Below are 57254 nucleotides of genomic sequence, written 5' to 3'. Positions count from 1 at the left end.
AGCCGAGGCCGCCCGCGCCCTGGGCGGAGTGGAGGTGGTTGGGGCCCTTCGCGTCGAACGCGGACCAGGCCCAGTAGGCGAGGATCGTCATGTCCCAGAAGGACGGGGAGTCGGCGGGCAGGGCCTTGCGCACCGAATCCAACACGCCCTGTTCCAGGGTCAGTTCCTGAGCGTCGATACGCTCCCGGACGCGGCCCAGCAACTCGGACACCCGCCCCGCCGCGCCCGCGTCCGTCCGCTCCGTCACCGTCTCCAACAGCGCCTGCACCGCGTGCCACGCGTCCGCGTGGATGCCCAACGCCGGGTGGTTCGCCTCCAGTTTGCCGAGGTCCGCCTCGATCTGGATCACCCGGCCGCGCGGCCCGAACGTGTGGTAGTTCGACGACAGTTCGCCCAGACCCGAGCCCACCACCAGCAGTACGTCCGCGTCCTCCAGGAAGTCCGTCGTGTGACGGTCCTCCAGCCAGGACTGGAGCGACAGCGGATGCGTCCACGGGAACGCGCCCTTGCCGCCGGGGGTCGTGACCACCGGCGCCTGGAGCTTCTCCGCCAGCTGCCGCAGCTTCTTCGACGCGTCCGCCCGTACGACTCCCCCGCCCGCGATGATCGCCGGACGGGAAGCCTTCGACAGCAAGTCGGCTGCTACGGCGGTCAGTTCGGGGCGCGGGACCAGGTCCTCCGGGGTCGCGTCCACCGCCGTCACCACCGGCACCAGGGTCTCGGCCAGCAGCACGTCCTGCGGGATCTCCACCCACACCGGGCCGTGCGGGGCCGTGAGCGCCGACTTCCACGCCTCCGCGATCGCGGACGGGATCTGTGACTGCGTACGGACCGTGTGGAGCGACTTCACCACACCCCTGAACGAGGCCGACTGGTCCGGGAGTTCGTGCAGATAGCCGTGCCTGCCGCCGCCCAGGCCCGCCGTCGGGATCTGGCTGCTGATCGCCAGGACGGGGGCCGAGGCCGCGCGTGCCTCCTGGAGCGCGGCCAGTGACGTCAGCGCACCCGGGCCCGTGGACAGCAGCAGCGGCGCCGCCTCGCCCGTGATGCGGCCGTACGCGTCCGCCGCGAACCCTGCGTTGTTCTCCACCCGCAGGCCGATGTAGCGGAGGTCGGAGCGGCGCAGCGCGTCGAACATGCCGAGGGCGTGCTGGCCGGGCAGGCCGAAGACGGTCGTCGCGCCGAGCCCGGCCAGGGTCTCCACGACCAGGTCGCCGCCGTTGCGCCCGGGGGGCGGGTTCAGCGCGGCGGTGATCTGCGCGGCCGTGGGGCGGAGTTCCAGGTCGTGGTCGTGGGTCACTTCGAACGGGCCTCTGCAATCTGACGGGACATGATGGTGATCAGGTCGTACGCGGTGTGCGACGCGGCCACCGACGTGATCTCGGCGTGGTCGTACGCCGGTGCCACCTCGACGACGTCCGCCGACACCAGGTTGCAGGATGACAGGCCGCGCAGGATCTCCAGAAGTTCGCGGGAGGTCAGGCCGCCGGCCTCGGGCGTGCCGGTGCCGGGCGCGTGGGCCGGGTCGAGGCAGTCGATGTCGATGGAGATGTAGAGGGGGCGGTCCCCGATGCGCCGGCGGAGCTGGTCGGCGACCTCGTCGGCGCCCCGGCGGTAGACGTCGGCGGACGTGACGATGCCGAAGCCCATCTTCTCGTCGTCCTTGAGGTCCTGCTTGCCGTAGAGCGGACCGCGGATGCCGACGTGCGAGAGCGCCTCGGTGTCGAGGATGCCCTCCTCAACTGCCCTGCGGAACGGCGTCCCGTGCGTGTACTCGGCGCCGAAGTACGTGTCCCAGGTGTCGAGATGGGCGTCGAAGTGCAGCAGGGCCACCGGGCCGTGCTTCTTCGCGACCGACCGGAGCAGCGGCAGCGCGATGGTGTGGTCGCCGCCCAGGGTCATCAACCGGGCGCCGGTGTCCAGGAGTTGGTCCGCGGCCTCCTCGATCGTCTCGACGGCCTCGTTGATGTTGAACGGGTTCGCCGCGATGTCACCGGCGTCCGCGACCTGCGCCAGCGCGAACGGGGACGCGTCCTGCGCCGGGTTGTACGGCCGCAGCAGCCGGGACGCCTCGCGGATCGCGTTGCCGCCGAAGCGCGCGCCCGGCCGGTAGGAGACACCGGCGTCGAACGGCACCCCGACCACGGCGACATCCGCGCTGCCGACCTCGTCCAGCCGCGGCAGCCGGGCGTAGGTCGCGGGCCCGGCGTAGCGCGGGGTGCGCGAGGAGTCGACGGGGCCGCGGGGCGTCTCGTTGCTGGTCATGGGGACTGCCTTCTTTCCTACGCTTCGTCGCGTATGGGCTTCTTTGTGCGTCTGCTACGACTCTACTGGTGGGCGGCGACCGGTTCGGACGCCAGTTCGGGGGCGCCGCGCCCCGCGAGCCGCTCCCGCCACGCGGCCAGTACCGCCGCGTCGGTCGCCGGCGTCGCGAGTGACACGGTGACGTAGGCGACGAGGGACGACAACAGGCCGTAGTAGACAGGCTCGTTGGCGAGGATGCCGTAGGTCGCCATCAGGCCGACGACCGCGAGGCCGCCGACGGCGACGGAGGCGAGCGCGCCCTGCGCGGTGCCGCGCTTCCACAGCAGGCCGCCGAGGATCGGGACGAGAAGGCCGCCGACGAGGAGGTTGTACGCCACCGTCAGCGCCTCGACGACGTTGTTCAGCGCGATCGCCGTGACGATCACCGCTACGCCCATGACGAGGATGAAGGCACGGTTGCCCCGCACCTCGTCGTGCTGCTCCTCCCCGGCGTCCCGCCGGACGGCTCCGCGCAGCTTCGACCAGATGTCGTTGTTGGCGACCGTGGCGCAGGCGATCAGCGCGCCGGAGGATGTCGACATCACGGCGGCGAGGGCGGCCGCGAGCACCAACCCCCGTACGCCGACCGGGAGTTCGTCCTTGACGATGGTCGCGAAGGCGTCGTCCGCGCTGCCGAGGTTGGGGTAGAGGACCTTGGCCGCCGTGCCGATGACGGCACCGGCGAGGGCGTAGCCGAGACAGTAGGTGCCGGCGACCGTGCCACCCCACTTGGCCGTCCTGTCACTGCCCGCCGTGAACACGCGCTGCCAGATGTCCTGGCCGATGAGCATGCCGAACGTGTAGATCAGGACGTAGGTGAAGATCGTCTCGCCGCCGATGCCCAGCGGGTCGAAGTAGCCGGTGGGCAGCTTCGCCTTCATCTCGCCGAAGCCGCCCGCCTTGACGACCGCGATGGGGAGCAGGAGCAGGAGCACGCCGATCGTCTTCACCACGAACTGCACCATGTCGGTGAGGGTGATGGACCACATGCCGCCGAGCGTCGAGTACGCGACGACGATCGAGCCGCCGAGGACGATCGCGACCGTGCGGTTCATGTCGAAGAGGACGTCGAAGATCGTGGCGTAGGCGATGGTCGAGGTGACCGCGAGCATCAGGGTGTAGGCCCACATGACCACGCCGGAGATCACTCCCGCGCGGCCCCCGTACCTGAGATCGAGCATCTCGGAGACGGTGTACACCTTCAGGCGGGCGATGCGGGCGGAGAAGAAGACGGAGAGGGCGAGCAGGCCGAGGCCGATGGTGAAGACCATCCACGCCCCTGACAACCCGTACTGGTAGCCGAGGCCCACGCCGCCGATGGTGGACGCGCCGCCGAGGACGATGGCGGCCATGGTGCCGGAGTACATGACCGGGCCCAGCCGGCGGCCCGCGACCAGGAAGTCGCTCTTGGACCTGGCGCGGCGCATGCCCCACCAGCCCATGGCCAGCATGCCGGCCAGGTAGACGACGATGACGGTGTAGTCGACGGCCATACGGGGGCCTCCTTCGCGCGCTCTCGGGGTCGTCCCGATGTCTCGGGGGGCTTGCGTCGCGACCGACCCTAGGTGGCCGGAAAGCGGCTGCGAAGTGTACGTTTCATCCATTCGAGCACGAGGTGATGGAGGAAACGTCCACCATGCCGGACCTCACGACACCCCCGACACCCCCGACACCCCCTACGCCCCCTACGCCCCCTACGCCCCCCGTACCCCTCACCGCCCTCCTCGCCCGCGAGGACCTGGGGCTGCGGCAGATCGCGGGCCCCACCGACCCCGACATCGTCGTCCACTGGGCGCACACGTCGGAGATGCCGGACCCGTATCCGTATCTGCTGGGCGGTGAGCTGCTGCTGACGGCGGGCGTCCACATCCCGGAGGCGGCGGGCTCCGATGGGGGTCCCCCCGGTCGAGCGAAGCCGAGACTGGGGGAGTACTTCGCCGACTACGTCTCCCGGATCGTCGAGGCGGGCGGTGTGGCCCTCGGCTTCGGCGTCGCGCCGGTCCACGACACCGTGCCGAGGGCCCTGGTCGCGGCCTGCGAGCACTACGACCTGCCGCTCCTGGAGGTCCCGCCACGCACCACCTTCTCCGGGGTGGCCCGCGCGGTCTGGCAGCTGATGGCGCAGGCCCGCCTCGCCGAACTCCGCCGCGTCACCGAGGCCCAGCAGAGCCTGGCGGCGGCGGCCTCCCGCCCCGATCCGGTCCCTTCGGTGCTGCGGCAACTCGCCCAGCGCGTGGGCGGCCGGGCCGTGCTGTACGGGCCCGACGGCACCGAGATCGCGGCGGCCGGGCGGGAGGCGGCGGAGGTGCGGGACGCGCTGGCGGGACTGGCGCGGATCGTGCGTCCCGCCGGAAGTCCCTCGTCCACGTCCCCCACCTCCGCCACCGACACCGTCCCCGGCGCCCATCTCGCGGCCTACGCCCTGGGTACCGGTCAGGGTTTCGTCCTGGGGGTCGCCGCCCCGCACCGCGACCCCGGCGACCACACCATCGCCTCCGTCGCCGCCGTACTGCTCTCCCTCCTCACCGGTGAACACCAGAGCCGCACGGGGGCGAACCGCTCTTCGGCGCTCGTACGACTGCTGCTGGGCGCTCCGCCGGAGGACGTGGCGCCGCTGCTCGGCGCGGACCGGTGGACCGTCGTGCACGCGGCGCCCGACACCCCTGTTTCGGACCCGGTGGCCGCGTCCGCGCTGGGGGCCGCCCTCGGTTCCGCGATGATCGACCTGACGCCGGAGGTGGTACGGGTACTGGTCCCCGCCGATCGTGAACCCGCCGCGCAGCCCGGCTGGACCCTCGGTGTCAGTACCCCCGTGGCTCCCCAGGACTGGTCCGCCGCCGACACCCAGGCGGCCCGTGCCCTGGCCCGGGCCCGTGCCACCCGCGCCCCGCTGGTCCGGCACGGCGCCGCCGGCCGCCCCGGCCTCGCCGAACTGGTGCCCCACGGGGAAGCCGAGGCACACGCCCGCGCCCTCCTCGCCCCGCTCGCCGCGAACCCCGCGCTCACCGAGACCCTGCGCACCTGGCTCTCCCTGCACGGGAGTTGGGACCGTACGGCGGTCGCGCTCGCCGTGCACCGCAACACCGTGCGGCAGCGGATCGCCCGGTGCGCGGCGCTGCTGGACGCGGATCTGGACGATCCGGACGTACGGATGGAGCTGTGGTTCGGCCTGCGTCAGCTGTGAGCGGGCGGGGCGAGTGATCCACATCCCAGCGTGCGGGACGCCGGGCACCGGCACAGCCCGCTGCTCCACAATGGGGACCATGCCGATACCCGGGACCCCAAGCCGCGCCGAGCTCGTCGATCACCTTGTGAAGACGCGTATCGCGGGCGACGTAGCCACCCCCCGCGAGAACAACCTCTCCCACTACCGCAAGCTGGCCAACGGCGACCGCCACTACTGGTTCGGCCTGGAGCTCGGCGACCGGTGGTCCGACGAGCAGGACGTGCTCGCGGTGATGGCGGAGCGGGTGGGGGTGAACGACGATCCCGAGTACCGCTACGGCCAGGACACCATCGACCCGGAGCTGACGGTCGCGGCGCTCGACCGGCTCGCCGCGCGGCTGCGCAAGGCGGCCGACGGGCAGCAGCGGGTCCTCTTCGCCACCGGCCACCCGGGCGGCCTGCTCGAGGTGCACCACTCCACGGCCGCCGCGCTGCGCACGGCCGGCTGCGAGATCGTGGTGATCCCGGAGGGGCTGCAGACGGAGGAGGGGTACGTCATGCAGTTCGCGGACGTGGCCGTCCTGGAACACGGCGCCACGCTCTGGCACACGCACTCCGGTGAGCCGATGAAGGCGATCCTGACCGCCATGGAGCGCGAGGGCCGCCCGCTGCCCGACCTGGTCGTCGCCGACCACGGCTGGGCGGGCTACGCGGGCCGGCACGGCGTCGACTCCGTCGGCTACGCGGACTGCAACGACCCGGCGCTCTTCCTCGCCGAGTCCGAGGGCACCCTCCAGGTGGCCGTCCCGCTCGACGACCATGTGGTCAGCCCCAGGTACTACGACCCGCTGACGGCGTATCTGCTGGCGGAGGCTGAACTGAGCTGAGGGGCAGTGGCCAACTCCCTTGTCATGGCCAGGAGTTCATGGCCATGAGTTCACGGCCAGGGGTTCACGGCCACGGGTTGAGCCCCTCCGCCCGGCGCTGCGCGTATCCCGGTGTCGGGTCCAGGTAGACCCGGTTCACCGACGGGAACGCCTCCCGCAGCCGCTGTTCGGCCTGTTCGCAGGCCCACTCGATCTGCGCGGCACTCGACTTGTCCCGGAAGTCGATCTTCGCGGCGACCAGCGCCTCGCGCGGGCCCTGCACAAGGGTCGTCAACTCCAGTACGGCTTCGATGTGTTCGACCCCGAGCAGTTCCTCGCGGATGCGGTCCCGCATGGGCTTGGGCAGGGGGCGGCCGATGAGGAGTTCCGCGTTGGAGCGGCCCAGCACCCAGGCGACGTAGAGCAGCAGGAGGCCGATGCAGAGGGACGCGAGGCCGTCCCAGACGCCGGAGCCGGTGAGCTGTCCGCCGAGCAGACCGCCGGCCGCGAGGACCAGGCCGACCAGGGCGGCGGAGTCCTCCAGTACTACGGCCTTCACCGCGGTGTCGGGGGTGTAGCGGAGGTAGCGCTTGAAGGAGGCGTCGAAGCGGGCCGCCTCGCCGCGCGCCTGGCGTACGCCCGTCCGCAGGGAGTAGCCCTCCAGGAGGAAGGCGACGCCGAGCACGATGTAGGAGATGAGCGGGTCGCCGAGGTCCTCGCCGGCGACCAGGGTGTGGATGCCGTCGTAGATCGAGAAGACGGCGCCGCCGACGAAGGTGGCGACGGCGGCGAGCATCGCCCAGATGTAGCGCTCGGGGCCGTAGCCGAGGGGGTGTTCCTCGTCTGCGGGTTTCTCGCTGCGTTTGAGGGCGGTGAGGAGGAGGAGTTCGGTGACCGTGTCGGCGACGGAGTGCGCGGCCTCGGAGAGCATCGCGCTGGAGCCGCTGATGACGCCCGCGACCGCCTTGGCCAGCGCGATCCCCAGGTTGGCGACGGCCGCGACGATCACCGTGAGGGTGGACTCGCCGCCGCCCTCGGTTTCCTCTGCTTCTGCCATGGTCCTCAGTGTTCCCGAGGAACCCGGACGACACCCTCCTGGATGACGGAAACGGCCAGCCGCCCGTCCTGCGTGTAGATCCGGGCCTGCCCGAGCCCGCGCCCGCCGTACGCCGACGGCGACTCCTGGTCGTAGAGCAGCCACTCGTCCGCGCGGAACGGCCGGTGGAACCACATCGCGTGGTCGAGCGACGCCCCTACGACGTCCCCTACGGCCCAGCCGCCGCGGCCGTGTGCGAGGAGGATCGAGTCGAGGAGTGTCATGTCGGAGACGTAGGTCGCGAGGACCACGTGGAGGAGCGGGTCGTCCACCAGCTTGCCGTTGGTGCGGAACCAGACCTGGGAGTGCGGTTCGCGCGGCTCGCCGAAGCGGCCGTACGGCGGGTCGTCGACGTACCGGAGGTCGATCGCCTCGCGGGCCTCCAGGAATCGTTCAACGATCCCCCGGTCGAGGTGGTCGTAGCCGAGCAGCCGTTCCTGGCCGGTGGGAACCGTCTCCGGGTCGGGGGCGGTCGGCATGGGGGTCTGGTGGTCGAGGCCTTCCTCGTACGCCTGGAAGGACGCCGACAGCGCGAAGATCGGCCGGCCGTGCTGGACGGCGAGCACGCGGCGGGTGGTGAAGGAACGGCCGTCGCGGATCCGCTCGACGGTGTAGACGATGGGCGCGCCCGGGTCGCCCATGCGCAGGAAGTACGCGTGCAGGGAGTGCGCGTACCGGTCGGCGGGGACCGTCCGTCCGGCGGCGACCAGGGCCTGGGCCGCCACCTGGCCCCCGAAGACGCGGGGGACGACGGCGGAGCGGGACTCGCCGCGGAAGATGTTCTCCTCGATCTGCTCGAGGTCGAGCAGATCGAGGAGATCCTGTAGTGCCTGGTTCATGGTGTTAGTTGTACCGGGCAGTAATTGCCGGGACCTTACAGACCCATGTCCTTGGCGATGATCGTCTTCATGATCTCGCTGGTGCCGCCGTAGATGCGGTTGACGCGGTTGTCCGCGTACAGGCGGGCGATCGGGTACTCGTTCATGAAGCCGTAGCCGCCGTGCAGCTGGAGGCAGCGGTCGATCACGCGGTGCGCGACCTCGGTGGTGAACAGCTTGGCGCTGGCCGCCTCGGCGGGGGTCAGCTCACCGGCGTCCAGGGCCTCGGTCGCGCGGTCGACGACGGCCTCGGCGGCGTCCACCTCGGCCTGGCAGGCGGCCAGTTCGAACTTGGTGTTCTGGAACGCGGCGACGGGCTGGCCGAAGACCACGCGGTCCTGGACGTACTGCTTCGCGAACCGGACGGCGGCCTTCGCCTGTGCGTAGGCGCCGAAGGCGATGCCCCAGCGCTCGGAGGCGAGGTTGTGGCCGAGGTAGTAGAAGCCCTTGTTCTCCTCGCCGAGGAGGTCCTCGACGGGCACCTTGACGTCGACGAACGCCAGCTCGGCGGTGTCGGAGGTCTTCAGGCCGAGCTTGTCGAGCTTGCGGCCGACCGAGTAGCCCTCGGCCTTGGTGTCCACCACGAAGAGGGAGATGCCGTGGCGGCGGTCCTCCTTGGTGGACGGGGAGGTGCGGGCGCAGACGATCATGCGGTCGGCGTGCACACCGCCGGTGATGAAGGTCTTGGCGCCGTTGAGGACGTAGTGCGTGCCGTCCTCGGAGAGCTTGGCGGTGGTCTTCATGCCCGCGAGGTCGGAACCGGTGCCCGGCTCGGTCATCGCGATGGCCCACATCTCCTCGCCGGAGACGAACTTCGGGAGGTACTTCTTCTTCTGCTCCTCGTTGGCGAGCAGCTTGATGTAGGGCAGGCCGAGCAGCACGTGCACACCGGAGCCGCCGAAGGAGACACCCGCGCGCGCGGTCTCCTCGTAGAGGACGGCCTCGAACTTGTACGAGTCGATGCCCGCGCCGCCGTACTCCTCGTCCACGCGGATGCCGAAGACGCCGAGCTCGGCGAGCTTGTAGTAGAACTCGCGCGGCGCCTGGCCGGCGGCGAACCACTCGTCGTAGACGGGGACGACCTCGGCCTCGATGAAGGCCCGCAGGGTCTCCCGGAACGCCTCGTGGTCCTCGTTGAACACAGTACGGCGCACCGCCGCCACCCTTCCTTTGCGCCTGAACCGGCGCCGCTCTCGCGGATGTGGTTGCTCGCCATCGATGGCTAAGCGCTTGCTCAGCATCGAGCGTACCGGCCGGTAGACAGGGGCGTCCAGTGGAACGGGCACGTAACGCTCGTCACGCCGCCTTCGCCCACCCACACGCCCGACTCGGCAGGCCGAGAGGCCCCGACACGGGGCTCCACCCCGGACCCCGACGACGCCACGGCCGTCGGCCACAGCCCCCCAGAACTCAACCACCAACGGCACCCATCACGCCGCCCCACCCACCCGCTCGGCCCGGCAGACCCAGCGGCCCCGACACGGGGCTCCACCCCGGACCCCGACGACGCCACGGCCGTCGGCCACAGCCCCCGGGACTCAACCACCAACGGCACCCATCACGCCGCCCCGCCCACCCGCTCGGCTCGGCAGGCCGAGAGGCCCCGACACGGGGCTCCGCCCCGGACCCCGGGGGGCGGCTCGTCCGGGCCCGCGTCGCCGGCCTCGCCTGCGTCCGCCGACCGCACCCGGTCCGCGGCTTGCGCCCCGGCCTTTGCCCGATGGGCTTCCGGTCTCCGGCCCTCGGCCCTTGGCTGACGGTTTTAGGCTTCGCGCCTGCGGCCCCCGGCTGCCAGTTCGTGGCTTCGCGCCTCCAGCCTCCAGCCTTCGGCTTGCGGCTCGCGGCTTGCGGCTTGCGTTTCTCGTCCGGTGGCCTTCGGTTTGCGGCGACCGGTCCCGGCCCGGATCCGCCCTCGTCAGCCCGTCGAAGCCGCCGCCCCGAGCGCCCCCCGGGCCATCCGGTGCAGCAGCTCCGCCGTCGTCCCGCGCCCGGGCAGCGAGCCCGGGCGGCCCAGGTGTGGGGTCGAGTTGAGGAGGCCGAAGACCGAGTGGACCGCCGATCGTGCGCTGGGTTCGGTCAGGTCCGGGTACACGTCCCGTACGACCTCCACCCACAGTTCGACGTACTGGCGCTGGAGCTGACGTACCAGCTTGCGGTCGGTCTCGCGGAGGCGGTCCAGTTCGCGGTCGTGGAGGGTGATCAGGGGGCGGTCGTCGAGGGCGAAGTCGATGTGGCCCTCAATGAGGGAGTCGAGGAGGGGCTCTGCGGAGGTGACGCCTTCCGCCTCCGCAAGTCGGCGCTTCGCGCCTGTCAGCAGTTGGCCGCTGATGCCTACCAGGAGTTCCGCGAGCATCGCGTCCTTGCCGGGGAAGTGGCGGTAGAGGCCGGGGCCGCTGATGCCGACCGCGGCGCCTATCTCGTCCACGCCGACGCCGTGGAATCCCCGCTCGGCGAAGAGCCGCGCGGCCTCCTTGAGGATCTGCTCGCGGCGGGTGGGGGCGTCGGTTCTCGTGGTCATGAAAGCAATTCTAGACAGAGAGGTTAGCGGTCGTTAACCTGAAGGAGATGGTTAACGCTCATTAACAGCCGAGAGCGGCCGATCGCTGTGCGAGGGGACCCACGGAATGCAAGAGGCACCGGAGCTGACGAGCGCGGCCGATCCCGCGTCGGAGGCGTGGCGGGCCAACGAGGCGGCGCACCGCGCGTTGGGCGAGGAGTTGCGCACGAAGCTGGCCGCGGCCCGGCTCGGCGGGGGTGAGCGGGCCCGGGAACGGCACACCGCGCGCGGCAAGCTGCTTCCCCGCGACCGCGTGGACACACTCCTCGACCCCGGTTCGCCCTTCCTGGAGCTGGCGCCACTGGCCGCCGACGGGATGTACGACGGGGCCGCCCCGGCCGCCGGTGTCATCGCCGGGATCGGGCGGGTGAGCGGGCGCGAGTGCGTGATCGTCGCCAACGACGCCACGGTCAAGGGCGGGACGTACTACCCGATGACCGTGAAGAAGCATCTGCGCGCCCAGGAGATCGCCCTGGAGAATCGGCTTCCGTGCATCTATCTCGTCGACTCCGGGGGTGCCTTCCTGCCCATGCAGGACGAGGTGTTCCCGGACCGCGAGCACTTCGGGCGGATCTTCTTCAACCAGGCCCGGATGTCGGGGGCGGGGATTCCGCAGATCGCCGCCGTGCTGGGGTCCTGTACCGCCGGGGGCGCCTATGTGCCGGCCATGAGCGACGAGGCCGTCATCGTCCGGAATCAGGGGACCATCTTCCTCGGTGGGCCTCCCCTGGTGAAGGCCGCCACCGGTGAGGTCGTCACCGCCGAGGAGCTGGGCGGCGGCGATGTCCACGCGCGCGTGTCGGGTGTCACCGACCACCTCGCGGAGGACGACGCGCACGCCCTGCGGATCGTCCGGAACATCGCCGCCACGCTCCCCGCGCGCGGGCCGCTGCCCTGGGAGGTCACCGAGGCGGTGGAGCCGAAGGTCGACCCCTACGGGATCTACGGCGCGGTCCCGGTCGACTCCCGTACCCCCTACGACGCACGGGAGATCATCGCGCGCGTGGTCGACGGTTCGCGCTTCTCCGAGTTCAAGGCCGAGTTCGGGCAGACCCTGGTCACCGGCTTCGCGCGCATCCACGGCCACCCGGTGGGCATCGTCGCCAACAACGGCATCCTGTTCTCCGAATCCGCCCAGAAGGGCGCCCACTTCATCGAGCTGTGCGACCAGCGCGGCATCCCGCTCGTGTTCCTCCAGAACATCTCCGGATTCATGGTCGGCAAGGCCTACGAGGCGGGCGGCATCGCCAAGAACGGCGCCAAGATGGTCACCGCCGTCGCCTGCGCGCGCGTGCCGAAGCTGACGGTCGTGGTCGGCGGCTCGTACGGCGCGGGCAACTACTCGATGTGCGGCCGGGCGTACTCGCCGCGCTTCCTGTGGATGTGGCCCGGCGCCAAGATCTCCGTGATGGGCGGCGAGCAGGCCGCGTCGGTCCTCGCGACCGTGAAGCGGGACCAGTTGGAGGCGCGCGGCGAGGAGTGGCCCGCCGAGGACGAGGACGCCTTCAAGGACCCGATCCGGCAGCAGTACGAGCGTCAGGGCAACGCCTACTACGCGACCGCCCGCCTCTGGGACGACGGGGTCATCGACCCGCTGGAGACCCGCCAGGTCCTCGGCCTCGCCCTGACCGCCTGTGCCAACGCGCCGCTGGGAGACCCCCAGTTCGGCGTCTTCCGGATGTGATGAGGGTGCCCGAGATGGTCGACATGTTCGAGACGGTCCTGGTGGCCAACCGGGGCGAGATCGCGGTCCGCGTGATCCGCACCCTGCGCTCGCTCGGTGTGCGCTCGGTGGCCGTCTTCTCCGACGCCGACGCGGACGCCCGGCACGTCCGGGAGGCCGACACGGCGGTACGGATCGGTCCCGCCCCGGCGGCGGAAAGCTATCTGTCCGCGGAACGGCTGCTGGAGGCTGCCGCCCGTACCGGCGCGCAAGCCGTGCACCCGGGCTACGGCTTCCTCGCCGAGAACGCGGCCTTCGCGCGCGCGTGCGCCGACGCCGGGCTGGTCTTCATCGGTCCTCCGGCGGACGCGATCGCCCTCATGGGGGACAAAATCCGCGCCAAGGAGACGGTGGAGGCGGCCGGTGTCCCGGTCGTCCCCGGCGGCCGTGACCCCGAACTCGCCAAAGCGGCACACGAGTTGGGCGCGCCCGTCCTCCTCAAGCCGTCGGCCGGCGGTGGCGGCAAGGGCATGCGCCTGGTCCGCGACCTCACCCTCCTGGACGACGAGATCGCCGCCGCCCGCCGCGAGGCCCGCGCCTCCTTCGGCGACGACACCCTCCTGGTCGAGCGCTGGGTGGACCGCCCCCGCCACATCGAGATCCAGGTCCTGGCCGACGGCCACGGCAACGTCGTCCACCTCGGCGAACGCGAGTGCTCCCTCCAGCGCCGGCACCAGAAGGTCATCGAGGAGGCCCCGAGCGTGCTCCTGGACGAGGCCACGCGCGCGGCGATGGGCGAGGCGGCGGTCCAGGCGGCCCGCTCGTGCGGGTACGCGGGCGCGGGCACAGTGGAGTTCATCGTCCCGGGGAACGACCCGTCGTCGTACTACTTCATGGAGATGAACACCCGCCTCCAAGTGGAGCACCCCGTAACGGAGTTGGTCACCGGGCTCGATCTGGTGGAGTGGCAGTTGCGCGTGGCGGCGGGTGAGCGGCTGCCCTTCGGCCAGGAGGACATCACCCTCACGGGGCATGCCATCGAGGCTCGGATCTGCGCGGAAGACCCCGCGCGCGGGTTCCTGCCCTCCGGCGGCACGGTGTTGAAGCTGCACGAACCGCAGGGCGACGGCATCCGCACCGACTCCGGGCTCTCCGAAGGCACCGAGGTCGGCAGCCTCTACGACCCGATGCTCTCCAAGGTCATCGCCTACGGCCCCGACCGCGCGACCGCGCTCCGGAAACTCCGGGCCGCCCTCGCGGACACGGTCACGCTGGGCGTGCCGACCAACGCCGGTTTCCTACGGCGGCTGCTGGCCCATCCGGCCGTCGTGGCGGGCGAGTTGGACACCGGGCTCGTCGAGCGCGAGGCGGACTCCCTCATTTCGGACGAGGTCCCCGAGGAGGTCTACGAGGCGGCGGCCGCCGTACGGCTGGAGGCGCTGCGGCCGGAGGGCGGGGGCTGGACGGATCCGTTCTCGGTGCCGAGCGGCTGGCGGCTGGGCGGTGCTCCGAAGTCGGTCGGCTTCCAGCTGCGGGTGACCGAGCCCGTGGAGTACGTCCCGCGCGGGAGCCACACCGTCACCGAGGACCAGGTCGCCGTCACCCTCGACGGGGTCCGGCACACCTTCCGGCGGGCCGGTGACTGGCTGGGCCGGGACGGGGACGCCTGGCAGGTGCGGGACCACGATCCGGTGGCCGCCTCGCTCAGCGGGGCCGACCGCTCCGGTGCCGGTTCGCTGACCGCGCCGATGCCGGGGACGGTGACCGTGGTGAAGGTCGCCGTCGGGGATCAAGTGACCGCAGGACAGAGCCTGTTGGTGGTCGAGGCGATGAAGATGGAGCACGTCGTCTCCGCGCCGCACGCCGGCATCGTCACCGAACTCGATGTGACCCCCGGCGCGACGGTCGCCATGGACCAGGTGCTGGCGGTCGTCACACCTGCGGAGGAGGACCAGTGACACTCCCGATGGTCGTACCGGCCCCCGACCTGCCCGCGCGGGTGCGCATCCACGAGGTCGGGGCCCGTGACGGACTCCAGAACGAGAAGTCGACCGTGCCCACCGAGGTCAAGGCCGAGTTCATCCGGCGACTGGCCGACGCGGGCCTGACCACCATCGAGGCCACCAGCTTCGTCCACCCCAAGTGGGTGCCCCAACTGGCCGACGCCGAGCAGCTGTTCCCGCTCGTGCGCGACCTGAAGGGCGTACACCTGCCCGTCCTGGTGCCGAACGGCCGTGGTCTGGACCGGGCCCTGGCCCTGGACGCGAACCGCGTCGCCGTGTTCGCCAGTGCCACCGAGTCCTTCGCCAAGGCCAACCTCAACCGCACGGTGGACGAGTCGCTGGCCGTGTTCGCCCCGGTCGTGGCCCGCGCCAAGGACGAGGGCGCCCATGTGCGCGGCTACCTCTCGATGTGCTTCGGAGACCCCTGGGAGGGCGAGGTCCCCATCGCCCAAGTGGTGCGTGTCTGCCGGGCGTTGGTCGACATGGGCTGCGACGAGCTGAGCCTCGGCGACACGATCGGCGTGGCAACTCCCGGGCACGTTCTGGAACTTCTCGCCGCGCTCAACGAACAGCACGTCCCCACCGATGTGCTGGGCGTGCACTTCCACGACACCTACGGCCAGGCTCTCGCCAACACCCTGGCCGCCCTCCAGCACGGCGTCACCACCGTGGACGCCTCCGCGGGCGGCCTCGGCGGCTGCCCGTTCGCCAAGTCCGCCACCGGCAACCTCGCGACCGAGGACCTGGTGTGGATGCTCCAGGGTCTCGGCATCGACTCCGGAGTCGACCTCGACCGTCTCACCGCCACCAGCGTGTGGATGGCCGAACAACTGGGCCGACCCAGCCCGTCCCGCACCGTCCGCGCCCTCTCCCACAAGGACCAGTGACCGCCATGGACCACCGTCTCTCCCCCGAGCTGGAAGAACTCCGCCGTACGGTGGAGGAGTTCGCGCACGACGTGGTGGCGCCGAAGATCGGCGACTTCTACGAGCGGCACGAGTTCCCGTACGAGATCGTCCGTGAGATGGGCCGCATGGGCCTGTTCGGGCTGCCGTTCCCCGAGGAGCACGGCGGGATGGGCGGCGACTATCTGGCGCTGGGCCTGGTCCTGGAGGAGCTGGCCCGGGTCGACTCGTCGGTCGCGATCACCCTGGAGGCGGGCGTCTCGCTCGGCGCGATGCCGATCCATCTCTTCGGCACCGACGCGCAGAAGGCCGAGTGGCTGCCCCGGCTCTGCTCCGGCGAGATCCTCGGCGCCTTCGGGCTGACCGAGCCGGACGGCGGCTCCGACGCGGGCGCGACCCGGACGACCGCCCGCCTGGACCCGGACACCGACGAATGGGTGATCAACGGTTCCAAGTGCTTCATCACCAACTCCGGTACGGACATCACGGGTCTGGTGACGGTCACCGCGGTCACCGGCCGCAAGCCCGACGGCAAGCCGCTGATCTCGGCGATCATCGTGCCGTCCGGGACACCCGGTTTCACGGTCGCGGCGCCGTACTCGAAGGTCGGCTGGAACGCCTCGGACACCCGCGAGCTGTCCTTCGCGGACGTCCGGGTCCCGGCGGCGAACCTCCTCGGTGAACAGGGCCGCGGCTACGCCCAGTTCCTGCGCATCCTCGACGAGGGCCGGATCGCCATCGCGGCACTCGCCACCGGCCTCGCGCAGGGCTGTGTCGACGAGTCGGTGAAGTACGCCAAGGAACGGCACGCGTTCGGGCGGCCGATCGGCGCCAACCAGGCCATCCAGTTCAAGATCGCCGACATGGAGATGAAGGCCCACACCGCCCGCCTCGCCTGGCGCGACGCGGCCTCCCGCCTGGTCGCCGGCGAGCCCTTCAAGAAGGAGGCGGCCCTCGCCAAGCTGTACTCCTCCACCATCGCCGTCGACAACGCCCGCGACGCCACCCAGGTGCACGGCGGCTACGGCTTCATGAACGAGTACCCGGTGGCCCGCATGTGGCGCGACTCCAAGATCCTGGAGATCGGCGAGGGCACCAGCGAGGTCCAACGGATGCTGATCGCCCGCGAGTTGGGCCTCACGGGCTGAGAGCCTTCAGACCGGCTCGGGGGCCGGGCTGCCCAGGCCCACCGACAACTCCGCCGAGATCAGGGCCACATGCCGGTAGGCCCGCTCGGCGGCGGCCAACACCCTGTCCTGTACGGCGGGTTCACCGAGCGCGCGGTCGAGGCGCTCGGTGAGGGCAGCCCAGCGGGCGCGGTCGCCGCTGCCGTAGTACGACGTGCCGCGCCCGTCCGTGAGCCGGTACGCCTCGGTGACGTACCGGAGCAGGAAGCGGGCGCCGAGGGTGGAGCCCTCCAACACGTAGAGGAAGCCGAGGAGTTCGGTGGCGCCGGAGTTCCGGATCTCGTCGGCGAACTCCATGGCGGCCGGGCAGGGTTCGGGGGTCGCGCCCAGGGTGGCGAAGTGGCGGAGGTCGCATTCGAGGAGCGGGACCTTGGCCAGGTCCGGCGACCACACCGAGGCCACGAACGGGCTGGTGGCGCGGGCCAGTTCGGTTTCCAGCGGCTCCAACACCACGCGGTAGGCGGCGAGTTGGCCGACGTAACGGTCGAGCGGGAGGGTTCCGGAGAGCATCGCGGTGGCGAACTCCGCGGTCTCCAGGGCCTCGTGCCAGGTGCGGGTGCCGTTCCTCAGCCGATGGGTCGCCCTGTCCGTCATAAGCCGCTCCGCTGCCGGACCGTCGCGAGCAGACGGTCGATGAGGTGGCCCTTGCGTTCGATCGTCACGTCGAAGTAGGCGGCGCTGCGCTGGGAGCGGCACACCCCGTGGACGGTGTCCTTCGCGGCGCGCTTCAGGGCCACGGCCTCCTCGGCGAGCGCGAGCAGCGTCCGCTCCAGCTGGGGGTGACCGAGAACGTGCCGTTTGGATTCCGCTTCCGGCGGTGCGCCGTCGAGGAGTTCCAGGAGGACCCGGTTGCCGAGGCCGTCGAAGTCCTCGTGGGTGTTGGCGCCGCCGAGTTCCGGCACGAAGTCGGTCAGGTCGTTGAACAGCTGGCTGGCGAGGCCGAGTTGACGCATCGCGCCGTCCAGGGCGAGCCGGTCGTCCTCGACCACCCGCAGTCCCGCGACCGCCGCGTCGAGCGGCATCCGGAACAGGGTGCCGGTCTTGAGCGCGGCCGTCTGCTCCCAGAAGCCGACCCGGACGGCGCGCGGCGCGGCCAGCAGCTCGGCGCGGGTGAGCGCCGTACGCGAGGACATGTCGACGGCCTGCCCGGTGAAGCCGTCGCCGACCGAGCGCACCAGGCTGTCCACGACGGCCGGGTGGGCCGCGTGCCGCAGCGCGGACATGATCAGCCAGGCGCCGGCGTTGAGGGCGAGGGGTGTGCCGTGGGTGGCGTGGAGGGCGGGTTCGCCGTAGCGGACGTCGCTGCCGTCCTGGATGTCGTCGAGGGCGACGGCGGCCTTCAGCAGAATCCTTACGGCAACCGCCGTGCGGCGGACGACGGCCAGCTCGGCGGCCGTGTCGTACCCGGCGGCCAACTCACCGGGAAATCCTCGGTAGTTGCGATAGGCCCAGTAGACCATCGAGGGGCGCAGCGGAGCCCGGCCGCCGGGTGTGGCGGCGGTGGGTGGCAGCGCCTGCTGGCCGGTCTTGGAGCCGACGGCGTCGGCGACCGGTTCGTACAGGGAGCGCCGTAGCGCCGTGTCGTAGACGGAGGCGGCTGCCCGCGCCGGGGCGGTCAGCGAGCCGAGGAACTCGGCGAGGTCGTCCTCCAGCAGTGCCGCGTCGCTCCGCACCACCGCGTCCACATCCGTCGCTTCCACCGTGGCAGCCACTTCCACCTCCGGGGGTCGCCGAACGCCGGTGCGCAGAGCTCGCTAGGACGAGCGTGATCACAACGGACCGATGGGACAAGGAGGTTGAAAGCCAAAGTGGGCGGGGCGTGGGCGGCGGCCACCCCGCCCACTGGACACTCAGTGAGGTTAGGCTAACCTACCTTCGAATTGTCCGGCGGGTGCTCCGCCCTGTTCGAAAGCAGCCACACATGTCCAACGCCCGTGCCACCCACCTCTCCCGCCGCGGCATCCTCGCCGCGGGCGGCGCCCTCGGCCTCGGCGCCGTGCTCGCGGCCTGCGGCGACGACGACGCGAAAAGCGGTGGCTCGGACAAGCAGACGACGGCCGCGAAGTCCGGGCCGTGGAGCTTCAAGGACGACCGCGGCCAGACCGCGAAGACCGACAGGACCCCGGCGAACATCGTCTCCTTCATCGGTGTCGCCGCCGCGCTGCACGACTACGGCATCGAATCCAAGGGCGTCTTCGGCCCGACGAAGCTGAAGGACGGCAAGGCCGACGTGCAGGCCGGTGACCTCGACATCAGCAAGGTCACGGTCATCGGCAACGAGTGGGGCCAGTTCAACATCGAGAAGTACGCGGCCCTCTCCCCCGACGTTCTCCTCACCACGATGTTCGACGCGGCCGGCACGCTCTGGTACGTCCCGGAGGAGTCGAAGAAGAAGATCCTCGCCGTGGGCGCCCCGACCGTCGGCATCTCCGTGTACGACGTCCAGCTGCCGACGCCGCTCGCCCGCATGCTGGAACTCGCCAAGTCCCTTGGCGCGGACACCACTTCCTCTACGATCACCGCGGCCAAGAAGCGCTTCGAGGACGCCGCCGCACGGCTGCGCGCGGCGGCCAAGGCCAAGCCGGACATCAAGGTTCTCGCGGGGTCCGCGAGCCAGGACATCTTCTACGTCTCCGGGTCCAACCTCTCCGTCGACCTGGAGTACTACAAGGCTCTCGGCGTGAACTTCGTCGAGCCGTCGGCGGCTGCGCTCAAGGCGAGCGGTGGCTGGTACGAGAACCTCAGTTGGGAGAACGTCGACAAGTACGGGGCGGACATCATCATGATGGACAACCGGACGTCGGCGATTCAGCCCGCGGACATCACCGAGGGCACGTGGAAGAAGCTGCCGGCTGTGAAGGCCGGGCAAGTCATCGCGCGGAACCCTGAGCCGATTCTGTCGTACGCCAAGTGTGCGCCGTTGCTTGAGGATCTGGCCGAGGCGATCGAGAACGCGAAGAAGGTCAGCTGATTCAGGGGTGGTTTCGCTTTCGTGGGGAGCCGCGGGCCGGTTGTGGCTGGTCGCGCAGTTCCCCGCGCCCCTCAGGCAGGACACCTGACGCCCCTCCAGAGGAGCCCCCCTCCATGACTACGGCCGTAGCCGCCCCCTTCCGCTTCTTTTCTCTCCAGGTCGTGCGGACGGAGCGGCTGGGGCCGTCTCTTGTCCGCGTCACCTTTGCCGGGGACGACCTGGCGCATTTCTCTTCCGACGGGTGTGATCAGTCCCTGTCGCTCTTCCTGCCGCAGCCCGGCCGGCCGGAGCCCGCCGTTCCCTACGAACTCGGTGACGGGTGGTGGCAGGCCTGGCGCGAACTGCCCGACGACGTACGGGCGGTGATGCGCTCGTACACGCTTCGTGCGCTGCGCCGCGACCCCGACGAGATCGACATCGACTTCGTCCTCCACGAACCCGCCGGGCCCGCCTCCCTGTGGGCCTCCCATGCCTCCACCGGGGACCGGGTCGTGGTGCTCGGGCCGGCCGTCGCGGACAACCGGGCGATTCGGTTCCGGCCGCCGGAGGACACCGATCTCGTGGTCGTCTGGGGTGACGAGACCGCTGTGCCTGCCGTGTCAGCCATTCTCGAAGCGCTGCCCGCGGGCACGCGTGCGCGGGTGTGGCTGGAGGTCCAACATGCCGGTGACGTACAGGACCTGGTGACCGCTTCCGACGCCGAAGTCACCTGGCTGGTGCGGGAGAACCAGGGTTCCGAGGGGTCCCCCATGGCCCTCGGCGCCCTGCGTGCCGCCCAACTCCCCTCCGCCTCGCGGCCGTACGTGTGGATCGCGGGCGAGTCCGGTCAAGTGAAGGCATTGCGGCGGCACTTCGTGGGTGAGCGCGGGTTCGACCGGCGGCGCGTGACCTTCGTGGGGTACTGGCGGCAGGGGCTCAGCGAGGAGCAGTTGCGCGAAGCGGGGTGAGAGACGGCCGGTGTGTGAGTGACGGCAGTCACGGGAGGGGTGGGTTCCGAAAGATCTAAGTTAGGTTAGCCTTACCTAAGTTCAAATCCGTCCCCACCCCGGAGGACCCCCACATGCGCTCGCACCTGCTCAATGACACGACTGCGGAGCACTACCGCCGCTCCGTGACTCAAGGCGTGGAGCGGGTGGCGGCCAAACTCGCCACCACGGAACGACCGTTCACCGGCGTCACGGTCGACGCCCTCTCCCCCCTCATCGACCGGATCGACCTCGACCGTCCGCTCCACGACACCGCCGCGGTGCTCGACGAGCTGGACGAGGTGTACCTGCGTGACGCGGTCTACTTCCACCACCCCCGCTACCTCGCCCATCTCAACTGCCCGGTCGTCATCCCCGCCGTGCTCGGCGAGGCGGTGCTCTCCGCCGTCAACTCCTCCCTGGACACCTGGGACCAGTCGGCCGGCGGCACCCTCATCGAGCGCAAGCTGATCGACTGGACGAACGAGCGGATCGGCCTCGGGCCGCACGCGGACGGGGTGTTCACCTCCGGCGGCAGCCAGTCCAACCTCCAGGCCCTGCTGCTGGCCCGCGAGGAGGCGAAGACCGACACCCTCGCCAAACTGCGTGTCTTCGCTTCTGAGGTCAGCCACTTCAGCGTGAAGAAGTCCGCGAAGCTGCTGGGCCTCGGGCAGGACGCCGTCGTGTCGATACCCGTCGGCGCCGACAAGCGGATGCAAACGGTCGCGCTCGCACGGGAGTTGGAGCGCTGCAAGAACGCCGGGCTCGTGCCCATGGCCGTCGTCGCCACCGCCGGCACCACCGACTTCGGCTCCATCGACCCGCTGCCCGAAATCGCCGAGCTGTGCGAGCAGTTCGGGGTGTGGATGCACGTCGACGCGGCCTACGGCTGCGGGCTGCTCGCCTCACTCAAGCACCGGAGCCGGATCGACGGCATCGAGCGCGCCGACTCGGTCACCGTGGACTACCACAAGTCCTTCTTCCAGCCGGTGAGTTCGTCCGCCCTGCTGGTCCGCGACGCCGACACCCTGCGCCACGCGACCTACCACGCGGACTACCTCAACCCGCGCCGCATGGTGCAGGAGCGCATCCCCAACCAGGTCGACAAGTCCCTGCAGACCACCCGCCGGTTCGACGCGCTCAAGCTGTGGATGACGCTGCGCGTGATGGGCGCCGACGGCATCGGCCAACTATTCGACGAGGTCTGCGACTTGGCCGAGGAGGGGTGGCGACTCCTTGCCGCCGACCCACGCTTCGACGTGGTCGTCGAACCCTCGCTGTCCACCCTCGTCTACCGCTACATCCCGGCCGCCGTCACCGACCCCGCCGAGATCGACCGCGCCAACCTGTACGCCCGCAAGGCCCTGTTCGCCTCCGGTGACGCGGTGGTCGCGGGCACCAAGGTCGCGGGCCGCCACTACCTGAAGTTCACCCTGCTCAACCCCGAGACGACGGCCGGCGACATCGCCGCCGTCCTCGACCTGATCGCCGGCCACGCCGAGCAGTACCTGGGAGAGTCCCTTGACCGCGCTTCCTGAACCCGCCGGCAAGACCTACGACTTCGTGGGCATCGGGCTCGGGCCCTTCAACCTCGGCCTCGCCTGCCTCACCGAGCCGATCGCCGAACTAGACGGGATCTTCCTGGACTCGAAGCCCGACTTCGAGTGGCACGCCGGCATGTTCCTCGACGGCGCCCACCTCCAGACCCCGTTCATGTCGGACCTGGTCACCCTCGCCGACCCGACCTCGCCGTACTCCTTCCTCAACTACCTGAAGGAGAAGGGGCGTCTGTACCCCTTCTACATCCGCGAGAACTTCTATCCCCTGCGGGTCGAGTACGACGACTACTGCCGCTGGGCCGCCAACCGCCTGTCCAACGTGCGCTTCAGCACGACGGTTTCGGAAGTGACGTACGAGGACGAGGACGGGGTCTACGTCGTCCGGACGGAGGCCGGTGACGTGTTCCGCGCCCGTCATCTGGTCCTGGGCACCGGCACCCCGCCGTATCTCCCCGAGGCCGTCGCCGGACTCGGCGGCGACTTCATCCACAACTCCCGCTATGTGCAGCACAAAACAGCGCTGCAGGCCAAGGAGTCGATCACGCTGGTCGGCAGCGGGCAGTCCGCCGCCGAGATCTACTACGACCTGCTCAGCGAAATCGACGTCCACGGCTACGAGTTGAACTGGGTGACGCGCTCGCCGCGCTTCTTCCCGCTGGAGTACACGAAACTCACGCTGGAGATGACCTCCCCGGAGTACATCGACTACTTCCACGCCCTGCCCGAGCAGACCCGCTACCGCCTCACGGCCGAGCAGAAGGGCCTCTTCAAGGGCATCGACGGCGACCTCGTCAACGACATCTTCGACCTGCTGTACCAGAAGAAGGTCGGCGGACCCGTCCCCACCCGACTGCTCACCAACTCCTCCCTCAACGACGCCACTTACCGCGACGGCGTGTACGAACTCGCCCTGCGCCAGGAGGAGCAGCAGAAGGACTACACCCTGCGCTCCCAGGGCCTGGTCCTCGCCACCGGCTACAAGTACGCCGAGCCGGAGTTCCTCAAGCCCGTGCACGAGCGGCTGCGCTACGACTCGCAGGGCAACTTCGACATCGCGCGCAACTACTCGATCGACACCACGGGCCGGGGCGTCTTCCTCCAGAACGCCGGCGTCCACGCGCACAGCATCACGTCCCCGGACCTGGGCATGGGCGCGTACCGCAACTCGTACATCATCCGTGAGCTGCTCGGCACCGAGTACTACCCGGTCGAACAGACCATCGCGTTCCAGGAGTTCGCCGTATGAGCGCCCTCACCACCACAGGCACCTTCACCTTCCGCCCCCTCGACCCGCTGCGCGACGCCGAGTTGCTGCACCGCTGGGTCACCCATCCCAAGGCCGCGTACTGGATGATGCAGGACGCGAAACCGGAGGACGTCGAGCGCGCCTACATGGAGATCGCGGCCGACGAGCACCAGCAGGCGCTGCTCGGGCTCCAGGACGGGATGCCCGTCTTCCTGATGGAGTACTACGACCCGCGGTATCGCGAACTGGTCGGCCTGTACGAGCCGTTGCCCGGCGATGTCGGCATGCACTTCCTGACGCCGGCCACCGAGGCGCCCGTCCACGGCTTCACCCGTGCGGTGATCACCGCCGTGATGGCCCGCCTCTTCGAGAACCCGGCCGTCGCCCGTGTCGTCGTGGAGCCGGATGTGTCCAACACCGCCGTGCACGCCCTGAACAAGGCGGTCGGGTTCGTGCCCGAGCGCGAGATCCAGAAGCCGGAGAAGAAAGCCTTGTTGAGCTTCTGCACCCGGGAACAGTTCCTCACAGCCACGGCGGTGTCCGCATGAGCCTCGCCGACGCCGTCGCCCACCTCTCCCCCGAGCGCTGGGAGAAGGCCAACCGCCTCCTCATCCGCAAGGCCCTCGCCGAGTTCGCGCACGAGCGGCTGATCACCCCCGAACCGGCCTCGCAGGACAGCGACTTGTATGTCGTCCGCAGTGACGACGGGCTGACGCGTTACCGGTTCACCGCCGTCCGCCGCGCCCTCGACCACTGGCAGGTCGACGCCGACTCCATCACGCGTCACCGCGACGGCGCCGAACTCCCCCTCGCCGCACTGGACTTCTTCATCGAGCTGAAGCAGGCGCTCGGTCTGAGCGAGGCGATCCTGCCGGTCTATTTGGAGGAGATCTCCTCCACCCTCTCCGGCACCTGCTACAAGCTCACCAAGCCGCAGATTCCGGTCGCCGAGCTGGTGACGAGCGGCTTCCAGGCCATCGAGACCGGGATGACCGAGGGCCACCCCTGCTTCGTCGCCAACAACGGGCGGCTCGGCTTCGGCGTCCACGAGTACCTGTCGTACGCCCCCGAGACCGCGAGCCCGGTCCGGCTGGTCTGGCTGGCGGCGCACCGCTCACGGGCGGCGTTCACGGCGGGTGTTGGCATCGAGTACGAGTCGTTCGTCAAGGACGAGTTGGGCAGCGCCACGCTGGACCGCTTCCGCGCCACCCTCACCGACCAGGGTCTCGACCCCGACGGCTACCTCCTCATTCCCGTCCACCCCTGGCAGTGGTGGAACAAGCTCACCGTCACCTTCGCCGCCGAGGTCGCCCGCGGCCACCTCGTCTGTCTCGGCGAGGGCGACGACGAGTACCTCGCCCAGCAGTCCATCCGGACGTTCTTCAACCGGTCCAACCCCGAGAAGCACTACGTGAAGACGGCCCTGTCGGTCATCAACATGGGCTTCATGCGCGGGCTTTCGGCCGCCTACATGGAGGCGACCCCGGCGATCAACGACTGGCTCGCCCAACTCATCGACAACGACCCGGTGTTGAAGTCAACCGGTCTGTCGATCATCCGCGAGCGGGCCGCCGTCGGCTACCGCCACCTGGAGTACGAGGCGGCCACCGACCGCTACTCGCCGTACCGCAAAATGCTCGCCGCCCTGTGGCGCGAGAGCCCGGTGTCCTCGCTCCGGGACGGCGAGTCCCTCGCGACGATGGCCTCGCTGGTGCACCTCGACCACGAGGGCGCCTCCTTCGCCGGCGCGCTGATCGAGCGCTCGGGGCTGGCCCCGGTGGAGTGGCTGCGGCGCTACCTGCGGGCGTACTTCACCCCGCTGCTGCACAGCTTCTACGCCTACGACCTGGTCTTCATGCCGCACGGCGAGAACGTGATCCTCGTCCTCGAGAACGGTGTCGTCCAGCGCGCGATCTACAAGGACATCGCCGAGGAGATCGCCGTCATGGACCCGGACGCGGTGCTGCCGCCGACGGTGGAGCGACTGCGGGTCGAGGTCCCCGAGGACAAGAAGCTCCTGTCGATCTTCACCGACGTCTTCGACTGCTTCTTCCGCTTCCTCGCCTCCAACCTGGCCGCAGAAGGCGTCCTGGAGGAGGACGACTTCTGGCGTACGGTCGCGGAGGTCACCCGCGAGTACCAGGACTCGGCGCCCGAACTCGCCGACAAGTTCCGGCAGTACGACATGTTCGCCCCTGAGTTCTCGCTGTCCTGCCTCAACCGGCTCCAGCTGCGCAACAACGAGCAGATGGTGGACCTGGCGGACCCGTCCGGCGCGCTCCAGCTCGTCGGCACCCTGAAGAACCCCATCGCCGGGTTCTGACCCACGAAGCAGGCGGGCACCCCGGGGTACGGTCCCCCGGGGTGCCCGCCTTCATGGCAAGAAACAACTACCTTGCGGGCCAAGGCACTTGGGGCGACCGGTAGTAGTCGATCCCCAGCGCGTCCCAGCGCGGGGCCTGTGCCGCGAGCCGCACCTTGTAGGTGTCCCAGTCGTGCGTCGAGGCCGGCGACCAACCCAGCTCGGCCACGCCCGGCAGCCGGGGGAAGGCCATGTACTGGATGTTGGCGTCGGTCACGATGGTCTCCGACCACAGCGGTGCCTCGACGCCCCGGATCGCCGAACTCGGCGCCCCGGCAAGGTAGTTGCCGGGATCCCAGTCGTAGGACCGCTTCACCTCGACCAGACCCGCCCAGTCCTGGCCGAGCGGGGTGTCCTCGGTGTACTTCATGTCGAGGTAGACCCGGTCGGCGGGCGAGAGGATCAGCCCGGTGCCGTTCTTCGCGGCCTCGGCGACCTGTGCCTTCTCGGCGGCGTCGGTGTCGTCGAGACCCCAGTACTGCGCGAGGGCACCCTTGATCGGATGCGCTCCGGTGATCTGGTGCCAGGCGATCACCGTCTTGCCGTACTTGGCGACGATCGGCTGCACCCGGTCCATGAACTTGACGTAGTCCTCATGGCTGGTGGAGTGCGCCTCGTCGCCGCCGATGTGGAGATAGCGGCCCGGGGTGAGCGCGGCCAGCTCGCTGATCACGTCGTCCAGGAAACTGTAGGTGACGTCCTTGCCGACGCACAGCGAGCTGAAGCCGACGTCCGTGCCCGTGTAGAGCGGGGGTGCCACGCCGTCGCAGTTCAGGTCGGCGTAGGAGGCGAGGGCCGCGTTGGTGTGGCCGGGCATGTCTATCTCCGGGACTACCTCCAGGAAGCGGGAGGCCGCGTACCGCACGATCTCCTTGTAGTCGTCCTTCGTGTAGTAGCCGCCCGCGCCGCCGCCGACCTCGGTCGAGCCGCCGTAAGTCGCCAGCCGGGGCCAGGAGTTGACGGCGATGCGCCAGCCCTGGTCGTCGCTGAGGTGCAGGTGCAGTTCGTTGATCTTGTAGAGGGCCAACTGGTCGATGTAGCGCTTGACTTGGGCGACCGTGAAGAAGTGCCGGGAGACGTCGAGCATGGCGCCGCGGTAGGCGTAGCGCGGGGAGTCCTCGACGGTGCCGCCCGCGACCTGCCAGGGGCCGCGCTGCACGGAGTTCTTCTCGACGGCGGCGGGCAGGAGTTGGCGCAGGGTCTGGACGCCGTGGAAGAGTCCGGCCGGCCTGCTCGCGGTGATGGTGACTCCGGAGGCCCCGCTGACGAGCCGGTAGCCCTCGGCGCCGAACGTGCCCTTGGTGAGGCGGAGTTGGATGCCTCCCTTGCCCCGCGAGGTGACCGGCAGCCGGTAGCCGGTGGAGGGGCGCAGGATGCCCGCGAGGTACTCGCCGATCCGGCGCGACTCCCGGGTGTCGTCGACCCGGATCCGGGTGGAGCTCGTGATCCGGTACGGCTGGCCGCCGGGGGTGACGGACGCGGGCGCCGGTACCACCCGGCCCAGCGGGGTGACGGCGGCCGGCTCGGCGGAGGGTGCGGCGCCGGCGACGGACACGCTCGCGGCGGCGACTAGCAGCAGCGAACCGAGGAGGCGGGTCGTTCTCTGGCGCTGTCTCACAAGGTGTCTCACGAGCGGTCCCTCCATGCAGCCGGACAGGTACAGACCATTCTGTCGCCAAGGCGATGGAACAATCTCTCCTATGGCGGAAATCATCCAGAAGGACGGCACCTGGATCTTCGACGGCGACGCCCTGCGGCTGACTCCCGGACGGGACAAGAACGCCGGCCTGTTCCGCAGGACGCTGGGCGAACTCGTCGTTCCCCTGGGCGCGTTGGCGGGCGTCTCGTTCGAACAGGGCCGGAAGTCGGGGCGGCTGCGACTGCGGCTTCGCGACGGCGCCGACCCGCTGCTGCACGCCACCGGCGGCCGGCTCGCCGAGGGCGACGACCCCTATCAACTCACCGTGGAATCGGACCGGTACGGGGTCGCCGAGTACTTCGTGGACGAGGTGCGCAACGCCCTGCTGCTCGACGGGGTTCCGGCGGACCCGGTGGCCGAGTACCTGCTGCCGGGCCCGGCCGTGCCGCTCTCCGTCTCCGCCGGGGACGGCACCGCGAGCTTCGACGGCGAGCACGTACGGCTGGAGTGGAACTGGAAGACCGAGGACGCCAAGTCCGCCGCCGGTGCCCGCACTCTCGCCGTCACGGACCTCGTGGGCGTGGAGTGGCGGCCCTCGGCCGGTCTGGAGAACGGCTACATCCGCTTCGCGGTGCGCCACGCGCCGACCAAGGCTCCGCCCAAATACGACCCCAACTCCGTTGAGCTGTGGGGCTTCAAGAAGGACCCGCTGATGGCCCTGATCGCCGCGGCCGTCCAGGCGCGGCTCCCGCACCCCGCCGCCGAGACGGACGTACGACCTGAACAACCGCAGCCCGTACGGCAGTTGACGGCCGCGGCGGAGGACGGCCACGACGCGCTGCTGCGGCGGCTGCGGGAACTCGGCGAGCTGCGCCGAGACGGGGTGCTCACCGACGAGGAGTTCTCGATGGCCAAACAGGCGGTCCTCAAACGCATGTGAGGACCGCCTGCGGTGTGTCTACGCCCCGCCTTCCGGGCGTACGACGGAAGTCACGTGGCCGTGACCGGAGTTACTTGGCCTTGCGGGCGACCGTGAAGCGGTCGATCTCGGCGCCGGTCTCGGCGATGCCGCGCACCGTCAGGGTGGCCGTACGGCCCTTGTGGGCGGGCTGGACGTCCACGCGGAGGAACGAGTAGTTGAGGTAGCGCACGCGCGACCAGGCGACCGTCTCGTTGACCTTGCCGTCCTTCGTGTTGATGAAGGCGGCGACCGAGTCGACGTCGGCGACGTGACCCTCGTAGGAGTCCGGGGCGGAGAACGCGTACAGGCTGCGGCCGGCCGCGCCCGCCGTCACGTAGACGACACCCTCGGTCTCCGGGTACGCCGTGCCGCCGATCGGCAGCTTCTTGACGACCGCGTTCTTCTTGATGACGTCGGTGCGCTCGTACTGGTGGTTGTGGCCGTTGATGACCAGGTCCACCGTGTACTTCTCGAACAGCGGCACCCACTCGTTGCGCACTCCCCCCTCCGAGGAGTGCGCGGTGGAGGTGCAGTACGCGCAGTGGTGGAAGAAGATCACCACGAAGTCGATGTCCTTGGACGCGCGGAACTTCTTGAGCTGCCCCTCGAGCCACGTCGTCTGGGTACCGCCGGAGATGCCGAGGTTGGCCGGGATCTCGAACGAGACGTCGTTGGCGTCCAGCGAGATGACCGCCGTGTTGCCGTAGACGAAGGAGTAGACGCCCGGCAGGTTGGTCTTGTCGGGGCCGTTGTCCGGCAGGTTCCAGCGGGCGTCCTCGCCGCCGTAGCCGTTGGGCGAGTACCAGGCCTCCATGTCGTGGTTGCCGTAGGCGGGCATCCACGGCACGGACTTGGCGACCGACTCGGTCTGGGCGAGGAACTGGTCCCAGACGCGCGAGTCGAAGCCGGTGTCGGCGGTCTTGCCCGCGCCGGCCGGGTCGGCGTAGCAGATGTCGCCGGCGTGCAGGTGGAAGGCCGGGTTCTGGCCGAGCAGCAGGCTGTTGTTGGCCAGGCCGTGGTAGCCGACGCCCTCGTCGCCGAAGGCGGTGAAGGTGAACGGCACGGCGCGGTCGGGGGCCGTCTTGAAGGTGCCCAGCGTGCCGAGCAGGTGGGCCTCGGCCGGGTCGAAGCCCGCGTGGCCGACGCCGTAGTAGTACGTCTTGCCCGGACGCAGGTGGGTCAGCTTGGCGTGCAGGTAGTACTGGGTGTGGTCGCCGCTCGCGCCGACGCCCGCCGGGGTGTAGAGCGTGCGCACCTCGGCCTCGATCTTGCGGGAGAGGTCCCAGGGGTGCGCGCCTATGCGGACGAACGGCTTCTTGACGTTGGTCGGGACCTGCCAGGAGACCGTGACCTCGGTGCTCGGGTCGTTGCCGAACGCGAGGTGGCGGCCGAACGGGGAGACGAGGGCCCCGTCGATCGACTCGCTGGAGGGGGTGGAGGCATAGGTGGCGGAGGCCTGGCTGGGGACGGCCGCCTGGGCGACCGCGCCCGGGACGAACACGCCACCGGCGACGGCGCCGAGGGTCACGGCGCCGCCTCTGATCATCGTGCGCCGGGAGAATTTCGAGCGTAGGTACTCGTGCTGCTCAGCCATGCTCATGCGCTCGGCGAGCTCTTCGGGTACTCCCATACGAGGAATGTCCATGGCGTCTGAAACTCGTCCATATGAGCGACGTAACACAAGACACAGGATGGACAGCTTGCGAACAGAGTCCCATAAGACATTCAACAGGCCGCTGCCCGATATCGGGCAGGATTCTTGCAAACCTTCCCCCGGTACCCCAGGATCAACCGGGTGCACGACGAACTCGTTGATCATCTGACGCGCTCCACGACCCTCAACCGGGGCGAGGCGCTGCGGGTGATCCAGGACGTGCTCGCGTACTTCGACGAGACGACCGAGGACTACGTCCGTCGCCGCCACCGCGAGCTCCAGGCCCAGGGCCTGGTCAACGCGACGATCTTCGACCGGATCGAGGCGGACCTGAAATACCGGGCGGTCGCACCGCCGGAGCTCACGCTCAGGCAGCTGCGCCGCATCGTCTACGGCTAGGAACACCTATATATGTGTGGAATTGTCGGTTACATCGGCAGGCGTGACGTTGCTCCGCTTCTGCTGGAGGGCCTGCAGCGGCTGGAATACCGCGGCTACGACTCGGCGGGCATCGTCGTGACGACCCCGAAGGCGGCCGGCCTGAAGATGGTCAAGGCCAAGGGCCGGGTCCGTGACCTGGAGGCCAAGGTCCCGGCGCGCTTCAAGGGCACCACCGGGATCGCCCACACCCGCTGGGCCACGCACGGCGCGCCCTCCGACGTGAACGCCCACCCGCACCTGTCGGCCGACAACAAGGTCGCCGTCGTGCACAACGGCATCATCGACAACGCCTCGGACCTCCGGAAGAAGCTCGAAGCCGACGGCATCGAGTTCCTCTCCGAGACCGACACCGAGGTCCTCACCCACCTCATCGCCCGCTCCCAGGCGGAGACCCTGGAGGAGAAGGTCCGCCAGGCGCTCCGGGTGATCGAGGGGACGTACGGCATCGCCGTCCTGCACGCCGACTTCGCCGACCGCATCGTGGTGGCTCGAAACGGCTCCCCCGTGGTCCTCGGGATCGGCGAGAAGGAGATGTTCGTAGCCTCGGACATCGCCGCGCTCGTGACGCACACGCGCCAGATAGTGACCCTCGACGACGGCGAGATGGCGACCCTCAAGGCCGACGACTTCCGGACATACACCACCGAGGGCACCCGCACCACGTCCGAGCCGACCACCGTCGAGTGGGAGGCCGCCTCCTACGACATGGGCGGCCACGACACCTACATGCACAAGGAGATCTTCGAGCAGGCCGACGCCGTGGACCGCGTGCTGCGCGGCCGCATCGACGACCGCTTCTCCACCGTGCACCTCGGCGGCCTCAACCTGGACGCCCGCGAGGCCCGGCAGATCCGCCGCGTCAAGATCCTCGGCTGCGGCACCTCGTACCACGCGGGCATGATCGGCGCCCAGCTGATCGAGGAACTGGCCCGCATCCCCGCGGACGCCGAGCCGGCCTCCGAATTCCGGTACCGCAACGCGGTCGTGGACCCCGACACCCTCTACATCGCGGTCTCCCAGTCCGGTGAGACGTACGACGTCCTCGCCGCGGTCCAGGAGCTGAAGCGCAAGGGCGCCCGCGTCCTCGGCGTGGTGAACGTCGTCGGCTCGGCGATCGCCCGCGAGGCGGACGGCGGCATGTACGTCCACGCGGGCCCCGAGGTCTGTGTCGTCTCGACCAAGTGCTTCACCAACACCACAGTGGCGTTCGCCCTGTTGGCCCTCCACCTCGGCCGCACCCGCGACCTCTCCGTCCGCGACGGCAAGCGCATCATCGAGGGCCTGCGAAAGCTCCCGGCCCAGATCTCCGAGATCCTCGACCGGGAGGAGGAGATCAAGAAGCTGGCCGCCGAGTACGCCGAGGCCCGCTCGATGCTCTTCATCGGCCGCGTCCGGGGTTACCCGGTGGCCCGCGAGGCCTCGCTGAAGCTCAAGGAGGTCTCGTACATCCACGCCGAGGCCTACCCCGCCTCGGAGTTGAAGCACGGCCCCCTCGCCCTCATCGAGCCCGCCCTCCCCACGGTCGCGATCGTCCCCGACGACGACCTCCTGGAGAAGAACCGCGCCGCCCTGGAGGAGATCAAGGCCCGCAGCGGCCGCATCCTCGCGGTGGCCCACCAGCACCAGGAGAAGGCCGACCAGACGATCGTGGTCCCGAAGAACGAGGACGAGCTGGACCCGATCCTGATGGGGATTCCTCTCCAACTCCTCGCGTACCACACGGCGTTGGCGCTGGGCCGGGACATCGACAAGCCGAGGAACCTGGCGAAGTCGGTCACGGTGGAGTAGAGCGCCCCAAAGGGGCGCGGGGAACTGCGCGAGCAGCCCCCGCGCACCCGCAGCGGCCAACGGAACAGAACGAACCCCCACGTGTGCCTCAAACACGGGGGGTTCGTTCATATCGCCGGGAGTTGTCCAACTCCCGGCCTGCGCCGCTAGCCGGTAGCCGTCACGCCCCGACCCGCAGCCCGCCGCGGAAGAACCGTCGGCCAGTGAGCCAACGCGGCCGTCGCCGAGTACCAGGCAACAGCCCCCGCAGCGACACCGAACCACCCGCCGACCTTGCCCAGCCCGTCGTTGCCGGCGAACTGCGCGATGGCAAGCAGCGCAAGGGAGACGAAGAACAACCCGTATGTCCCCTGGGTGAGTTGATCCCCACCAGCGAGGGTCACCGAGAGAGCGACCAGGGCGAACAGAACCAGGAACAACCCCGCCGCGTTGTCCGAGGCGGAGCCGCCCGCGCTGACGGCCCAGGTGAACCAGAGCGCGCCGAAGGCCACGAAGGCGGTCCCCGTGGCCGTGTCGCCGTCGCGGAACGCGAACAGCCCGGCGACGAAGAGCGCAACTCCGCCTACGTAGTGGGCGAGTGAAACGGCGTCAGATGCCGACACGCCGTTGATGACATCGGTGTACCCCAGCCCGAAGGCCAACAGGGTGATTCCCAGGGCGAGTCGGCCGACGATCGAGGTGGTGCTTCCCGTGCTTCCCGCGGAGACGTCATTGTCCACGGCGGGCTCCCTTCATGCATGTGCGATTGTGCGGTGTGACCGATATATGCCCTTCACAAGGACACAAACACCTCTGCACAGCAGTGAATTCGGAGCCGACCAGCGAGTTGGACCTACGACTTACGGGATGACGACGACCGGCCGCTGCGCCCGCTTCGCGAGCCGCCCCGCGACGGAGCCGAAGATGCGCCCGACGATCCCGTGGGTCGAGCCCACGACGATCGCGTCCGCCTCGTACTCCCGCCCCACCTCTTCGAGTTCGTGGCAGATGTCGCCACCGCGCTCGACGAGGATCCAGGGCACTTCGGCGAGGTATTCGGCACACGCCAGCTCAAGACCCAGCACCTCGGTGCGGTGATCCGGCACGTCGACGAAGACCGGTGGCTCGCAGCCCGCCCACACCGTGGTGGGCAGCCGGTTGGCGACGTGCACGATGACCAGGCCCGAGCCCGAGCGATGGGCCATGCCGATGGCGTACGCGAGGGCACGCTCACTGGACGTGGAGCCGTCGAAACCGACGACGACGCCGTGCTTGAAGGCGGGATCGCAGGAATGGCGTGGCTGTTCCGCCGCCAGGGGCTCGGCCGCCGTGGGATCGGCGACGGGCCGCTTGCGGTCCGCGGGTTCGAAAGATTCGTGACCGGCCATGGATGTCTCGGCTTTTTGATCCTCTTGGGAGGGGACAACAGTGTGCGGCGGAGCTGTGTCCGGGAATCATCTTCCCAACCCCATACCCCCAAGGGTACGGCGCCAGTCCTCCTTAGCCCATATCCCGCACACGCTCCGGCGGAGTTCCCCGGAGCATGCACGAGGGGGCGCCCGTAACGCAATGGTTGCTGCCCCGTACAGGCGGTTTGCACAGGATTCACTTGTCCCCGCGTCCACCCATGGGCTGCCCTACAGTGACCGACGCATCGAACAAGCGTTGAACCCGGCGAACCGCCGCCCCAGGGAGCACGCCATGTCCGGACACCGCACGACCTCCGAGGCACACCCCGGCCCGGACACCGCCACCGATGTGGTCCGCTGGGCGGTCTTCAGCTGTGTCCTCGTCCCCCTGGTCCTCCTCTGGTACGGCGCCTCGCTGGCCGGCGCGACCGGTACGGCCCTCGGGCTCGCGGCCGTCACCGCCGCCTGCCGGGTGCTGCTGCGCCGCTCCGAGCGGGGCACGGCCCGGCTGCTGGACGAGGAGGAGGCGCCGCACCGCGGCCACCGTCACCGGGCGGTGGCGGGGGCGCACCGGGGCGGTCGGCACGCCGGAGGAAGTACACCGGTCGACTGACCGGTTTCCGCGCACGCGCCCGATGCTTTTCAGCCAACTTCCGGCCACCGCGCATCTGTTGTCCGAACCACCCCCCAACCCCCGTTCCACCTGCACCGAAAGGGTCTGGGAGGCCCTGCGCACCCTACGGGGATTGGCCACTAAGGGGAGGCGTACTTCCCTGCACGGCCCACGAGTGCAACGCTTCGTGATCGAATGCTTCACGCCAAGTTGCCATGTCGACAATGTGCCGGTTGCCGAACTGGTCACCCCGGCACCACTGGACACAGTAGATTCGATCTTGACGTCTTACGGCGGGGGACTCGTGCAGGACCGAGGGGAAACGTGCAGGAGCGACACAACCGAGGAGCCGCGACCACCGAGGGGGGCTTAGCAGTATGAGCCACGACTCCACTGCCGCGCCGGAAGCCGCGGCCCGGAAGCTTTCCGGGCGACGCCGCAAGGAGATCGTCGCGGTGCTGCTGTTCAGCGGCGGCCCCATCTTCGAGAGTTCCATACCGCTGTCGGTGTTCGGCATCGACCGGCAGGACGCCGGAGTTCCGCGCTACCGCCTTCTTGTGTGCGGCGGCGAGGAAGGTCCGCTGCGCACCACCGGCGGGCTGGAACTCACCACGCCACACGGCCTGGAGGCGATCTCGCGGGCAGGCACCGTCGTCGTGCCCGCCTGGCGGTCGATCACCGCGCCGCCGCCGGAGGAGGCGCTCGACGCACTGCGCCGGGCGCACGAAGAAGGGGCCCGCATAGTAGGCCTGTGCACCGGCGCCTTCGTGCTGGCCGCTGCGGGTCTGCTGGACGGCCGTCCCGCGACCACCCACTGGATGTACGCGCCGACGCTGGCCAAGCGCTATCCGTCGGTGCACGTGGATCCGAGGGAACTCTTCGTCGACGACGGAGACGTACTGACGTCCGCCGGTACGGCGGCCGGAATCGATCTCTGTCTCCACATCGTGCGGACGGACCACGGCAACGAGGCGGCCGGCGCGCTCGCCCGGCGCCTGGTGGTCCCCCCGCGCCGAAGCGGCGGTCAGGAGCGCTACCTCGACCGGTCTTTACCAGAGGAGATCGGCGCCGACCCGCTCGCGGAGGTCGTCGCCTGGGCGCTGGAGCACCTCCACGAACAGTTCGACGTGGAGACGCTGGCGGCACGCGCGTACATGAGCAGGCGTACGTTCGACCGCCGCTTCCGCTCGCTCACCGGGAGCGCTCCCCTGCAGTGGCTGATCACGCAGCGGGTGCTCCAGGCACAGCGTCTGCTGGAGACGTCGGACTACTCGGTGGACGAGGTCGCGGGGCGCTGCGGCTTCCGCTCACCGGTGGCGCTGCGCGGCCACTTCCGGCGCCAGCTGGGCTCGTCGCCCGCCGCCTACCGGGCCGCGTACCGCGCCCGCAGGCCCCAGGGCGACAAGCAGGTGGACGGCGACGGCGCCCCGGGCCAGCCCGGCGGTCCGTCGTCCCTGGGCCCGGCGGGCCTGCCGCCCTCGCTCCACCCGGAGGGCCCGGTCCCGATGCAGACCCGCCGTACGGCGGCGAGCGCGCTGTCGGCCGCGGCGGCCTCCTCCGCCTCGGCGGCGGACAACGGCCGTGAGGCGTACGCCACGAGCCGGGCGGCGGCGAGCCTGCCCGGGCAGCGCAGCGGGACGTAGCGGGACGTAGCGACAGCATCGCCCTCGGGGATCTCCGTCAGTCGGGAGATCCCCGAGGGCTTTCGCACGCCCCCCGCGCCACAAGGTCACCGCACGGTTGGCTCAGCTGAGCAGCGCGCACCTTAGGGTTAGACACATGAACGATCGCATGGTGTGGATCGACTGCGAGATGACCGGCCTCTCGCTGTCAGACGACGCTCTCATCGAGGTGGCCGCCCTCGTCACCGACTCCGAGCTGAACGTGCTCGGCGAGGGGGTGGACATCGTCATCCGCCCGCCGGACCGGGCGCTGGAGACGATGCCGGACGTAGTACGCCAGATGCACACCGCGTCCGGCCTGCTCGACGAGCTGGCCGGCGGTACGACGCTGGCCGACGCCGAGGAGCAGGTCCTGGGCTACATCCGGGAGCACGTCAAGGAGCCGGGCAAGGCCCCGCTGTGCGGCAACTCGGTCGGCACCGACCGCGGTTTCCTCCTCCGTGACATGCCGACCCTGGAGGAGTACCTGCACTACCGCATCGTGGACGTGTCCTCGGTGAAGGAGCTGGCCCGGCGCTGGTACCCGCGGGCGTACTTCAACAGCCCCGAGAAGAAGGGCAACCACCGCGCCCTCGCCGACATCCGCGAGTCCATCGCCGAGCTGCGCTACTACCGCGAGGCGATCTTCGTCCCGCAGCCCGGCCCCGACTCCGACACGGCCCGCACGATCGCCGCGAAGCACGTCCAGCCCACCCCGTAAAAGCCGGGCGCGAGCACCCCTTCGGACCCTGTACACTTTTTCTCGGCCGGTCGGAAACTTTCTAAGTGAACGACCGGGCATGGTGGGTGTAGCTCAGCTGGTAGAGCACCTGGTTGTGGTCCAGGAAGTCGCGGGTTCAAGTCCCGTCACTCACCCTTGAACGAAGGCCCCTGGCCCGCGGAAGCGCGGGACAGGGGCCTTTCGGTTGTCGGCGGAGCGCAGGAGTGCCTCAACTCCCGCCCGCATCACGCGAGTTCTGGGGTGTTTCCCCAGTGCGAGGGCACCGGGGTTCCCGGTTTCGTGGGCACATGCCGGGTCACGACACCCACAGAAAAGAGGCCCAGCCATGACCGTCCCCCTTCCCGTGGTCTTCATCCACGGGCTCTGGCTGCACAGCACCTCCTGGCAGCCGTGGATCGATCTGTTCCGCGCCGAGGGCTACGACCCCTCCGCGCCCGGATGGCCCGGCGACCCCGCCACCGTCGAGGAGGCGCGCCAGAACCCCGAGAGCATCGCCGGCCACGGCATCGACGACGTCGTCGAGCACTACGCGGCCCTGATCGAGACGCTGCCCGCACGGCCCCTCGTGATCGGCCACTCCTTCGGCGGGATGATCGCGCAGAAGCTGCTCGGCCAGGACCGCGCGGCCGCGGCGGTCGCGATCGACGCCGCGCAGATCAAGGGCGTGCTGCCCCTGCCGCTGTCCGCGCTGAAGGCCACGCTCCCGGTCTTCAAGAACCCGGCCAACAAGCGCCGGTCGGTCTCCCTGACCGCGGAGCAGTTCCGGTTCGCGTTCGGCAACGCCGTCGCGGAGGAGGAGTCGGCGGCCCTGTACGAGCGCTGGGCCATCCCCGCGCCGGGCAAGCCGCTCTACGAGGCCGCCTCCGCCAACTTCAACCCCCACTCGCCGGCGAAGGTCGACACGGACAACAGCGGACGCGGCCCGCTGCTGCTCATCTCCGGCGGCAAGGACCACACGGTGCCCGAGGTCGTCACCCGGGCCACCCTCAAGCAGTACCGGCACTCCGAGGCGGTCACCGACATCATCAACTTCCCCGACCGCGGGCACTCGTTGACGATCGACAGCGGCTGGCGCGAGGTCGCGGACACCGTACTCACCTGGCTGCGGCAGCAGAATCCCGGGACCGGGCGATGAGTCCCCGGGCTGCCGGCCCGTCCGGTGCCGACGCGGGCCCGGCCGGGCGGACCGTCGTGGTCACCGGCGCCGGGCGCGGTATCGGGCTGGCCGTCGTCGAGGCCTTCCTCGCGGCCGGTTCCCGCGTCGTCGCGGGTTCGAGGGAACGCACCGATGCCCTCGACCGGCACGTGAAGCAGGGGGCCGAGCTGACCGTCGTGGAAGTCGACCTCGCGACGCCCGACGGTCCGGCCGCGCTGGTCGCCGAGGCCGTGGCGCTCCATGGCGGTGTCGACGTCCTGGTGAACAACGTCGGGGCGGTACGGCCACGGGTCGACGGCTTCCTGGGAGTGACGGACGAGGACTGGGAGTGGACGTTCACGGTCAACTTCATGGCCGCCGTCCGCGCCACCCGGGCCGCCCTGCCGCACCTGCTCGCCACCGGCGCGGGCCGTATCGTCACCGTCTCCTCGGTCAACGCCCGGCTGCCGGACCCCCTGGTCATCGACTACGGCGCGGCGAAGGCGGCGCTGACCAACTTCTGCAAGGCCCTCTCCAAGGAGGTGGGGCCGCGTGGTGTGCGGGTGAACACCGTCGGTCCCGGGCCGGTGGAGACGGCGCTGTGGCAGGGCGCCGACGGGGTCGCCGCCACGGTCGCCCGGTCCCGGGACGTCGACCCCCGGGAGGTGGCCCGCGGTGCGGCGGACCAGTCCGTGACCGGCCGCTTCACCCGGCCGGCGGAGGTGGCCGATCTCGTGCTCTACCTCGCCGGTCCTCAGGCGGCGAACATCACCGGCGCCGACTTCGTCATCGACGGCGGCCTCGTCGAATCCCTCTGACCGGCCGTGACGGCGCGGCGGGCGCCGAGCAGGTGCGCCGCCACGCCACCCACGTCACTCCGGCGGTCTTCGCCGACTCCGGCCGCTGGATCCACGAAGAGCACCCGCAGGAGATGACCGACATGCTCCTGCGTTTCCTGAGCAGCCACCGATGACGTCAGGAGCGGACATGACCAGGTTCTTCCCCACCTTCGGCCCGACGGCCGAGCGCGAACCCTTCTGGTTCCTCGGCGGCCAGGCCAGGATCCTGCTGCCCGGTACCGCGACCGACAACCGGCTCAGCCTGATGGAGTTCGCCGACCCGGCCGGCCACGCGCCCCCGCACCACGTCCACGAGGACGAGGAGGAGGTCTGGTTCGTCCTCGACGGCGAGGTGACGTTCTTCGTCGGCGACCGGCGCCACGACCTGGTGCCCGGACAGGTCGCGTACGGGCCGCGCGGGGTTCCGCACAGCTATCTGGTGCGCTCGCCCGAGGGGGCGCGGATAGCGGCGCTGTTCAGCCCGGCCTGCATCGAGGAGTACTTCCGGGCCAACGGCACCCCGGTGGCCGAGGCCGGGGACCTCCCGCCGGAGTTCGACCTCGCGGCGGTCCTGGCCTCCGCCGAGGCCTTCCACCTGCGCGTCACCGGACCACCGCCGTCCTGGTGAGCCGGACCGCCCCGACATGAGACCCACGGCACCACCCGGCGCCGTCCCCGTGCGCCGGTCCACCACAGCCAGGAAGGGAACCGACATGCCGTACATCACCGTCGGCCGGGAGAACTCCGCCGGCATCGAGCTGTACTACGAGGACCACGGGAGCGGGCAGCCCGTCGTGCTGATCCACGGGTACCCGCTGGACGGCCACTCGTGGGAGAAGCAGCTCCCGGCCCTGCTCGACGCCGGCCACCGGGTCATCACCTACGACCGGCGCGGCTTCGGCCGGTCCGCGCAGCCGACCACGGGCTACGACTACGACACCTTCGCCGCCGATCTCGACGCGGTGCTGACCGAGCTGGACCTCACCGACGCGGTACTCGTCGGTTTCTCCATGGGGACCGGGGAAGTCGGCCGCTACCTGGGGACGTACGGCTCGGGGCGGGTCGCCAAGGCGGCCTTCCTGGCCTCCCTCGAACCGTTCCTGGTCAAGACCGACGACAACCCGGGCGGCGTCGACCGGTCCGTCTTCGACGGCATCCTGGAGGCGGTCACGAAGGACCGCTACGCCTACTTCACCGGCTTCTACGAGGCGTTCTACAACCTCGACGAGACGCTCGGGAGCCGGATCAGCGAGGAGGCGGTGCGGGCCAGTTGGAACGTGGCGGCGGGCGCGTCGGCGTACGCGTCGGTGGCCTGCGTGCCCACCTGGATCACCGACTTCCGCGCCGACGTCGCCAGGATCGACGTACCGACGCTGATCCTGCACGGCACGGCCGACCGGATCCTGCCGATCGACGCCACCGGGCGGCCCTTCCACGCGCTGCTGCCCTCGGCCGAGTACGTCGAGATCGAGGGTGCCCCGCACGGCCTGCTGTGGACGCACGCCGAAGAGGTCAACGCCGCGCTGCTGGCCTTCCTGGCCAAGTAGGCGCGCGCACAACGCGTTGCGTCACTTGACGGTCACCGCCACCGTCATGGCCATGTTCTTCTGGCGCCACGTCATCCCCCTGTTCACACCTCACTACACGGTCGTCGCGGTGGACCTGCGCGGGTTCGGCGGCCCGGGACGTCCGGCGACCGGGTACGACACCCGGACCCTGGCAGCTCGTCTTCCGGGAGACCGGACTGCCCGGCCTCCCGGTTCCCGAGCTGGGGCCGCTCGCCGCCGAGGATCCCCGTACCGGCCGGCATCGCTCCCGTTCTTCGGCCTGCCGCACGACGAGAACGAGGGGCTCGAAGAGCCGGGCGGCAGCCACGCGGTGTTCGAGCTGTACCGGGCGACCGAGACCGGCGCCGCCCAGAACCGGCCGCAGTTCGCCGTCCCGCTGGAGTGCCCGGTGCCGGCCGTCGGGGCGGCCGGGGTCAGTCCCCGGCCACCGGGTCCGGTTCGCCGATCGCGCGGGGGATCTGTTTCCGGGAGGTGATGCCGAGCTTGCGGAACACCTTGTTCAGATGGAACTCGACGGTCGAGGCGGTGACGAACAACCGCGTCGCGATCTCACCGTTGGTCAGCCCCGAGGCGGCCATGGAGGCCACCTGCCGTTCCCGCGGTGTGAGGTCGAACCGGGTGTCGACCGTACGTCTGCGTGCCGTCTCCCCGGTGGCCAGCAGCTCGATCCGGGCCCGCTCCGCGTACGGCACCGCACCGAAGGCGTCGAAGCTCTCGTAGGCGGCGCGCAACTGCTTCCTCGCATCGGCACGCCGCTTGCGGCGGCGCAGCCACTCGCCGAACAGCAGCCGGGCACGGGCCAGTTCCAGACCCAGCGGAGCCTGCCCCAGCAGGTCGACCGACTCCTGGTAGGACTTCTCGGCCTCGTCGCCGTCCGCCGTCAGTGCCCGGCCGAGGGCCAGGGCGCCCAGGGCCCAGGGCGTACCGGCGAGCGGGGCGCGTTCCTCCAGCCGGGACAGTGCGGCGAGGGTGACGGTCCGGTCTCCGGTACGCGCTCCGGCCTCGATGAGCAGCGGGAGAACGAGGTTGCCGCAGGCCGGGGGGTCGCCGTCGAAAACGGCCCGCGCGTGCCGCAGCGCCTGCCGGTAGCGGCCCTGTCCCAGCTCGAACAGGGTCAGCGCGTGCTGTGCCAGCAGCTGGAGCAGGCCGTGGCCCATACTCTTCATCTCCGCGGCCTGCCGCACCGCCGCCCGCAGTTCGGACTCCCGGCCGGTCAGGGCGAACAGGTGGAGCCGGTTGATGTCTCCGCCGCCGCGGAAGCCGGTGTCGGCCGCGATGTCGTCGAACTCGGCGTAGCGGACCTCCGCCTCCGTGAACCGTCCGTCCCAGAGGTCGCAGCGGGCCGCGACGAGCAGCGTGATGCTCAGCGCGTACAGTGCGCCGGCGTCGCGGTCCGCCGCCGCGAGGCGGTCGGTGAGTTCGCGCTCGGCCCGTACGTCCCAGAGGTCGTCGCAGGCCATGGAGAGCACCACCGCGAAGGGGCTGTTCGCGTCCCCGATCTCGGCGCCGTCCAGCAGCCGGTCCAGGGCGGTACGCAACATGGCCGCGCCGTGCGCGTAGCCCTCGGCCACGCGCCGGGCCAGACCCTCCACCAGTAGGTCACGGCCGTACGCGGCGGTGTCCGGGGCGTGCCGGGCGGCGACGACAGCCGCCGCGACCTCGGTCAACGGCGTGCCCTGCGGACAGCCGTCGGCGACCAGCGCGGCGTGCAGCGCCTCACGGAGCAGCTCCCAGGTCAGCCGGGGATCCCGCGGGCCGAGCCTGGTCACGGCGTCCATCAGCATCGCCGGGACGTCGGCGACGGCGATCTGGAACATCTGCGCGGTCGACCGTATCCGCAGCTCGCGCGTGCGCATCACCGGGCCGCGGATGCCGGCGCCGGCCAGGTCCAGCGCGATCCGCGCCGCCGCCGCGTCGCCGGACACCAGATGGGCCTGCGCCGCGTCGAGCAGCCGTTCGGCCCGCCTGTCCGGGTCGCCGGTGAAGTCGGCGGCGCGCGACAGGAAGCGGGCCTGCTGGGAGTGGCCGCCTCGGGAGCGGGCCCGCTCGGAGGCGGCCGCCAGGTCGTCGGCGATGTCGTCGTCCATGCCCTCGGCTGCCTCGGCCCGGTGCCAGGCGCGGCGGTCGGCGTCCCGGACGGGGTCGCAGGCGGCGGCCAGTGCCGCGTGCGCCCGGCGGCGCTCGCCGGGTTCGGCCGCGGCGTAGACCGTCGAGCGGATCAGGGGGTGCCGGAAGGCCGTCGGCGTGTCCCGGCCGAGGACTCCCGCGGCGACCGCCGGCTGGACGGCCCGGGCGGACAGTCCGAGCCGTCCGGCCGCCCGCCACATCAGTCCCGTGTCGTCCGAGGGGGCCGCCGCGAGCAGCAGCAACAGGGTTACGGTCTCGGGCGGCAGGGCCCGGACCCGGTGCTGGAAGTGGCTCTCGAGGAGCCGGCCCACCGGCAGCGGATCGGGCAGTGGGGCGATACCGGACAGTTGCCCGGCGGTCAGCGCCTCGGCCAGTTCCAGCAGCGCGAGCGGATTGCCGCCGGTACCGGCGACGATCCGGTCGGCCACCGCCGTGTCCACCCGCCGGGTGCCCGAGGAGATCAGGGCCTTGGCCTCCGGCTCCGGCAGGCCGGTCACGGAGTGCGCGCTCAGCGCGTCGAACAGGCCGTCGTCCTCGAGCCCGTCGCGGACGGCGATGATCAGGCCCAGGGAGTCGGCGTGCAGCCGGCGGGCGGCGAACGCGAGCGCCTCGGCCGACTCCCGGTCCAGCCACTGCGCGTCGTCCAGCAGGAACAGCAGCGGCTGGTCGGCGGCGGCCTCGGACAGCAGTGTCAGTGTCGCGAGGCCGACCAGATAGCGGTCGGCGGGCGGTCCCGGCACCAGGCCGAGGGCCGCGTCCAGCGCGGCACGTTGCGGCCCGGGCAGCCGGTCCGTCCGGTTCAGGAAGGGCCGTAGCAGGCGGTACAGCGCGCCGAAGCCGAGACCGGTCTCGGGCTGGGCGGCGGTCAGCCGGACCACACGGAGTTCGGCGGCCCGGGTCTCGGCGTACTCGAGGAGCCGGGTCTTACCGATCCCGGGTTCGCCGGTCAGGACCAGGACTCCGCTGAAGCCGTCGCGCACCGCGTCGAGGAGCCGCCCGACGGCTTCGCGTTCGGCGTGGCGTCCGACCATCTGCGGCCCGGTCGTGTGCCGGTCGCCGTTCCACACCATGGGACCGCTCCCCCGCTTGTCGATGCCCTGACATGGGGAACGTTAGGAACGCCGTGCCCGCGGAAGCGAGCGTCATGTGACGGTGGTGTGCCGGTCAGCGCAGTGCGCTGACCACCGTCCGCAGCTCGGCGCGCGAGGCCACGCCCAGCTTGGGGAAGATCCGGTGGAGATGCGAGCTGACGGTGCGGTGCGACAGATAGAGCCGCTGGCCTATCTCGCGGTTGGTCAGCCCGTCGGCGGCGAGCTGGACGATCTGCAGCTCGTGGGCGGTCAGCTGGTCCCGGGCGTCCGGGGCCCGGCGGCGGCTGGTCTCGCCCGCTGCGCGCAGTTCCCGGCGGGCCCGCTCCCCCCAGGGGATCACGCCGAGCGCGTCGAACATGTCGCGGGCGGCACGGAGGTGGTCGCGGGACTCGACGCTGCGCCGCCGGCGCCGGAGCCATTCGCCGTAGGCCAGGTGGGTGCGGGCCCTGATGAGCGGCCAGGCTCCGAGGTCGGCGCGCAACGCGTCCGCGAAGAGCGGGTCGGCTTCCTCGTCGGCGGCCAACAGCGCCCGGACCAGCCGCAGTTCGGCGTGCAGCACCGGCGCCGAGGTCACCGTGGCGACTTCCTCCAGCTCCGCCACGACCGGGAGCACGGCCTCCGTCCGCCCGCAGTGCGTCGCCGCGTCGACGAGGTCGTACACGGCCGTCAGCCGCAGGGCGACCTGGAACGCGGGATCCGCCGGATCGTGCAGCCGGCGGAAATGCCCGAAGGCCTCCTCGAAGCGCCCCGCGCCCAGCGCCGCCAGTCCGCGGGCCATCGAAGCGGTGGCCAGCACCGGACGCGCCCCGGCGGGCAGCCCGATCTCCTCCGCCTCCTCGGCCAGCCCCAGGGCGGAATCCACCTCACCGCGCAGCGCGGCCAGTTTGGCGGCGGTGGCGGTCATCAACGCGTACATCATCGTCTGGCTGGTTTCGCGCGCCAGTCTTCGCGACTCCTCGGTCGCGGCGATCGCCGCGCCGAGGTCGCCGACCACGAGCGCGCTCCACGCGTCCGCGCCGACCGTACGGGCCAGCAGCCCCAGGCGTCCCTGGGCACGCAGCGGTTCGGCGCCGGCCGCCGAGAACGCCCGCGCCAGGTCGAAGCCGCCGACGAGGAGGGAGGCGGTGCTGAGCATGCGGTAGGCGCGGCCGTCGTCGCCCTCCTTCAGGGCGACGCGCCGGGCCCGTTCCAGGACGAAGGTGCCGCGCTCGACCGGCGCGGCGTAGGCGCAGATGGCCAGCCGCCACGGATCGAGTTCGTCGAGTTCCAGCCGCTCGACGGCCTCCAGGACCGTACGGCGGCCCTCCGGGCCCGGGTCGGACCAGAAGCACAACTGCGCGGCGCTCCACAGGATCCGCAGCGCCAGCGCACGGTCCTGAGCGGCCATCTCCTCGGCAAGAGCGGTCAGGGAGTTGGCGCCCGACGCATGGCTGTGCAGTCCCTCGTCGAAGCTGCCGCGGAGCCAGACGACCGTGGCGTGCTGACGTCGTGACAGTGGATTGGTGAGCGCCTGGTCCAGCAGCCGGGTCACGGTCTCGGGCCGGCCGAGCTCCACGGCGAAGTCGGCGGCGCGCAGCAGCCGTTCCACTCGGCGGTCGGTGTCCTCGCTGAGCGCGGCGGCCTGTTCGAGGACCGTGACGGCCGCCGCGATGCCACCACGGCGGGCGGCCCGGTGCGCGGCGTCCTCCAGCGCGGCGGCGACCGTCTCCTCCGGTTCGTCGGCCGCGGCGGCCCGGTGCCGCAGCTGGCGGTCCGGGTCTTCCCAGAGCACGGCGGCGAGGGCCGCGTGTGCGGCGTGGCGGGCGCCGGTGGGCATGGTCTGGTGGATCGCCGACCGCATCAGCGGGTGCCCGAACCGCAGTTCGCCGCCGACGACATGGACGAGGCGGGCGCGGACGGCCGGCTCGAGTTCCGGGGCTCCGGCCGTCGCGCCGGTGAACAGCCGGGTCGCGCGGTAGATCTCGGGGAGCGACGGGCTGTCGTCGAGGGCGGCGATCCGCAGCAGGCTCCGGGTGATGTCGGGCAGGGTCTCCAGGCGGTCGGTGAAGGCCCGCTCCAGCCGCTCGGTGAGCGGCAGTTGGGACATGTACGGATCGGCCGACGCCCCGAGGGAACGGGAGAGCTCGGTCAGGGCCAGGGGGTTGCCGGCGGCTTCGGCGAGCAGTCGGCGGTGCGCGGTAGGCCGCAGGTCCGGGGCCTGGTCCGCCAGGATCTCCGCGGCCTGGCCGTCGGTGAGCGGGCCCAGGGGCACGGAGGTGAGTTCGTCGGAGTTCAGGCGCGAGCGGTAGCCGTCGCGTGCGGCTCCCACGATGACCACCGGCTCGGTGCCGACTCGGCGTGCCACGAAGGCCAGGACGCTGGCGGTGGCGTCGTCGAGCCACTGGACGTCGTCGACCAGGACCAGGACCGGCGCGACCGCGGCCGCGTCGGCCAGCAGGTTGAGGACCGCCAGACCGACCAGGAAGACGTCGGGGACGCCGGCCCCGGCGAGTCCGAGAGCGGTGTCCAGGGCCTGCCGGTGCGGGGTGGCGAGGTCAGCGGCTCCCGCGGCAAGGGGGCGCAGCACGAGCTGCAGACCGGCATAGGGGACGTCGCTCTCGGCCTCCACACCGCTGGTGCGCAGGACCCGGTGACCGAGCCCCTCGGCGAGGGCGGCGGTCTCGGCGAGCAACGCCGTCTTCCCGATGCCGGGGGCCCCGCGGACCAGCACCGCGCTCCCGTGGCTCCGCGGCTCGGCCAGCAGCCGGCGCAACAGATCCAGCTGATCGTCCCGACCGATGAGCTCCACATTCCCCCCATCAGCCGGGTCTCCGGACTCGGTCTGCCTGGAAGGTCAGGGTACTGTGCCGCGGCCGACACCTCCGAGCACGGCGAGATCAGGTGGCAGCGCGCCACGCCTCCGTGAACTCCCCTACGCCCGCGAACCGTTCGGCCGGATCGGCACGGGTCGCCCTTTCCAGTACGGCGAGTTGACCCGCCGTACCGCGCCAGGCCCGCCGCTCGCCACCGTCGAGGAGGACATGGGCGCTACGGCCGAGGGCGTAGACCGTCGTACGGATGTCGATGACGGAACCCCGGTACCACTCCTCGGGGGCCATGAAGCGGGCCGAGCCCGGGAGGCGGTCCTGGTCGAGGACGAAGGGGCCGGGGCGGTACTCGTCGAGGTCGATGAGGTGAAGCACATCGCCCCCGAAGTCGTACAGGAACGCCCCGTCGTAGAGATCCACCGCCACCATGCCCGCCGCTTCCACCGCGAGATGCGCGTCCAGGACCCGGTCGACCGCGCGCAGCACGGAGGCGAGGGGCAGGGCCCGGAAGCGGGCGAGGGCGGGACCGTACAGGGACTCCCCGTGACGCCAGGGCATGACGACCGCCGTACGGCCGCCATCCGCCACGGCGATCCGGTGCAACTGCGGGACGACCACCGGGTGCCGCACGGCCTGGTGGAAGACCCAGGCACGGTCAAGTGAGGCCTGGGCCGCGACGGTTGCGGCCTCCTTCACGAACCAGCGCTCGCCGTCCGGGAGTTGGACGCCGTAGGAGACACAGCCGGAGTCCTGTTCGCGGAAGGTGCGGAAGACCTCGCCCACCGTGCGGAGGTAGGGCTCGGTCTCGGGGATCTCGTCGACGGCCAGGAGGGGATGGGAAGTCACGGCGGTCAGCTTCTCGGACGTGGAGGTCGCCGAGGAGTCTTTTCCGCGGGGTGAGGCGCGCTGATTCCCGTAGCGTGGGCGGCATGGACATGGTGCGACAGGTGATCGTGTTCGACGCGGCGGACCTGCGCGCGGAGAGCGCGTTCTGGGCCGGCGTTCTGGGCGGGCACGTCTTCGAGGACGACGACTGGCACAGCGTCATCGACGCCGCGGGACAGTGGCGGATCGGCGTGCAACTGGCACCGGACCATGTTCCGCCCGACTGGCCTCATGGAACCCCCCAGCAAGTGCATCTCGATCTCCACGTCGACGACCCGCGGGCGGCGCACGAAGAGGCGCTCGCCCTCGGCGCCCGGCTGCTCCGGCCGGCTCCCGACCTCGACGCCGCCGAGGGGCACCAGGTGTACGCGGATCCGGCCGGGCATCCGTTCTGCATCGGCTGGGGACACCCGTCCCGGGAGGCGCTCGCGGCATTCGTCGCCGACCGCGCCGCACCCGTGGGGCTGGGTCGGGAAGCCGCACAGCCCAGTTGATCGCCGCGTATTGTCACGGTATGAGCCGGGTTCGTCACCAACGGTCGGCACTGCGCGCGGAAACCTCGCGCGCGTCCCCCGGACACCTGGTGACCGCGGCCCTCACGACGACGCGCGCGTCACCAACTCCGTTGCCAGTACCGCGTGTTGCCGCTCCAGGTCGCGGGGCGCCGATGGACGGCGGTCGGCGATCTCGGCGAGCAGCAAGTCGATCATCGCGCGGCCCATCTCTTCGATGGGCTGGCGGACGCTGGTCAGGGGCGGGTCCATGTGGCGGGCGATCGCCGAGTCGTCGTAACCGACGAGGGCCACGTCCTCCGGAATGCGCAGGCCCTCCTCGCGGAGCACCTGGCGGGCACCGGCCGCCATGACGTCCGAGCCGGCGAAGACCGCGTCGACATCGGGGCGTCGGGCGAGCAGTTCCTTCATCGCGCGTCGGCCGCCCTCCTCGGTGAAGTCGCCCGGCTGGATGAGGTGTTCGTCCACCTCGTGGCCCGCGTCGAGCAGTGCCTCGCGGTAGCCGTCGACGCGGCGCTGGGCACCGTAGACGTCGAGGCGGCCGGTGATGTGGGCGATGCGGGTGCGGCCGCGGGACAGCAGGTGCTCCACGGCCGAGCGCCCGCCACCGTAGTTGTCGGAGTCGACCGACGTCAGGGGCTCGCCGGCCGACCGGGGGCCGCTGATCACCGCCGGGATCTCCAACTCGGCCAGCAGGTCCGGCAGCGGGTCGTCCGCGTGGACCGAGACGAGCAGGACGCCGTCCACGCGGTGCGCGGCCAGGTACTGGGCGAGGCGCTGCCGCTCCCGGTCACTGCCCGCGAAGATGAGCAGGAGCTGCATCTCCGTGTCCGACAGCTGGGTGCCGACGCCCTTGAGCATGTCGGAGAAGTACGGTTCCGCGAAGAAGCGGGTCTCCGGCTCGGGGACGACGAGGGCGATCGCGTCCGTGCGGTTGGCGGCCAGCGCCCGGGCCGCCGTGTTCGGGACGTAGTCGAGTTCCGCGACCGCCGCCTCGACGGCGGCACGGGTCGCGTCGCTGACCCTGGGCGAGCCGTTGATCACCCGGGAGACCGTGCCGCGGCCCACACCGGCACGGGCGGCGACCTCCTCCAGGGTCGGCCGTCTGCCGCCCCGGTTCCGCCCACCGCTGACCGCCATGGTCGCCGCCTTCCGTTCGCAGCTTTCAGGCCAGGAATGTAACAGCCCAGCCCCGGACGCCCCGCCTCCATCGTGCCTCGTCGGCCGGGGGCCTCGCCCGCCGAGCCGCGGAACGGCAGGGCGGAACACGGCCGGCGTCCGGGCGGCGCCTCTCAGACCGGGCGGCCGGGCCTCACCCGTCCTCGCCGACGGTCGGCAGCGCGTTCCCCCGGATCACCTCGGCGTACCAGTGGGCGCTCGCCTTGGGGATGCGGCGCTGCGTGGAGTAGTCGACGTAGACGGCGCCGAAACGCTTCGAATAGCCGTAGGACCATTCGAAGTTGTCGAGGAGGGACCAGAGGAAGTAGCCGCGGACATCCGCTCCGTCGGCGACCGCCCGGCGAACGGCGTCCAGGTGGGCGTGGAGGTAGGCGATCCGCTGCGGGTCGTTGACCAGGCCCTCGGGGGAGACGTAGTCGTCGAACGCCGCGCCGTTCTCCGTGACCATCAGCGGCAGCCCGGGGTGCGACGCGGCCAGGTCGGTCAGGAGGGTGTGCAGGCCGCTCGGGTCGATCGCCCAGTTCATCGCCGTCAGCTGGTCGTTGGCGAGGTGGAAGTCCACGTTCTCGGAGCCGGTCCACGGAGAGTGGTCGCTCGCGCCGTGGCCGTCGTTCTTGGTGACACCGGAGCCGTCGCCCGCCGAGACGACGGTCGGCGCGTAGTAGTTGACGCCGAGCACATCGATGGGCCGGGAGATCTCGGCGAGGTCGCCGTCCCGCACCAGCTCCGTCCAGTCGACGAGGTGCGCGGTGTCGGCGAGCAGGTCCTCGGGGTAGGCGCCGTCCAGGACCGGCCCGGTGAAGATCCTGTTGCCGACCGCGTCGATCCGGCGGGCGGCCTCCGTGTCCTCGGCGCTGCCGGTGAGCGGGCGCACCTGGTGCAGGTTGAGGGTGAGGGAGGTCTGCGCGGACGTCGGCAGGACCTCGCGCAGCGCCCCGACCGCCTGGCCGTGGCCCAGGTTGAGGTGGTGGGCGGCGCGCAGGGTGGCCGCCGGGTCGGTGCGACCGGGGGCGTGCACACCGGAGCCGTAGCCCAGGAAGGCGCTGCACCAGGGTTCGTTGAGGGTGGTCCACAGGCCGACGCGGTCCCCGAGGGCCCGGCCCATGATCCCGGCGTAGTCGGCGAAGCGGTGCGCGGTGTCGCGCTGCGGCCAGCCGCCCGCGTCCTCCAACTCCTGTGGCAGGTCCCAGTGGTAGAGGGTGGCGACGGGGGTGATGCCCGCCGCGAGCAGTTCGTCGGTGAGCTTGCGGTAGAAGTCGAGACCCCGCTCCACGGCCGGTCCGCGGCCGGTGGGCTGCACCCGGGACCAGGAGATCGAGAACCGGTACGCCTTCAGGCCGAGGTCCTTCATCAGCGCCACGTCGTCGCGGTAGCGGTGGTAGTGGTCGGCGGCGATGTCGCCGGTGTCGCCGTTGCGCACCTTCCCCGGCGTGTGGCTGAAGGTGTCCCAGATGGAGGGGGTCCGGCCGTCCTCGGCGGCGGCGCCCTCCACCTGGTAGGCGGCGGTGGCGGCACCCCAGACGAAGCCCGGGGGGAAGGAGGTGGCGGAGGCCGACGCGGCCTTGGTCTCATGTCGTACGGCAGTCATGTGAGCGCTCCCGGAGCTGAGTGAGGAAACGCCGGACGGCGATCCGGCGGTGAGGGGAAGCGGACGGGGGCACGACGACGGGCGCCCGGCCGGGTACGGCCCGCAGCGGGCCGTACAGGACGGTGAACGGAGATTGCGCGACCGGCGGCCGCGGCCGGCGTCAGCCCTTGACGGCGCCCGCCATGATGCCTCCGATGATCTGCTTGCCGAAGATCACGAACACCAGCAGCAGCGGCAGGGTGCTGATCAGCGCTCCGGCCATGACAATGCTCTGGTCGGGGGTGTAGGAGGCGCTGAGCTGGCCGAGCGCCACCTGGATGGTGGGGTTGTCCTGGTTCAGGGCGAGGAAGGGCCAGAAGAAGTCGTTCCACGCCTGCACGAAGGTGAGCATCCCGAGCACCATCATCGCGGGCCTCGCGGCGGGCAGGACCACGTTCCAGACGATGCGGATGTTGCTCGCCCCGTCCACCTTGGCGGCCTCGATGAGTTCGTAGGGCAGGGCCTCCGACAGGTACTGGCGCATGAAGAAGACACCGAAGGCGCCGACGAGGGTCGGGAAGATCACCGACTCCAGCTTTCCGCCCCAGCCGATGTCCGCCATCATCATGAACAGCGGTACGACGCTGAGTTGGGGCGGGATCGTCAGGGTGGCGATGACCGCGGTCATCAGGACGCTGCGGCCGCGGAAACGCATCTTGGAGAAGGCGTAGCCGGCGAGGGTGCAGAAGAACAGCGTGGCGGCGGTGATGCAGCCCGCCACGATCACGGTGTTGACGATCGCCTTCCCCAAGTGGGCCTGTTCCCAGGCCGATTGGAGGTTGCTCCACAGCCGGCCGCCCGGCAGGAACGGCGGCGGGCTGTCGAGGACCCGCTGCTGGTCGTGCGAGGCGGCCACCAGCGTCCAGTACAGCGGGAAGATCGAGAACAGGCCTACGACGATCAGGGTGGCGTAGGTGAACGGGCCGCCCTTGAGCTGCTGGCCGGCGCCGATCTTGAAGCGTCGGCGGCCCTTGCCCGGGGTGACGGAAAGGGGTGCCGGGTCGAGGTCCGGCGCGGTCTTGGTGGGGCTGGTCGTGGTCATCGATATCGCTCCCGTCAGGCCGCGCTGTTGCGCACGAACCGGCCGACGATCCAGTTGATCAGGGCAATGAGCAGGAGCAGGACGAGCATGGCCCAGGCCACGGCCGCCGCCGGGCCCAAGTGCCCCAGCTTCCAGCCGTAGTTGAAGAGATAGATACTGAGCGTCTCGTACTGGTGCTCGCTGCCCCCGGTGGAGCCGAGCGTGCCGCCCTGCAGCAGCAGCGGCTCACCGAACAGCTGCATGGAACCGATGGTCGAGATGACGATGGTGAACAGGATCGTCGGCCGCAGCGAGGGAACGGTCACCTTGCGGAACTGCTGCCAGCGCGTCGCGCCGTCGATCGAGGCCGCTTCGTACAGGTCGGCGGGCACGGCCTGCATGGCCGCCAGGTAGATCAGGGTGTTGTAGCCGGTCCAGCGCCAGATCACGATGACCGAGATGGCGATCTTGGACGTCCACTCCCCGTTGCCCCAGTCGGTGTTGCCGATACCGACGAAGTGCAGCACCCAGTTGAGGAGACCTCCGTCGGCCCGGAAGACCAGGGCGAAGACGAGGGCCGCGGTCGCCACCGAGGTGGCGTACGGGGTGAGGATCACCGTCCGCCAGACCGTGCTGGCGCGCAGCTTGTAGTTGAGCAGATGAGCCAGGCCCAGGGCCATCAGGAGCTGCGGAACGGTCGAAATGACGCCGATGACAAAGGTGTTGGTGACGGCGGTCCAGAACTCGGAGTCCTGGAGGATCGTGGCGAAGTTGTGCCAGCCGACCCACTCGGACTGGTTCAGGCTCGTCATCTCCACCCGGTGCAGGGCTATCCAGCCCGTGTACAGCATCGGGTAGAGGCCGAAGGCACCGAAGATGAGGAAGAAGGGGGCGATGTACGCGTACGGCGACGCCTTGTCGTCGAAGCGCCACAGCCGGGTGCGCCACACGCTGGGCGGGTTCGACACGGTGCCGGAGCCGCCGGGTGGCGGGGCGGGGGCACCCCGTGTGGGGGTCGTGGTTGCCACGGAGGAAGTCCTTCCCTGGATCTCGGCCGGGGTACGGGCGGGGCGAGGGCCGGAGATCCGGCCTGGGGGCACGTCGTCGAACTCGGGTCGCCGGTCCCGGCGGACACGGTGCGGCGGTGTCCGGTGAGTGTGCGCCGAACACCGCTGAAAGGACCGGCACTTGACGACCGGGGCCGGTGCGGGGCACCGAGGCCGTCCGGGCCCCGCGCCTACGGCAGGAGCCGCCGCACGGTCCCACGCACGTGACGCGGTGCGGGCGCCCGCCGGGTCGCCCGCACCGCGGCCTGTGTCAGCCGATGACCTTGTCGATCGACTCGGTCGCGGCCTTCCACGCCTTGGCGGGCGCGGTGCCCCGCTGCTCCATGTTGTTGATCTGCGTGGAGATCGTGTCCTTGATCGTGCCGTCCTTCGCGCCGAGCACCGCCTCGGGGATGGCCTTCGCCTCGTCGGCGTAGATCTGGCCGATCGGGGCGTTGTTGAAGTACGGCAGGGTCGCGTTCTTCACGCTGGCGAGTTCGTAGGCGCCCTTGTTCGACGGGAAGACACCGATCGCCTTGAACACGGAGGCCTGCTGCTCGGGAGCGGTCAGCCACTTGACCAGGTCGGTGGCTTCCTTGACGTGCTTGCCGCTCTTGGGCACGGCCAGGAAGGAGCCGCCCCAGTTGGCCGCGCTGGTGCCGGGTGCACGGGCGATGTCCCACTTGCCCTTGTAGGCGTCACCGGCGTTGGTGGAGATCTGGCCGGCCATCCAGGCGGGGCACGCCACGGTGGCCACGGTGCCCTTGCGCAGCGCCGCCGTCCAGGCGTCGGTGAACTGGGGCAGACCCTCGGTCAGCTTCTTGGACGCGGCTTCCGCCGCCAGGTTCCAGCCCTGCTGCACTGCGGGGCTGTTCTTGTAGACCGCCTTGCCGGAGGCGTCGTAGTACTGCTGCGCGGAGGAACCCACGACCGCGTTGTACATGGCGCTCGCGGAGTCCATGAAGTACGTGCCCTTGGGGGCCTTCGCCTTGAACTTCTCGCCGAGCTTGAGGTAGTCCTCCCAGCCGCCCGCGACGGCCTTGGCGACGGAGTCGCGGTCGCTCGCCAGGCCCGCCGCCTTGAAGAGGTCCGAGCGGTAGCACAGGGACATCGGGCCGATGTCGGTGCCGGCACCGATGACCGAACCGTCCGACGCGGTGGCCTGCTTCTCCTTCCAGGAGACCCAGTCGCTCACGTTGATCGTCTTGCTCAGGTCGGCGAACTTGGCCGCCTGGGTGTCGACGACCTCCTTGATGCGGCCGACCTCGATGCCCGTGACATCGCCCAGGCCACTGCCCGTGTTCAGCTGCTGAAGAAGCTTCGGGTAGTAGTCCTGCTCGTTGGCGGTGGTGTTCTCCTTGACCGTGATGTTCGGGTGCAGCTTGTGGTACTGGGCGAACAGGCCGGCTTCCTTGTAGCCGAACTGCCCGAAGTCGTCCACCGTGAGAGTGATGTTCCCGTTCGAGTCCTTGGCGTCCGAGGAGCTGTCGTCGCTGCTGCAGCCGGTCAGCAGCAGGGCGGAGGCCGTCAGGACCGTCGTGGTCACGGCCGCCACTCTGCGGCCGCGGCCGCCGGCGGTACGGGTGATGCTCATTCCACTACTCCTTGTTCCAGTGGGGAACGGGATCTCAGGAATCGGACCGCCGAGGCTCGACGATCCGGACCTGCCCTCTCGTTTCGAGCAGCGGCCAGCCCACAGCACTGGTCGTGCGACGAAAAGGTGCTGGTCAACGGTGTGCCATGCGAGATAGAGGGACGGGCCGTTGGTGGTTCGGTCCACACGGGAGGAAGTCCCCGAGATTCCGTGGGACCGCTCCCACGCGGCATGCCGGAAGACTCCTTCGTGCCGGGCCGGGTGTCAAGACTTGAAAACGGCGTTGTTGCGCAAGCGTGTTCAGCACGTCACGGGAACGTGTCGCTCCACGAGCCGTCATCGGCCGGACACGGAGCGGTCCCGCGCAGAATTCCCGCAGGTCGCCCAGGGGTCCACCGCGCGGACGGGGAGCCAGGGACGTCCGTCCGGGCCGTCGCGCAAATTTCTGGGCCAGAATGAGGCCGAACCCCACTGATCGCCGGAAGGTGAACGATGAGCTCTGCCGAGCAGCCACCTCCGCGCGCGGAGGTCCGGCGCCCGACCCTCAACGCCGTGGCCGCGCTCGCCGGCGTCGGCCGCGGCACGGTCTCCCGGGTCATCAACGGCTCCCCGAAAGTGAGCGCCCCCACCCGGGCGGCCGTGGAGCAGGCGATCGCCGAACTCGGCTACGTCCCCAACCCGGCCGCCCGTTCGCTGGCCAGCCGCCGCACCGACTCGGTCGCCGTGGTCGTCCCCGAGGGCGAGGCCCGGCTCTTCTCCGAGCCCTACTTCTCGGAGATCATCCGCGGCGTCTCCGCCGAACTCTCGGCCGCCGGGATGCAGTTGCTGCTGGTCCTGGTGCCGGACGAGAAGGAGTACGCACGGCTCGCCACGTACCTGTCCGCGCATCGGGTGGACGGCGTGCTGATGCTCTCGGTCCACAGCGGCGACACGCTCCCCGACCGCCTTCACGAACTCGCCGTACCGACCGTGCTCGCCGGCCGGCGCGGCCCCGGGGAGCCGCTCGGGCATGTCCGCGCGGACAACAGCGGCGGCGCCAGAATCGCGGTCGAGCACCTGCTGGCCGAAGGACGCCGGACCATCGGCACCATCACGGGCCCGCTGGACATGGACGCCGCCCGGGCTCGACTCGACGGCTACCGCGAGGCGTTGGAGCACGTGGGCATGACCGTCGACGATGACCTGATCGCGTACGGCGACTTCCGGGAGGAGGGCGGACGCGCGGCCATGCGGGAGTTGCTGCGCCGACGGCCCGGTCTCGACGCGGTCTTCGCCGCCTCCGACGTGATGGCGTCGGGCGCCATGCTGGAACTGCGCGCATCGGGCCTGCGGGTGCCCCACGACGTCGCCGTCGTCGGTTTCGACGACTCGATCGTGGCCCGGCACACAGATCCCCCGCTGACCAGCGTCCGCCAGCCGCTGGAGGAGATGGGCCGGACCATGGCGCACCTCCTGCTGCACGAGATCGCCCACCGCGACGGCGATCACCGCGGAGTGGTCCTGCCGACGCGGTTGGTGGTGCGGGAGTCCGCGTGAGCGGGGTACCGGCAGCACCCGAGTGGGTCGAAGTACGGAAAGGGCCGGACACCCTTTGTGCATGGGAGCGCTCCCATGCATAATGGTCGCCACCCGACCCCATGGGAGCGATTCCATGTCCGACCTGACGACCGTGGCCTTCCCTCCCGCCTTCCTCTGGGGCGCCGCGACCTCCGCGTACCAGATCGAGGGGGCGGTGCGGGAGGACGGCCGTACGCCCTCGATCTGGGACACCTTCAGTCATACGCCGGGCCGTACGGCCGCTGGTGAGCACGGTGACATCGCTGTCGACCACTACCACCGCTACCGCGACGACGTGGCGCTGATGGCGGACCTGGGCCTCACGGCGTACCGCTTCTCGGTCTCCTGGTCACGGGTGCAGCCGACCGGCCGGGGCCCGGCGGTCCAGGTGGGCCTGGACTTCTACCGCCGCCTGGTCGACGAGCTGCTGGCGGTCGGCATCAAGCCGGCCCTCACCCTCTACCACTGGGACCTGCCGCAGGAGTTGGAGGACGCGGGCGGCTGGCCGGAGCGCGACACGGCGTACCGCTTCGCCGAGTACGCGCAGATCGTGGGCGAGGCGCTGGGCGACCGCGTGGAGCAGTGGATCACGCTCAACGAGCCGTGGTGCAGCGCGTTTCTGGGCTACGGCTCGGGGGTGCACGCGCCGGGCCGCACGGACGCGGCGGCGTCGCTTCGAGCGGCCCACCACCTGAACTTGGCGCACGGGCTGGCCACTTCAGCCCTGCGGTCCGCGATCCCGGCCCGGAACTCGATCGCGGTGAGCCTCAACTCATCGGTGGTCAGGCCCGCTTCGCAGTCACCGGCGGACCTGGCGGCGGCCCGGAAGATCGACGACCTGGCCAACGGGGTGTTCCACGGTCCGATGCTGCACGGCGCGTATCCGCAGTCATTGTTCGAGGCGACGAGGTCGATCACGGACTGGTCGTACCTCCTCGACCACGACCTGACGCTGATTCACCAGCCGCTGGACGCACTGGGGTTGAACTACTACACGCCGACGCTGGTGGAGGCGGCGGCCTCTGTTTCGGCGGGTCCGCGCGCCGACGGCCATGGCGTGAGTGCGTACTCCCCTTGGCCGGGCGCGGACGATGTCGCGTTCCTCCAAACCCCGGGCGAGCGCACGGAGATGGGCTGGACGATCGACCCGACGGGCCTGTACGACCTGATCATGCGCTACACGAGGGAGGCCCCGGGCCTGCCGCTGTACGTGACCGAGAACGGCGCGGCGTACGACGACAAGCCGGACCCCGAGGGGCGCGTGCACGACCCGGAACGGATCGCGTACCTCCACGGCCACCTGTCGGCCGTACGGCGGGCCATCGCGGACGGGGCGGACGTGCGGGGCTACTACCTGTGGTCGCTCATGGACAACTTCGAGTGGGCGTACGGGTACCAGAAGCGGTTCGGCGCGGTGTACGTCGACTACGCGACGCTGGCCCGCACCCCGAAGTCGAGCGCGCGGTGGTACGGGGAGGCGGCGCGGACGGGCGTACTGCCGACGGTGGGGGAAGCCTGACCGACGGGGGACTCCGGGGGACGGGGGGGGGGGGGGGGCCGGGGGGGGGGCGCCCCCCGGGGGGGGGGGGGGGGGTGGGAGAAAGAGAGGGGGGGGGCCCCCAAGGGGGGTGGGGGAGGCTCCCGGCCGAGTG

47 protein-coding genes and 1 tRNA gene (1 of these 48 running past the window's edge) are annotated in these 57254 nt (G+C 70.5%); 27 read left to right on the top strand and 21 right to left on the bottom strand.

Going from position 1 to position 57254, the window contains the following annotated elements:
- From ACFXC1_RS32665 to ACFXC1_RS32655, 3 genes are all read right to left on the bottom strand, one after another.
- On the bottom strand, window positions 1-1300 hold the 5' portion of the coding sequence (locus ACFXC1_RS32665) for a thiamine pyrophosphate-binding protein (protein WP_381249459.1). Its footprint begins 386 nt before the window's first position; the window shows 1300 of its 1686 coding nt (coding positions 1-1300); its start codon is at window positions 1298-1300; its stop codon lies off the left edge, out of view.
- Complete coding sequence (speB, locus tag ACFXC1_RS32660) at window positions 1297-2265, bottom strand: agmatinase (protein ID WP_381249456.1); 969 nt, start codon at window positions 2263-2265, stop codon at window positions 1297-1299. The genes ACFXC1_RS32665 and speB overlap by 4 nt, the downstream gene beginning before the upstream one ends.
- A 62-nt stretch (window positions 2266-2327) precedes the next feature.
- Window positions 2328-3797, bottom strand: coding sequence for a sodium:solute symporter family protein (locus ACFXC1_RS32655; RefSeq protein ID WP_381249453.1), 1470 nt, complete (start codon window positions 3795-3797; stop codon window positions 2328-2330).
- Between the two features lie 125 nt (window positions 3798-3922).
- On the opposite strand from ACFXC1_RS32655, the gene ACFXC1_RS32650 reads away from it, so the two are divergent.
- Together ACFXC1_RS32650 and ACFXC1_RS32645 are read left to right on the top strand one after the other, a co-directional pair.
- A complete protein-coding gene (locus ACFXC1_RS32650) occupies window positions 3923-5488 on the top strand; it encodes a PucR family transcriptional regulator (protein ID WP_381249451.1) in 1566 nt (521 codons plus the stop codon).
- A gap of 79 nt (window positions 5489-5567) precedes the next feature.
- Window positions 5568-6356 carry a phosphatase gene (locus ACFXC1_RS32645; protein WP_381249449.1) on the top strand — a complete coding sequence of 263 codons (789 nt, stop codon included), beginning with the start codon at window positions 5568-5570 and terminating at the stop codon, window positions 6354-6356.
- 64 nt (window positions 6357-6420) lie between these two features.
- On the opposite strand, the gene ACFXC1_RS32640 is transcribed toward ACFXC1_RS32645, so the two are convergent.
- The 4 genes from ACFXC1_RS32640 to ACFXC1_RS32625 form a co-directional block, all read right to left on the bottom strand.
- A complete protein-coding gene (locus ACFXC1_RS32640; protein ID WP_381249446.1) occupies window positions 6421-7392 on the bottom strand; it encodes a cation diffusion facilitator family transporter in 972 nt (323 codons plus the stop codon).
- 5 nt (window positions 7393-7397) lie between these two features.
- Window positions 7398-8270 carry an acyl-CoA thioesterase gene (locus ACFXC1_RS32635; RefSeq protein WP_381249443.1) on the bottom strand — a complete coding sequence of 291 codons (873 nt, stop codon included), beginning with the start codon at window positions 8268-8270 and terminating at the stop codon, window positions 7398-7400.
- Window positions 8271-8305: 35 nt separating this feature from the next.
- Complete coding sequence (locus ACFXC1_RS32630; protein ID WP_093627016.1) at window positions 8306-9463, bottom strand: acyl-CoA dehydrogenase family protein; 1158 nt, start codon at window positions 9461-9463, stop codon at window positions 8306-8308.
- Window positions 9464-10224: 761 nt separating this feature from the next.
- Window positions 10225-10827 carry an SACE_7040 family transcriptional regulator gene (locus tag ACFXC1_RS32625; protein ID WP_381249440.1) on the bottom strand — a complete coding sequence of 201 codons (603 nt, stop codon included), beginning with the start codon at window positions 10825-10827 and terminating at the stop codon, window positions 10225-10227.
- Window positions 10828-10933: 106 nt separating this feature from the next.
- Here ACFXC1_RS32625 and ACFXC1_RS32620 point away from each other — a divergent pair, with 106 nt between their 5' ends.
- The 4 genes from ACFXC1_RS32620 to ACFXC1_RS32605 are packed head-to-tail and all read left to right on the top strand — an operon-like array spanning window position 10934 to window position 16585.
- Window positions 10934-12550, top strand: a complete 1617-nt coding sequence (locus tag ACFXC1_RS32620) for a carboxyl transferase domain-containing protein (RefSeq protein WP_381249437.1) — start codon at window positions 10934-10936, stop codon at window positions 12548-12550.
- Window positions 12551-12573: 23 nt separating this feature from the next.
- Complete coding sequence (locus ACFXC1_RS32615) at window positions 12574-14487, top strand: acetyl/propionyl/methylcrotonyl-CoA carboxylase subunit alpha (RefSeq protein ID WP_381249599.1); 1914 nt, start codon at window positions 12574-12576, stop codon at window positions 14485-14487.
- Window positions 14488-14495: 8 nt separating this feature from the next.
- Window positions 14496-15419 (top strand): hydroxymethylglutaryl-CoA lyase, encoded by a 924-nt coding sequence (locus ACFXC1_RS32610; RefSeq protein WP_381249597.1) that lies wholly within the window; start codon window positions 14496-14498, stop codon window positions 15417-15419.
- Between the two features lie 5 nt (window positions 15420-15424).
- Window positions 15425-16585, top strand: coding sequence for an acyl-CoA dehydrogenase family protein (locus tag ACFXC1_RS32605; protein ID WP_381249434.1), 1161 nt, complete (start codon window positions 15425-15427; stop codon window positions 16583-16585).
- A 6-nt stretch (window positions 16586-16591) separates the two neighbouring features.
- On the opposite strand, the gene ACFXC1_RS32600 is transcribed toward ACFXC1_RS32605, so the two are convergent.
- Window positions 16592-17218, bottom strand: a complete 627-nt coding sequence (locus tag ACFXC1_RS32600) for a biliverdin-producing heme oxygenase (RefSeq protein ID WP_381249431.1) — start codon at window positions 17216-17218, stop codon at window positions 16592-16594.
- Complete coding sequence (locus tag ACFXC1_RS32595) at window positions 17215-18336, bottom strand: polyprenyl synthetase family protein (RefSeq protein ID WP_381249428.1); 1122 nt, start codon at window positions 18334-18336, stop codon at window positions 17215-17217. Before ACFXC1_RS32595 ends, ACFXC1_RS32600 begins: the two co-directional genes overlap by 4 nt.
- Window positions 18337-18545: 209 nt before the next feature.
- Between ACFXC1_RS32595 and ACFXC1_RS32590 the strand changes: the two genes are divergently transcribed.
- From ACFXC1_RS32590 to ACFXC1_RS32565, 6 genes are all read left to right on the top strand, one after another.
- Window positions 18546-19595 carry an ABC transporter substrate-binding protein gene (locus ACFXC1_RS32590; RefSeq protein WP_381249425.1) on the top strand — a complete coding sequence of 350 codons (1050 nt, stop codon included), beginning with the start codon at window positions 18546-18548 and terminating at the stop codon, window positions 19593-19595.
- Between the two features lie 113 nt (window positions 19596-19708).
- Complete coding sequence (locus tag ACFXC1_RS32585; RefSeq protein WP_381249422.1) at window positions 19709-20542, top strand: siderophore-interacting protein; 834 nt, start codon at window positions 19709-19711, stop codon at window positions 20540-20542.
- A 113-nt stretch (window positions 20543-20655) separates the two neighbouring features.
- Complete coding sequence (gene desA / locus ACFXC1_RS32580; protein ID WP_381249419.1) at window positions 20656-22098, top strand: lysine decarboxylase DesA; 1443 nt, start codon at window positions 20656-20658, stop codon at window positions 22096-22098.
- Window positions 22082-23365, top strand: coding sequence for a lysine N(6)-hydroxylase/L-ornithine N(5)-oxygenase family protein (locus ACFXC1_RS32575; RefSeq protein WP_381249416.1), 1284 nt, complete (start codon window positions 22082-22084; stop codon window positions 23363-23365). The genes desA and ACFXC1_RS32575 overlap by 17 nt, the downstream gene beginning before the upstream one ends.
- The gene (locus tag ACFXC1_RS32570) at window positions 23362-23913 is read left to right on the top strand and encodes a GNAT family N-acetyltransferase (RefSeq protein WP_381249413.1); all 552 of its coding nucleotides are present in this window, start codon (window positions 23362-23364) and stop codon (window positions 23911-23913) included. Before ACFXC1_RS32575 ends, ACFXC1_RS32570 begins: the two co-directional genes overlap by 4 nt.
- Window positions 23910-25688: an IucA/IucC family protein gene (locus ACFXC1_RS32565; RefSeq protein WP_381249410.1), complete on the top strand. Its 1779-nt coding sequence runs from the start codon at window positions 23910-23912 to the stop codon at window positions 25686-25688. The genes ACFXC1_RS32570 and ACFXC1_RS32565 overlap by 4 nt, the downstream gene beginning before the upstream one ends.
- A gap of 67 nt (window positions 25689-25755) precedes the next feature.
- Here ACFXC1_RS32565 and ACFXC1_RS32560 read toward each other — a convergent pair whose 3' ends face one another.
- Complete coding sequence (locus ACFXC1_RS32560) at window positions 25756-27372, bottom strand: beta-N-acetylhexosaminidase (protein WP_381249407.1); 1617 nt, start codon at window positions 27370-27372, stop codon at window positions 25756-25758.
- Window positions 27373-27427: 55 nt separating this feature from the next.
- Here ACFXC1_RS32560 and ACFXC1_RS32555 point away from each other — a divergent pair, with 55 nt between their 5' ends.
- Window positions 27428-28306 carry a DUF4429 domain-containing protein gene (locus ACFXC1_RS32555; protein ID WP_381249404.1) on the top strand — a complete coding sequence of 293 codons (879 nt, stop codon included), beginning with the start codon at window positions 27428-27430 and terminating at the stop codon, window positions 28304-28306.
- Window positions 28307-28376: 70 nt separating this feature from the next.
- Here ACFXC1_RS32555 and ACFXC1_RS32550 read toward each other — a convergent pair whose 3' ends face one another.
- On the bottom strand, window positions 28377-29957 hold the full coding sequence (locus ACFXC1_RS32550) for a purple acid phosphatase family protein (protein WP_381249401.1): 1581 nt from the start codon (window positions 29955-29957) through the stop codon (window positions 28377-28379).
- Window positions 29958-30122: 165 nt separating this feature from the next.
- Here ACFXC1_RS32550 and ACFXC1_RS32545 point away from each other — a divergent pair, with 165 nt between their 5' ends.
- Together ACFXC1_RS32545 and glmS are read left to right on the top strand one after the other, a co-directional pair.
- Window positions 30123-30380, top strand: coding sequence for a hypothetical protein (locus tag ACFXC1_RS32545; protein ID WP_019065776.1), 258 nt, complete (start codon window positions 30123-30125; stop codon window positions 30378-30380).
- 12 nt (window positions 30381-30392) lie between these two features.
- A complete protein-coding gene (gene glmS / locus ACFXC1_RS32540; protein ID WP_381249400.1) occupies window positions 30393-32210 on the top strand; it encodes a glutamine--fructose-6-phosphate transaminase (isomerizing) in 1818 nt (605 codons plus the stop codon).
- A gap of 146 nt (window positions 32211-32356) precedes the next feature.
- Here glmS and ACFXC1_RS32535 read toward each other — a convergent pair whose 3' ends face one another.
- Together ACFXC1_RS32535 and ACFXC1_RS32530 are read right to left on the bottom strand one after the other, a co-directional pair.
- Entirely contained in the window at window positions 32357-32929 is a 573-nt protein-coding gene (locus ACFXC1_RS32535) for a GPR1/FUN34/YaaH family transporter (RefSeq protein WP_381249398.1), read from the bottom strand.
- Window positions 32930-33049: 120 nt separating this feature from the next.
- Window positions 33050-33577, bottom strand: coding sequence for a universal stress protein (locus tag ACFXC1_RS32530; protein WP_019065779.1), 528 nt, complete (start codon window positions 33575-33577; stop codon window positions 33050-33052).
- A gap of 313 nt (window positions 33578-33890) precedes the next feature.
- Between ACFXC1_RS32530 and ACFXC1_RS32525 the strand changes: the two genes are divergently transcribed.
- The 9 genes from ACFXC1_RS32525 to ACFXC1_RS32485 all read left to right on the top strand — a co-directional run bounded on the left by ACFXC1_RS32525 (window position 33891) and on the right by ACFXC1_RS32485 (window position 40135).
- Entirely contained in the window at window positions 33891-34211 is a 321-nt protein-coding gene (locus ACFXC1_RS32525) for a hypothetical protein (RefSeq protein WP_381249396.1), read from the top strand.
- Between the two features lie 377 nt (window positions 34212-34588).
- Window positions 34589-35854 (top strand): GlxA family transcriptional regulator, encoded by a 1266-nt coding sequence (locus ACFXC1_RS32520; protein ID WP_381249393.1) that lies wholly within the window; start codon window positions 34589-34591, stop codon window positions 35852-35854.
- Window positions 35855-35990: 136 nt separating this feature from the next.
- Window positions 35991-36593 (top strand): oligoribonuclease, encoded by a 603-nt coding sequence (orn, locus tag ACFXC1_RS32515; RefSeq protein WP_381249390.1) that lies wholly within the window; start codon window positions 35991-35993, stop codon window positions 36591-36593.
- 82 nt (window positions 36594-36675) lie between these two features.
- Window positions 36676-36748 (top strand) — tRNA-His (locus ACFXC1_RS32510).
- Window positions 36749-36939: 191 nt separating this feature from the next.
- On the top strand, window positions 36940-37749 hold the full coding sequence (locus ACFXC1_RS32505; RefSeq protein ID WP_381249387.1) for an alpha/beta hydrolase: 810 nt from the start codon (window positions 36940-36942) through the stop codon (window positions 37747-37749).
- Entirely contained in the window at window positions 37746-38567 is an 822-nt protein-coding gene (locus tag ACFXC1_RS32500) for an SDR family NAD(P)-dependent oxidoreductase (protein ID WP_381249385.1), read from the top strand. The genes ACFXC1_RS32505 and ACFXC1_RS32500 overlap by 4 nt, the downstream gene beginning before the upstream one ends.
- 32 nt (window positions 38568-38599) lie before the next feature.
- Window positions 38600-38722 carry a hypothetical protein gene (locus tag ACFXC1_RS32495; RefSeq protein WP_381249382.1) on the top strand — a complete coding sequence of 41 codons (123 nt, stop codon included), beginning with the start codon at window positions 38600-38602 and terminating at the stop codon, window positions 38720-38722.
- A gap of 14 nt (window positions 38723-38736) precedes the next feature.
- Entirely contained in the window at window positions 38737-39216 is a 480-nt protein-coding gene (locus ACFXC1_RS32490) for a cupin domain-containing protein (RefSeq protein WP_381249379.1), read from the top strand.
- An 85-nt stretch (window positions 39217-39301) separates the two neighbouring features.
- Window positions 39302-40135: an alpha/beta fold hydrolase gene (locus ACFXC1_RS32485; RefSeq protein WP_381249377.1), complete on the top strand. Its 834-nt coding sequence runs from the start codon at window positions 39302-39304 to the stop codon at window positions 40133-40135.
- A 434-nt stretch (window positions 40136-40569) separates the two neighbouring features.
- On the opposite strand, the gene ACFXC1_RS32480 is transcribed toward ACFXC1_RS32485, so the two are convergent.
- The 3 genes from ACFXC1_RS32480 to ACFXC1_RS32470 all read right to left on the bottom strand — a co-directional run bounded on the left by ACFXC1_RS32480 (window position 40570) and on the right by ACFXC1_RS32470 (window position 47027).
- A complete protein-coding gene (locus ACFXC1_RS32480; protein ID WP_381249375.1) occupies window positions 40570-43353 on the bottom strand; it encodes an AAA family ATPase in 2784 nt (927 codons plus the stop codon).
- Window positions 43354-43447: 94 nt separating this feature from the next.
- Window positions 43448-46162: an ATP-binding protein gene (locus ACFXC1_RS32475; protein ID WP_381249372.1), complete on the bottom strand. Its 2715-nt coding sequence runs from the start codon at window positions 46160-46162 to the stop codon at window positions 43448-43450.
- A gap of 88 nt (window positions 46163-46250) precedes the next feature.
- A complete protein-coding gene (locus tag ACFXC1_RS32470; protein ID WP_381249369.1) occupies window positions 46251-47027 on the bottom strand; it encodes a protein kinase family protein in 777 nt (258 codons plus the stop codon).
- Window positions 47028-47110: 83 nt separating this feature from the next.
- Here ACFXC1_RS32470 and ACFXC1_RS32465 point away from each other — a divergent pair, with 83 nt between their 5' ends.
- Entirely contained in the window at window positions 47111-47560 is a 450-nt protein-coding gene (locus ACFXC1_RS32465; protein ID WP_381249366.1) for a VOC family protein, read from the top strand.
- 102 nt (window positions 47561-47662) lie between these two features.
- Here ACFXC1_RS32465 and ACFXC1_RS32460 read toward each other — a convergent pair whose 3' ends face one another.
- The 5 genes from ACFXC1_RS32460 to ACFXC1_RS32440 all read right to left on the bottom strand — a co-directional run bounded on the left by ACFXC1_RS32460 (window position 47663) and on the right by ACFXC1_RS32440 (window position 54045).
- Window positions 47663-48718, bottom strand: a complete 1056-nt coding sequence (locus ACFXC1_RS32460) for a LacI family DNA-binding transcriptional regulator (RefSeq protein WP_381249364.1) — start codon at window positions 48716-48718, stop codon at window positions 47663-47665.
- Between the two features lie 172 nt (window positions 48719-48890).
- Complete coding sequence (locus tag ACFXC1_RS32455) at window positions 48891-50345, bottom strand: GH1 family beta-glucosidase (protein WP_381249361.1); 1455 nt, start codon at window positions 50343-50345, stop codon at window positions 48891-48893.
- A gap of 160 nt (window positions 50346-50505) precedes the next feature.
- Window positions 50506-51426 (bottom strand): carbohydrate ABC transporter permease, encoded by a 921-nt coding sequence (locus ACFXC1_RS32450; RefSeq protein WP_381249359.1) that lies wholly within the window; start codon window positions 51424-51426, stop codon window positions 50506-50508.
- Between the two features lie 14 nt (window positions 51427-51440).
- Entirely contained in the window at window positions 51441-52433 is a 993-nt protein-coding gene (locus ACFXC1_RS32445) for a carbohydrate ABC transporter permease (RefSeq protein WP_381249356.1), read from the bottom strand.
- A gap of 289 nt (window positions 52434-52722) precedes the next feature.
- Window positions 52723-54045 carry an ABC transporter substrate-binding protein gene (locus tag ACFXC1_RS32440; RefSeq protein WP_381249353.1) on the bottom strand — a complete coding sequence of 441 codons (1323 nt, stop codon included), beginning with the start codon at window positions 54043-54045 and terminating at the stop codon, window positions 52723-52725.
- 492 nt (window positions 54046-54537) lie between these two features.
- Between ACFXC1_RS32440 and ACFXC1_RS32435 the strand changes: the two genes are divergently transcribed.
- On the top strand, window positions 54538-55581 hold the full coding sequence (locus tag ACFXC1_RS32435; protein ID WP_381249350.1) for a LacI family DNA-binding transcriptional regulator: 1044 nt from the start codon (window positions 54538-54540) through the stop codon (window positions 55579-55581).
- A 115-nt stretch (window positions 55582-55696) separates the two neighbouring features.
- A complete protein-coding gene (locus ACFXC1_RS32430; RefSeq protein WP_381249347.1) occupies window positions 55697-57121 on the top strand; it encodes a GH1 family beta-glucosidase in 1425 nt (474 codons plus the stop codon).
- The last annotated feature ends 133 nt before the right edge of the window (window positions 57122-57254 follow it).

The organism is Streptomyces hokutonensis, assembly GCF_042751305.1.
GTDB classification, from domain to species: Bacteria; Actinomycetota; Actinomycetes; order Streptomycetales; family Streptomycetaceae; genus Streptomyces; species Streptomyces hokutonensis_A.
The sequence above is the reverse complement of the archived record's forward strand: the minus strand, read 5'-3'. Positions and strand labels throughout refer to the sequence as shown.

What these genes read in the sequence shown, in the direction of transcription:
- ACFXC1_RS32615 (WP_381249599.1), top strand. Translation starts at nt 12,574, where the DNA reads ATGTTCGAGACGGTCCTGGTGGCCAACCGGGGCGAGATCGCGGTCCGC.
- orn (WP_381249390.1), top strand. Translation starts at nt 35,991, where the DNA reads ATGAACGATCGCATGGTGTGGATCGACTGCGAGATGACCGGCCTCTCG.
- ACFXC1_RS32565 (WP_381249410.1), top strand. Translation starts at nt 23,910, where the DNA reads ATGAGCCTCGCCGACGCCGTCGCCCACCTCTCCCCCGAGCGCTGGGAG.
- ACFXC1_RS32490 (WP_381249379.1), top strand. Translation starts at nt 38,737, where the DNA reads ATGACCAGGTTCTTCCCCACCTTCGGCCCGACGGCCGAGCGCGAACCC.
- glmS (WP_381249400.1), top strand. Translation starts at nt 30,393, where the DNA reads ATGTGTGGAATTGTCGGTTACATCGGCAGGCGTGACGTTGCTCCGCTT.
- ACFXC1_RS32560 (WP_381249407.1), bottom strand. Translation starts at nt 27,372, where the DNA reads ATGGAGGGACCGCTCGTGAGACACCTTGTGAGACAGCGCCAGAGAACG.
- ACFXC1_RS32500 (WP_381249385.1), top strand. Translation starts at nt 37,746, where the DNA reads ATGAGTCCCCGGGCTGCCGGCCCGTCCGGTGCCGACGCGGGCCCGGCC.
- ACFXC1_RS32585 (WP_381249422.1), top strand. Translation starts at nt 19,709, where the DNA reads ATGACTACGGCCGTAGCCGCCCCCTTCCGCTTCTTTTCTCTCCAGGTC.
- ACFXC1_RS32655 (WP_381249453.1), bottom strand. Translation starts at nt 3,797, where the DNA reads ATGGCCGTCGACTACACCGTCATCGTCGTCTACCTGGCCGGCATGCTG.
- ACFXC1_RS32610 (WP_381249597.1), top strand. Translation starts at nt 14,496, where the DNA reads ATGGTCGTACCGGCCCCCGACCTGCCCGCGCGGGTGCGCATCCACGAG.
- ACFXC1_RS32505 (WP_381249387.1), top strand. Translation starts at nt 36,940, where the DNA reads ATGACCGTCCCCCTTCCCGTGGTCTTCATCCACGGGCTCTGGCTGCAC.
- ACFXC1_RS32530 (WP_019065779.1), bottom strand. Translation starts at nt 33,577, where the DNA reads ATGGCCGGTCACGAATCTTTCGAACCCGCGGACCGCAAGCGGCCCGTC.
- ACFXC1_RS32620 (WP_381249437.1), top strand. Translation starts at nt 10,934, where the DNA reads ATGCAAGAGGCACCGGAGCTGACGAGCGCGGCCGATCCCGCGTCGGAG.
- desA (WP_381249419.1), top strand. Translation starts at nt 20,656, where the DNA reads ATGCGCTCGCACCTGCTCAATGACACGACTGCGGAGCACTACCGCCGC.
- ACFXC1_RS32480 (WP_381249375.1), bottom strand. Translation starts at nt 43,353, where the DNA reads ATGGTGTGGAACGGCGACCGGCACACGACCGGGCCGCAGATGGTCGGA.
- ACFXC1_RS32635 (WP_381249443.1), bottom strand. Translation starts at nt 8,270, where the DNA reads ATGAACCAGGCACTACAGGATCTCCTCGATCTGCTCGACCTCGAGCAG.
- ACFXC1_RS32650 (WP_381249451.1), top strand. Translation starts at nt 3,923, where the DNA reads ATGGAGGAAACGTCCACCATGCCGGACCTCACGACACCCCCGACACCC.
- ACFXC1_RS32485 (WP_381249377.1), top strand. Translation starts at nt 39,302, where the DNA reads ATGCCGTACATCACCGTCGGCCGGGAGAACTCCGCCGGCATCGAGCTG.
- ACFXC1_RS32590 (WP_381249425.1), top strand. Translation starts at nt 18,546, where the DNA reads ATGTCCAACGCCCGTGCCACCCACCTCTCCCGCCGCGGCATCCTCGCC.
- ACFXC1_RS32525 (WP_381249396.1), top strand. Translation starts at nt 33,891, where the DNA reads ATGTCCGGACACCGCACGACCTCCGAGGCACACCCCGGCCCGGACACC.
- ACFXC1_RS32600 (WP_381249431.1), bottom strand. Translation starts at nt 17,218, where the DNA reads ATGACGGACAGGGCGACCCATCGGCTGAGGAACGGCACCCGCACCTGG.
- ACFXC1_RS32465 (WP_381249366.1), top strand. Translation starts at nt 47,111, where the DNA reads ATGGACATGGTGCGACAGGTGATCGTGTTCGACGCGGCGGACCTGCGC.
- ACFXC1_RS32455 (WP_381249361.1), bottom strand. Translation starts at nt 50,345, where the DNA reads ATGACTGCCGTACGACATGAGACCAAGGCCGCGTCGGCCTCCGCCACC.
- ACFXC1_RS32625 (WP_381249440.1), bottom strand. Translation starts at nt 10,827, where the DNA reads ATGACCACGAGAACCGACGCCCCCACCCGCCGCGAGCAGATCCTCAAG.
- ACFXC1_RS32605 (WP_381249434.1), top strand. Translation starts at nt 15,425, where the DNA reads ATGGACCACCGTCTCTCCCCCGAGCTGGAAGAACTCCGCCGTACGGTG.
- speB (WP_381249456.1), bottom strand. Translation starts at nt 2,265, where the DNA reads ATGACCAGCAACGAGACGCCCCGCGGCCCCGTCGACTCCTCGCGCACC.
- ACFXC1_RS32640 (WP_381249446.1), bottom strand. Translation starts at nt 7,392, where the DNA reads ATGGCAGAAGCAGAGGAAACCGAGGGCGGCGGCGAGTCCACCCTCACG.
- ACFXC1_RS32430 (WP_381249347.1), top strand. Translation starts at nt 55,697, where the DNA reads ATGTCCGACCTGACGACCGTGGCCTTCCCTCCCGCCTTCCTCTGGGGC.
- ACFXC1_RS32520 (WP_381249393.1), top strand. Translation starts at nt 34,589, where the DNA reads ATGAGCCACGACTCCACTGCCGCGCCGGAAGCCGCGGCCCGGAAGCTT.
- ACFXC1_RS32460 (WP_381249364.1), bottom strand. Translation starts at nt 48,718, where the DNA reads ATGGCGGTCAGCGGTGGGCGGAACCGGGGCGGCAGACGGCCGACCCTG.
- ACFXC1_RS32645 (WP_381249449.1), top strand. Translation starts at nt 5,568, where the DNA reads ATGCCGATACCCGGGACCCCAAGCCGCGCCGAGCTCGTCGATCACCTT.
- ACFXC1_RS32570 (WP_381249413.1), top strand. Translation starts at nt 23,362, where the DNA reads ATGAGCGCCCTCACCACCACAGGCACCTTCACCTTCCGCCCCCTCGAC.
- ACFXC1_RS32550 (WP_381249401.1), bottom strand. Translation starts at nt 29,957, where the DNA reads ATGGGAGTACCCGAAGAGCTCGCCGAGCGCATGAGCATGGCTGAGCAG.
- ACFXC1_RS32450 (WP_381249359.1), bottom strand. Translation starts at nt 51,426, where the DNA reads ATGACCACGACCAGCCCCACCAAGACCGCGCCGGACCTCGACCCGGCA.
- ACFXC1_RS32435 (WP_381249350.1), top strand. Translation starts at nt 54,538, where the DNA reads ATGAGCTCTGCCGAGCAGCCACCTCCGCGCGCGGAGGTCCGGCGCCCG.
- ACFXC1_RS32555 (WP_381249404.1), top strand. Translation starts at nt 27,428, where the DNA reads ATGGCGGAAATCATCCAGAAGGACGGCACCTGGATCTTCGACGGCGAC.
- ACFXC1_RS32440 (WP_381249353.1), bottom strand. Translation starts at nt 54,045, where the DNA reads ATGAGCATCACCCGTACCGCCGGCGGCCGCGGCCGCAGAGTGGCGGCC.